The 55687-nt window shown below is 65.8% G+C and carries 46 protein-coding genes and 2 pseudogenes; 25 read left to right on the top strand and 23 right to left on the bottom strand.

Annotated features, from left to right (window positions below; all coding sequences use genetic code 11):
• Positions 1–74 precede the first annotated feature (74 nt).
• Positions 75–1577 carry a MocR-like pyridoxine biosynthesis transcription factor PdxR gene (pdxR, locus tag AC1DO7_RS15355; protein ID WP_441615697.1) on the top strand — a complete coding sequence of 501 codons (1503 nt, stop codon included), beginning with the start codon at positions 75–77 and terminating at the stop codon, positions 1575–1577.
• Between the two features lie 60 nt (positions 1578–1637).
• On the opposite strand, the gene AC1DO7_RS15350 is transcribed toward pdxR, so the two are convergent.
• Positions 1638–2084, bottom strand: a complete 447-nt coding sequence (locus AC1DO7_RS15350) for a MarR family winged helix-turn-helix transcriptional regulator (RefSeq protein WP_441615695.1) — start codon at positions 2082–2084, stop codon at positions 1638–1640.
• Between the two features lie 290 nt (positions 2085–2374).
• Between AC1DO7_RS15350 and AC1DO7_RS15345 the strand changes: the two genes are divergently transcribed.
• The 3 genes from AC1DO7_RS15345 (at position 2375) to AC1DO7_RS15335 (ending at position 5772) form a co-directional block, all read left to right on the top strand.
• Entirely contained in the window at positions 2375–3739 is a 1365-nt protein-coding gene (locus AC1DO7_RS15345; protein WP_441615693.1) for an MFS transporter, read from the top strand.
• 124 nt (positions 3740–3863) lie between these two features.
• Positions 3864–5555, top strand: a complete 1692-nt coding sequence (locus AC1DO7_RS15340) for an FAD-dependent monooxygenase (RefSeq protein ID WP_441615691.1) — start codon at positions 3864–3866, stop codon at positions 5553–5555.
• A gap of 22 nt (positions 5556–5577) precedes the next feature.
• Positions 5578–5772 (top strand): DUF2783 domain-containing protein, encoded by a 195-nt coding sequence (locus AC1DO7_RS15335; protein WP_441615690.1) that lies wholly within the window; start codon positions 5578–5580, stop codon positions 5770–5772.
• Positions 5773–5829: 57 nt separating this feature from the next.
• On the opposite strand, the gene AC1DO7_RS15330 is transcribed toward AC1DO7_RS15335, so the two are convergent.
• From AC1DO7_RS15330 to AC1DO7_RS15300, 7 genes are all read right to left on the bottom strand, one after another.
• Positions 5830–6807 (bottom strand): Bug family tripartite tricarboxylate transporter substrate binding protein, encoded by a 978-nt coding sequence (locus tag AC1DO7_RS15330; RefSeq protein WP_441615688.1) that lies wholly within the window; start codon positions 6805–6807, stop codon positions 5830–5832.
• 23 nt (positions 6808–6830) lie between these two features.
• Entirely contained in the window at positions 6831–7676 is an 846-nt protein-coding gene (locus AC1DO7_RS15325) for an amidohydrolase family protein (RefSeq protein ID WP_441615687.1), read from the bottom strand.
• Positions 7673–8605, bottom strand: a complete 933-nt coding sequence (locus tag AC1DO7_RS15320; RefSeq protein ID WP_441615685.1) for an SMP-30/gluconolactonase/LRE family protein — start codon at positions 8603–8605, stop codon at positions 7673–7675. The genes AC1DO7_RS15325 and AC1DO7_RS15320 overlap by 4 nt, the downstream gene beginning before the upstream one ends.
• Positions 8606–8696: 91 nt before the next feature.
• The gene (locus AC1DO7_RS15315) at positions 8697–9698 is read right to left on the bottom strand and encodes a Bug family tripartite tricarboxylate transporter substrate binding protein (RefSeq protein ID WP_441615683.1); all 1002 of its coding nucleotides are present in this window, start codon (positions 9696–9698) and stop codon (positions 8697–8699) included.
• Positions 9699–9795: 97 nt separating this feature from the next.
• The gene (locus AC1DO7_RS15310; protein ID WP_441615681.1) at positions 9796–10743 is read right to left on the bottom strand and encodes an NAD(P)-dependent oxidoreductase; all 948 of its coding nucleotides are present in this window, start codon (positions 10741–10743) and stop codon (positions 9796–9798) included.
• The gene (locus AC1DO7_RS15305) at positions 10740–11423 is read right to left on the bottom strand and encodes an RraA family protein (RefSeq protein WP_441615680.1); all 684 of its coding nucleotides are present in this window, start codon (positions 11421–11423) and stop codon (positions 10740–10742) included. The genes AC1DO7_RS15310 and AC1DO7_RS15305 overlap by 4 nt, the downstream gene beginning before the upstream one ends.
• An 83-nt stretch (positions 11424–11506) precedes the next feature.
• The gene (locus AC1DO7_RS15300) at positions 11507–12523 is read right to left on the bottom strand and encodes a tripartite tricarboxylate transporter substrate binding protein (protein WP_441615678.1); all 1017 of its coding nucleotides are present in this window, start codon (positions 12521–12523) and stop codon (positions 11507–11509) included.
• Between the two features lie 96 nt (positions 12524–12619).
• On the opposite strand from AC1DO7_RS15300, the gene AC1DO7_RS15295 reads away from it, so the two are divergent.
• On the top strand, positions 12620–13393 hold the full coding sequence (locus AC1DO7_RS15295) for an IclR family transcriptional regulator (protein WP_441615676.1): 774 nt from the start codon (positions 12620–12622) through the stop codon (positions 13391–13393).
• 209 nt (positions 13394–13602) lie between these two features.
• Here the strand turns inward: AC1DO7_RS15295 and AC1DO7_RS15290 are convergent, their stop codons facing one another.
• On the bottom strand, positions 13603–14484 hold the full coding sequence (locus tag AC1DO7_RS15290; protein ID WP_441615674.1) for a LysR family transcriptional regulator: 882 nt from the start codon (positions 14482–14484) through the stop codon (positions 13603–13605).
• A gap of 117 nt (positions 14485–14601) precedes the next feature.
• Between AC1DO7_RS15290 and AC1DO7_RS15285 the strand changes: the two genes are divergently transcribed.
• The 3 genes from AC1DO7_RS15285 (at position 14602) to AC1DO7_RS15275 (ending at position 17896) form a co-directional block, all read left to right on the top strand.
• Positions 14602–16035: an amidase gene (locus tag AC1DO7_RS15285; protein ID WP_441615672.1), complete on the top strand. Its 1434-nt coding sequence runs from the start codon at positions 14602–14604 to the stop codon at positions 16033–16035.
• A complete protein-coding gene (locus tag AC1DO7_RS15280; RefSeq protein ID WP_441615670.1) occupies positions 16032–17033 on the top strand; it encodes a tripartite tricarboxylate transporter substrate-binding protein in 1002 nt (333 codons plus the stop codon). Before AC1DO7_RS15285 ends, AC1DO7_RS15280 begins: the two co-directional genes overlap by 4 nt.
• Before the next feature lie 65 nt (positions 17034–17098).
• Positions 17099–17896: a class II aldolase/adducin family protein gene (locus AC1DO7_RS15275; protein WP_441615669.1), complete on the top strand. Its 798-nt coding sequence runs from the start codon at positions 17099–17101 to the stop codon at positions 17894–17896.
• Positions 17897–17965: 69 nt separating this feature from the next.
• Here the strand turns inward: AC1DO7_RS15275 and AC1DO7_RS15270 are convergent, their stop codons facing one another.
• From AC1DO7_RS15270 to betC, 6 genes are read right to left on the bottom strand one after another with little or no spacing between them, the layout of a single operon-like run.
• Positions 17966–18652 carry a GntR family transcriptional regulator gene (locus tag AC1DO7_RS15270; protein ID WP_441615668.1) on the bottom strand — a complete coding sequence of 229 codons (687 nt, stop codon included), beginning with the start codon at positions 18650–18652 and terminating at the stop codon, positions 17966–17968.
• 31 nt (positions 18653–18683) lie between these two features.
• Positions 18684–19427 (bottom strand): hypothetical protein, encoded by a 744-nt coding sequence (locus AC1DO7_RS15265; protein WP_477116291.1) that lies wholly within the window; start codon positions 19425–19427, stop codon positions 18684–18686.
• A gap of 4 nt (positions 19428–19431) precedes the next feature.
• Positions 19432–20403: a Bug family tripartite tricarboxylate transporter substrate binding protein gene (locus AC1DO7_RS15260; RefSeq protein WP_441615664.1), complete on the bottom strand. Its 972-nt coding sequence runs from the start codon at positions 20401–20403 to the stop codon at positions 19432–19434.
• 38 nt (positions 20404–20441) lie between these two features.
• The gene (mmsB, locus tag AC1DO7_RS15255; protein WP_441615662.1) at positions 20442–21317 is read right to left on the bottom strand and encodes a 3-hydroxyisobutyrate dehydrogenase; all 876 of its coding nucleotides are present in this window, start codon (positions 21315–21317) and stop codon (positions 20442–20444) included.
• Between the two features lie 26 nt (positions 21318–21343).
• Entirely contained in the window at positions 21344–22846 is a 1503-nt protein-coding gene (locus AC1DO7_RS15250; protein WP_441615660.1) for an aldehyde dehydrogenase family protein, read from the bottom strand.
• Between the two features lie 10 nt (positions 22847–22856).
• A complete protein-coding gene (gene betC / locus AC1DO7_RS15245; protein WP_441615658.1) occupies positions 22857–24380 on the bottom strand; it encodes a choline-sulfatase in 1524 nt (507 codons plus the stop codon).
• A gap of 82 nt (positions 24381–24462) precedes the next feature.
• On the opposite strand from betC, the gene AC1DO7_RS15240 reads away from it, so the two are divergent.
• Positions 24463–25686, top strand: coding sequence for a CaiB/BaiF CoA transferase family protein (locus tag AC1DO7_RS15240; RefSeq protein WP_441643406.1), 1224 nt, complete (start codon positions 24463–24465; stop codon positions 25684–25686).
• The gene (locus AC1DO7_RS15235; protein ID WP_441615655.1) at positions 25683–26414 is read left to right on the top strand and encodes an enoyl-CoA hydratase/isomerase family protein; all 732 of its coding nucleotides are present in this window, start codon (positions 25683–25685) and stop codon (positions 26412–26414) included. The genes AC1DO7_RS15240 and AC1DO7_RS15235 overlap by 4 nt, the downstream gene beginning before the upstream one ends.
• Positions 26415–26505: 91 nt before the next feature.
• Here AC1DO7_RS15235 and AC1DO7_RS15230 read toward each other — a convergent pair whose 3' ends face one another.
• The gene (locus AC1DO7_RS15230) at positions 26506–27420 is read right to left on the bottom strand and encodes a LysR family transcriptional regulator (RefSeq protein WP_441615653.1); all 915 of its coding nucleotides are present in this window, start codon (positions 27418–27420) and stop codon (positions 26506–26508) included.
• A 154-nt stretch (positions 27421–27574) separates the two neighbouring features.
• Between AC1DO7_RS15230 and AC1DO7_RS15225 the strand changes: the two genes are divergently transcribed.
• The 3 genes from AC1DO7_RS15225 to AC1DO7_RS15215 all read left to right on the top strand — a co-directional run bounded on the left by AC1DO7_RS15225 (position 27575) and on the right by AC1DO7_RS15215 (position 30568).
• On the top strand, positions 27575–28783 hold the full coding sequence (locus AC1DO7_RS15225) for a pyridoxal phosphate-dependent aminotransferase (protein ID WP_441615746.1): 1209 nt from the start codon (positions 27575–27577) through the stop codon (positions 28781–28783).
• A gap of 77 nt (positions 28784–28860) precedes the next feature.
• The gene (locus tag AC1DO7_RS15220; protein ID WP_441615651.1) at positions 28861–29856 is read left to right on the top strand and encodes a Bug family tripartite tricarboxylate transporter substrate binding protein; all 996 of its coding nucleotides are present in this window, start codon (positions 28861–28863) and stop codon (positions 29854–29856) included.
• A 13-nt stretch (positions 29857–29869) separates the two neighbouring features.
• On the top strand, positions 29870–30568 hold the full coding sequence (locus AC1DO7_RS15215) for an RraA family protein (RefSeq protein WP_441615649.1): 699 nt from the start codon (positions 29870–29872) through the stop codon (positions 30566–30568).
• 271 nt (positions 30569–30839) lie between these two features.
• On the opposite strand, the gene AC1DO7_RS15210 is transcribed toward AC1DO7_RS15215, so the two are convergent.
• The gene (locus AC1DO7_RS15210; protein ID WP_441615647.1) at positions 30840–31157 is read right to left on the bottom strand and encodes an H-NS histone family protein; all 318 of its coding nucleotides are present in this window, start codon (positions 31155–31157) and stop codon (positions 30840–30842) included.
• A gap of 517 nt (positions 31158–31674) precedes the next feature.
• Between AC1DO7_RS15210 and AC1DO7_RS15205 the strand changes: the two genes are divergently transcribed.
• The 3 genes and pseudogenes from AC1DO7_RS15205 to AC1DO7_RS15195 all read left to right on the top strand — a co-directional run bounded on the left by AC1DO7_RS15205 (position 31675) and on the right by AC1DO7_RS15195 (position 36051).
• Entirely contained in the window at positions 31675–32166 is a 492-nt protein-coding gene (locus AC1DO7_RS15205) for a ProQ/FinO family protein (RefSeq protein ID WP_441615645.1), read from the top strand.
• Positions 32167–33785: 1619 nt separating this feature from the next.
• Positions 33786–34699, top strand: a pseudogene (locus AC1DO7_RS15200) (porin).
• Between the two features lie 671 nt (positions 34700–35370).
• Positions 35371–36051, top strand: a complete 681-nt coding sequence (locus tag AC1DO7_RS15195) for a hypothetical protein (RefSeq protein WP_441615744.1) — start codon at positions 35371–35373, stop codon at positions 36049–36051.
• Positions 36052–36135: 84 nt separating this feature from the next.
• On the opposite strand, the gene AC1DO7_RS15190 is transcribed toward AC1DO7_RS15195, so the two are convergent.
• Positions 36136–37656 (bottom strand): MltF family protein, encoded by a 1521-nt coding sequence (locus AC1DO7_RS15190; RefSeq protein ID WP_441615641.1) that lies wholly within the window; start codon positions 37654–37656, stop codon positions 36136–36138.
• Between the two features lie 996 nt (positions 37657–38652).
• On the opposite strand from AC1DO7_RS15190, the gene AC1DO7_RS15185 reads away from it, so the two are divergent.
• On the top strand, positions 38653–39090 hold the full coding sequence (locus AC1DO7_RS15185) for a hypothetical protein (RefSeq protein ID WP_441615639.1): 438 nt from the start codon (positions 38653–38655) through the stop codon (positions 39088–39090).
• 389 nt (positions 39091–39479) lie between these two features.
• The gene (locus AC1DO7_RS15180) at positions 39480–39773 is read left to right on the top strand and encodes a hypothetical protein (protein WP_441615637.1); all 294 of its coding nucleotides are present in this window, start codon (positions 39480–39482) and stop codon (positions 39771–39773) included.
• 45 nt (positions 39774–39818) lie between these two features.
• On the opposite strand, the gene AC1DO7_RS15175 is transcribed toward AC1DO7_RS15180, so the two are convergent.
• A complete protein-coding gene (locus AC1DO7_RS15175) occupies positions 39819–40268 on the bottom strand; it encodes a hypothetical protein (protein WP_441615635.1) in 450 nt (149 codons plus the stop codon).
• A 670-nt stretch (positions 40269–40938) separates the two neighbouring features.
• On the opposite strand from AC1DO7_RS15175, the gene AC1DO7_RS15170 reads away from it, so the two are divergent.
• Both AC1DO7_RS15170 and AC1DO7_RS15165 read left to right on the top strand, forming a co-directional pair.
• Positions 40939–41967 carry a sensor domain-containing diguanylate cyclase gene (locus tag AC1DO7_RS15170; RefSeq protein WP_441615633.1) on the top strand — a complete coding sequence of 343 codons (1029 nt, stop codon included), beginning with the start codon at positions 40939–40941 and terminating at the stop codon, positions 41965–41967.
• Between the two features lie 105 nt (positions 41968–42072).
• Positions 42073–43314 (top strand): tyrosine-type recombinase/integrase, encoded by a 1242-nt coding sequence (locus AC1DO7_RS15165; protein WP_441615631.1) that lies wholly within the window; start codon positions 42073–42075, stop codon positions 43312–43314.
• A gap of 7 nt (positions 43315–43321) precedes the next feature.
• On the opposite strand, the gene AC1DO7_RS15160 is transcribed toward AC1DO7_RS15165, so the two are convergent.
• The 3 genes from AC1DO7_RS15160 to AC1DO7_RS15150 form a co-directional block, all read right to left on the bottom strand.
• Entirely contained in the window at positions 43322–45160 is a 1839-nt protein-coding gene (locus AC1DO7_RS15160) for a flavin monoamine oxidase family protein (RefSeq protein ID WP_441615629.1), read from the bottom strand.
• 75 nt (positions 45161–45235) lie between these two features.
• A complete protein-coding gene (locus AC1DO7_RS15155) occupies positions 45236–46504 on the bottom strand; it encodes a cytochrome c (RefSeq protein ID WP_477116292.1) in 1269 nt (422 codons plus the stop codon).
• A 231-nt stretch (positions 46505–46735) separates the two neighbouring features.
• A complete protein-coding gene (locus AC1DO7_RS15150; protein WP_441615628.1) occupies positions 46736–46921 on the bottom strand; it encodes a DUF2970 domain-containing protein in 186 nt (61 codons plus the stop codon).
• A gap of 173 nt (positions 46922–47094) precedes the next feature.
• Between AC1DO7_RS15150 and AC1DO7_RS15145 the strand changes: the two genes are divergently transcribed.
• Complete coding sequence (locus AC1DO7_RS15145; protein ID WP_477116290.1) at positions 47095–48525, top strand: aminotransferase-like domain-containing protein; 1431 nt, start codon at positions 47095–47097, stop codon at positions 48523–48525.
• 6 nt (positions 48526–48531) lie between these two features.
• Here AC1DO7_RS15145 and AC1DO7_RS15140 read toward each other — a convergent pair whose 3' ends face one another.
• Positions 48532–50109, bottom strand: coding sequence for an ABC transporter permease/substrate-binding protein (locus AC1DO7_RS15140; RefSeq protein ID WP_441615740.1), 1578 nt, complete (start codon positions 50107–50109; stop codon positions 48532–48534).
• 164 nt (positions 50110–50273) lie between these two features.
• Here AC1DO7_RS15140 and AC1DO7_RS15135 point away from each other — a divergent pair, with 164 nt between their 5' ends.
• The 4 genes and pseudogenes from AC1DO7_RS15135 to AC1DO7_RS15120 all read left to right on the top strand — a co-directional run.
• The gene (locus AC1DO7_RS15135; protein ID WP_441615624.1) at positions 50274–51353 is read left to right on the top strand and encodes a LysR family transcriptional regulator; all 1080 of its coding nucleotides are present in this window, start codon (positions 50274–50276) and stop codon (positions 51351–51353) included.
• Positions 51350–52831 carry an NAD(P)-binding domain-containing protein gene (locus AC1DO7_RS15130; RefSeq protein WP_441615622.1) on the top strand — a complete coding sequence of 494 codons (1482 nt, stop codon included), beginning with the start codon at positions 51350–51352 and terminating at the stop codon, positions 52829–52831. Before AC1DO7_RS15135 ends, AC1DO7_RS15130 begins: the two co-directional genes overlap by 4 nt.
• A 72-nt stretch (positions 52832–52903) precedes the next feature.
• Positions 52904–54060, top strand: a pseudogene (locus AC1DO7_RS15125) (CMD domain protein).
• Between the two features lie 268 nt (positions 54061–54328).
• Positions 54329–55687, top strand: a 1359-nt coding sequence (locus AC1DO7_RS15120) for an ATP-binding cassette domain-containing protein (RefSeq protein ID WP_477116289.1), incomplete at its 3' end; no start/stop codon positions are given.

The following is a 55687-nucleotide window of genomic DNA, read 5'->3' as shown; positions in this document are numbered from 1 at the left end:
CGATGGGATCTACTCTACAAGCGCGGTGGCTCCACTGTATAGTGCCGGTACAAATTTTCAGATGGAGCCAAGAATTGAAAGAGACGCCGTTGACCGATTGGCTTCTCGCGCGCAGTCATTGGAGCCACCCCGAACGATCCGGTGCTCCGCTGAACAGGCAGTTGTTTGACGACATCCGCGAGGCAATCCTCGCCGGCCAGCTGTCCCCGGGCACACGGTTGCCACCCACGCGCGAACTGGCCCGGGAACTGAGCATTGCCCGCAACACCGTTCTGTATGCCTATGAACGGCTCACCGATGAAGGCTACACCCATACGCATGGCGGCAGCGGCACCTACGTCGGCGATACCGCTCCCGATCCCGCCTTGCTCGCCCGCATCCTCGACACGAGCCCGACTGCCGATCCGGTACTCCCAAGCGTTGCTTCGCGCCTGTCCCTGCGCGCGCACGAGCTGCTCGCCAGCGTCGGCGCGTCGGACTTGCAGGTCGGCGCGTTCGTCCCCGGCATTCCGGATGTGAGCCAGTTCCCGCGCGGCGTCTGGCAACGCTTGATCACCAAGGTGTGGAAGACCGCCAGCCAGGAGCAACTGGGATATGGCAGCCGGCATGGCTGCCCCCCGCTCAAGCGCGCGTTGACCGAGTATCTGACGCTCGCCCGCGGTGTCGATTGCACCCCGGAGCAGATCATCGTGACCCAGGGCAGCCACCAGGCCATCGATCTGTGTGCCCGCCTGCTCGCCGATCCGGGAGACCTCGTATGGGTCGAGGATCCGTGCTATTGGGGCGCACGCAGTGTCTTTCGCTCGGCCGGCATGCGAATGGAGGGCGTGCCGGTGGACGAGCACGGAATCCAGCCGCCGCTTGCGCCAGAGACCGCGCCAAGGCTGATCTTCGTCACGCCGTCTCACCAGTACCCAAGCGGCGTCGTGATGAGCCTTGCCCGGCGCCGCCTCCTGACCGAGCTGGCGCATCGCCACAATGCGTGGATCATCGAAGACGACTACGACAGCGAATTCCGCTATCACGGCGCGCCGCTGCCGTCGCTACAGGGCCTGGACCCGCATCGCAATACGATTTATGTCGGCAGTTTTTCCAAGGTGCTCTATCCCGGCCTGCGGCTGGCGTTCCTGATCGTGCCGCCGGAACTTGTCGATGCGTTCTCGGTAGCGCAATCCGAGCTGCATCGCGGTGGGCAATTGTCGGCGCAGGCCGCGCTGGCGGAGTTTATCTCCGACGGCCACTACGCAGCGCACGTACGGCGCATGCGCAAGATCTATGGCGAGCGTCAGGCCTTGCTGACGCGGGAGCTGCAACTCCAGCTTGGCGATCAGGTCGATATCGTCGGCACGGATACCGGGCTTCACCTGACGGTGAAGCTCCGGCACGCCAACGATCACCTGGTATCCCGTGCGGCGCTTGCCCACGGCATCGTGGCTCGGCCCCTGTCGTCCTACTTTGCCTCCCAACTGCACTCCCAGAACGGCCTGGTCCTGGGCTACGGCGGGGTGAGCGACGAGGATATCGAACCGGCGGTCCGGAAACTGGCCCTGGCGATCGATCTGGTGAACCGCGCCTGATGCGGATCACCATGGCGGGCACCTGGGTGCCTTGGTGAAAGGTGCCTTAGTGAAGCCGGGTCACTCCCGGGCCTTCACTACCAAGCGCTCTAGCAAGTCATCGAATTGCTTGCGCTCGTCTTCGTCGAGACAGGACATGATTTCGGCATTGCGGCGCTCGATCAGGGCCATGGTCCGAAGCCAGATACGCTCCCCCTGGGTCGTCACCGTCAGGACGACGCCGCGGCCGTCCGTCGCACTTGCCGTCTTGCGCACGAGCCCCTTGTCGACCAGCGATTGCGCCGCCCGGCTTGCCTGCCCTTTGTCCAGGTTCGCGCGACGCGCCAGATCGTTGACCGATAACGGGCTAAATGAGCCGATCGCGGCCAGGCAGCGGCCTTCATGCATCGGAATGCCGACTTCTGACTCGTAGGCTAGCTGCGTGACACGGTCCGTAAGCTTGTTCAATTCGTGCAGGCGGTGTGTCAGGGTGCGGTCAAGGGCAATCGGGATATATCGGGAAGTCACCGGCAGAGACCTTTGAAAAAGTGAGGCAAACGGCTGCACAGCTGACCGGTTGCTGACGCGATGAAGGTGCGAATTATAGTTCCGTCACATAGTTGCGCGCACAACTAGTGCAAACCCCAGTGACGGTCCGCCTGCCGCTGACACATACTAGTTGCGCGCACAACTAAATCAAAAGCCGTGTCTGCCAATCGCTGCGCCAGACGCCTGTCACGTCGTTCCAGCCCCGATTGTTGTGGCGACGACGCATTCTCGTTATCCAGCCGACGGCGCAGCCGTAGGAGACAAGTCGCGTGAGATCCCCCATTGCAGCCCCCCCGCCCGGGAACGCCACCGCAGCGTTGACCGAAAATCAGTTCACGGCCGAAGCGAACAGCGTTATCGCCAAGGTATCGCGCCATCTGCTGTGGTTCGTGTTTCTCTTGTTCGTGGTTTCCTTCCTGGACCGCATCAACATCGGCTTCGCCGCCTTGACGATGATGAAGGACCTGGGGCTGACCAGCACCCAGTTCGGCCTGGCCACCACCCTGTTCTACCTGGCCTACATTGCCTGCGGCGTGCCGAGCAATGCCATCCTGGCACGCGTTGGTGCGCGACGCTGGATCGCGACGATCATGGTCGCCTGGGGATTAGCGTCCACGGCCACGCTCTTCGCTACCGATGCGCATACGCTGTACTGGCTCCGCGTGCTGGTGGGCATCACGGAAGCGGGCTTCTTGCCGGGGATGCTGCTGTACCTGACTTTCTGGTTCCCGGCGGCTTACCGGGCACGCGCCAATGCGCTGTTCATGATCGCCATGCCGGTCACGGCTGCTTTCGGTTCAGCCATCTCTGGGGTGATCCTCGGCATGGATGGGCTGCACGGGCTCAAGGGTTGGCAGTGGCTGTTCCTGCTCGAAGGGTTGCCGGCCTCGGTACTGGGCGTGGTCGTGTACTTCTATCTCACCGACACGCCGGAGCGTGCGCGCTGGCTCTCGCCGGGCGAGAAGCAAACGCTCGCGCAGATGCTGGCTCGGGAGCATCGGGCCGACCCCGTGGCACAACAGCGTGGCGAGGCGTCGCGCAGCCTGTGGTCCGAATTGACCTCACCCACCGTGCTGAAGTTCTCGCTGGCCTATTTCTGCCTGGTAAACAGCCTCGCCATGGTGGCCGTGTGGACGCCGCTGATCGTCAAGAGCTTTTCCGGCGGCGCCACCAACACAACAATCGGGCTGCTGGCGGCGATTCCCCAGGTATGCACGATCATCGGCATGATCTGGTGGGGCCGGCGCTCGGACCGCGCGCAAGAGCGCCGCTGGCACACCGTCCTGCCGATGCTGTTCGCGGCGGCGGGCTGGCTGCTGACGGCATATTCGTCGCATCCTGCGGTGCAACTGCTGGGCGTGTGCCTGGCTTCCACCGGCGCCTATACCGCCATGTCGATCTTCTGGACCACGCCGGACCATGCGTTGAGCTTCGCCGCGCGGGCCTTGGGCATCGCGGTGATCAACGCGACCGGCAACCTCGGCTCGGCCCTCAATCCGCTGGTCGTGGGCTGGCTCAAGGACGTCACCCACAGCTTCAACACAGGCCTGCTCTACGCGGCGGCCCTGCTGGTCGCGGGCTGTGTGATTTTCCTGGTCTTGCCGATCCCGCGCACGCTCAAGCAAACGACTTGAGAACGAGCTCGCATTCCCCGCTTTTTCGATGACCTGCTGCACGGTTACCCATTAGCTCACCTTGAAGCGACGTAGCCGCTGCGCGCTACGCCGGACCCATTCTATTTAAGTCGGAGTCACGTCCATGCATTTGCCCACCGCCGAAGCCCGTCCTTCGATCTACTACGACTATCAGGTGTTCAAGCCGTGGCTGGCTTCCGCCCACGCAAAGCAGGACCGCAAGAAGGTCGTCATTGCGGGTTCCGGCCCGGCGGGCCTGGTCGCCGCCCTGGAACTGGCCCGCCATGGCGTACCCAGCGTCGTCGTCACCTCTGAGTTGCAGGTGTCCCAGGGCAGCCGCGCCATCGTCTTCACGCGTCGCTCGATGGAAATCCTGCAGCAGGTCGGCGTGGCCGACCGTATGACCGAGAGCGGGCTGCCCTGGCGTTACGGCAATTCGTACTACCGCGGCGAGCGCGTGTTTCGCATGGAAGCCCCGCACGACGGCGACGACCGCTTCTTCCCGATGCTGAACATCCAGCAACAGTATATGGAGGAGTATCTGCTCGATGCCTGCGCCGCCAATCCCCTGATCGATTTCCGGTGGGGCAACAAGGTGGCCAAGGTCGATCAGGAAACCGATTTCGCGCGCGTCGAGGTGGACACGCCGGAAGGCCCATATTGGCTGGAGACTGAGTGGCTGGTCGCGGCCGACGGCGGACGCTCCGGCATCCGTACCGCGATGGACCTGCAGATGGAAGGCGCCTCCTACGAGGGCTTCTTCGTCATCGCCGACATCAAGATCGACCTGCCGCTGCCGACCGAGCGCCTGGCCTACTTCGACCCGGACTGGAACCCGGGCAACACCATCCTGATGCACCGCGAGCCACATGGCATCTGGCGCGTCGACTACCAGTTGCCGGCCGGCGAAACGCCCGAGGACGCGCTCAAGCCCGAGTCGCTCAAGGCGCGCATCGATGCCCAGCTGGCCATGATCGGCCATGCCGGCACCCCCTGGGAAATGGACTGGTGCTCCGTGTACTCCGCCCGCACGCTGACGTTGCCCGAGTACGTGCACGGCCGCGTGATCTTTACCGGCGATGCCGCCCACCTGCTGCCGATCTTTGGCGTGCGCGGCGCCAACACCGCCTTTCAGGACGCGCAGTCCCTGGCCTGGCACCTCGCCTTCGTGCTCAAGGGACTGGCCGGGCGGAAGCTGCTGGCCAACCACAGCGCCGAGCGGGTCGGCGCGGCACGCGAAATTATCGAGGAAGCGGGCAAGAGCACGCGCTTCATGACGCCGCCAAGCGAGGGCTTCCGCCTGCTGCGGGATGCCGTGCTATCGCTCTCGCTGACCGAGAAGTTCGTGCGTCCGCTCTACCACTGGCGCACTTCGCGCCCGCACGAGTACACCGCTTCGGTGCTCAACTGCCCCGGTGACGACAACGCGCTGTTCGTGCACGGCCCGGCCCACGGCGCCCCGCCGCAAAACATCCGACTGGCGGCCAACGACTACTTGCTCGACCATCTGGGCGCAGGGTTCGACCTGTTGTACTTCACCGAGGCCGACGCCGTACCCGGCGCCCTGCAGAGGGTAGTGGCTGCCACCCGGGAGCGCGGCGTGCCGCTGCGCGTCATCGCCGTCGGGGCCGCCAGCCCGGTGGCGGGCGCCGACCTGACGTTCGCCGACGCCGATGGCCACTTCCGCCGTCGCTATGGAGTGCAGGCCAGCGGCGCGGCTTACCTGCTGCGCCCCGACCAGCACGTGTGCGCGCGCTGGCTCACGCTGGACGCGACGCGTCTGCAAGCCGCCCTGAACACCGCCCTGCCCCAGTGAAGATCCATTAGGAGAGAGTCCCATGACTACCCCTCACAAGACCCTGAGCATCCCCGGCCTGGAAGCCGTCTATGACGCCCTGGCCACCGCCATCGATGAGGCCGGCGTGGACAAGGCCCAACTGTTCCTGGTCAAGCTGGCGCTGCTCAACGCCAATGCGCTGGGCGAGCCCGGGCAATTCCAGCAGCACGTGCAGGCTGCGCTCAAGAACCTGTAATGCGTCCAGGCCTGTCGCTGTCTGGGCGAATCGAAGGCGTGACCACCACAGTGCAGCTTAATCCAGCGTTACCCCGGCCGCCTTTGCCACCTTGGCCCACTTGGCGATGTCCGCCTTCTGGAAGTCGGCCAGTTGCTGGGGCGTGCCGCCGACGATCCTGACGCCCAGTTCATCCAGATGCGCGATCACGTCGCGGTCCTTCAGGATGCGGTTGATCTCGGTGTTCAGCCGCTGCACGATCTGCGGTGGCGTGCCCGCGGGCGCGAATATCGCTTGCCACTGTTCCGCCTCGAAGCTGGGGACGCCGGCCTCGCCCATCGTCGGCACGGCCGGCAGGCTCGCCACGCGGGCCTTCGTGGCCACCCCGAGCGCGCGCAGCTTGCCGCCTTGCACATGCGGCAGGATCGGCGCGGTCGGCGCGAACATGAAGTCGACGTGGCCGGCCATCACATCCTGGATGGCGGGCACGTCGCCCTTGTAGGGCACGTGCGTCAGCTTGACATGAGCCTGCGCCTTGAGCAGTTCCCCGGACATCTGGAGGATGGTGCCATTGCCGCCCGAGGCGAAGCTCACGGACCCTGGCTTCTTCCTGGCCGCGGCAAGCAGGCCCTGCACATCGTGGTAGGGGCTGTCCGCGCCGACCACGAGCACGCTCGGAATGGTGCCGATCAGCACGACGGGCGCGAACGACTTGACGGCGTCGTACGGCAGTTTCGGGTTCAGCACGGGGTTGATGGCGTGGGACGCGGTCGATGCGCCAAGCAGTGTGTAGCCGTCCGCCGGGGCCCGCGCCACGAAGGCGGAGCCGATCGCGCCCGTGGCGCCTGGCTTGTTCTCGACGACTACCGTGGTCTGCAGGGCCTGGCCGAGCTTCTGCGCGATCAGCCGGGCGAGGATGTCGGTGGTGCCGCCCGCGGGGTAAGGCACCACGTAGGTGATGACCTTTTTCGGCCAGTCCGCCTGGGCGTGGGCGTGGCCCGCGATGCAAGCCAGCGTCGACAGGCACAGCGTTGCGACGATCTTCCCGAGTGTCATGAGAGGGGTCTCCGGTCTTGTTGTCATGCGGCTTCGGCCCTCGCGGCGAAGCCATATAGTCGTTGGGGGTTGTCGACGAGGACGGCCCGCACCAGGGCATCGTCGCCGCACCACTGGCGAAACAGCGCGTGCAGGGCGCCATCGTCGCAGCGCGTCTTGTCCTGCGCGCGCAGCGTGGGATGCGGCCAGTCGGATGCCCACAGCATCTGCCCGGGCGCCAGCGCCAGGTAGCGGCGCGCCAGGGCTGCCACGTCGCCGTAGCGGGGCGCGCCTTCGCGCGATTCGATGTAGGGGCCGGAGAGCTTGACCCAGCCCTTGCCCTCGGCCAGCAGCCGCGCGATCACGGCGAACGCCGGCTCGAACGCCGCGTCGCCGAACGGCAGGTGGCCGTAGTGGTCGAAGACCACGGGCACCGGGCACGCCGCGAGCATGGATTCCATCTCCGGCAACCACGCCGCGGGCGCATTGAGCTGCACGTGCCAGCCCAGGGGCGCGATCCGCGACGCAAGCGCAGGCAGCATGCCCGCATCCACCGGTCCGGGCATGGTGAGGTTGAAGCGGATGCCGCGCATGCCCCGCGCGTGCAGGTGCTCCAGGTCTGCGTCCGTGACGGAGGTGTCGACCACCGCCACGCCGCGCGCGTCGGCGCCAAGCTCCGCCAGCGCGGCGAGCGTGGCACGGTTGTCGGTGCCATACGTCGACGGCGTCACCACCACGGCCCGCGTGGTGCCCATGTCCCGTTGCGCCGCGCGGTAGTCGGCGACGCGCGCGTCCGCCGGGCGCAGCGTGGCGCCCGGCGCGCACGGAAAGCGCCCGTCATAGAAGTGCACGTGGCAATCGCACGCATCCTGCAGCAGGGCGTTCGTCATCCGCGTTGCGCCTCCAGGTTGTCGTGTAATGGCATGCCGGGCACATCCATGTCGATGGACAGGATCTCGCCGGCGGTGGAGTCGGTGATGAACAGCCGCTTGCGGTCCGCCCCGCCGAACGCCATGTTGGTCAGCGAATGGCCGGGCGTGCCGCGTATCACCACCACCGGCTCGGCGCGCTGGCTGAGTACCCAGACATACGCCAGACCCGGGTTGGCCACCAGCAGGCGGCCTGCCTCGTCCATGGCCAGCCCGTCCGGCCCGCTGGGCCCGTACGAGGTGAAGAACTGCCCCGTCTTCGACACGCTGCCGTCCGCCTGCAACGGCATGCGCCATACGCAGTTGCCGCGCGTGACCGCGACAAACAGGAAGCGCTCGTCCGGCGACAGCACGATGCCGTTCGGGCTGGGCACGTTGGCCAGCAGCAGTTCCAGGCGCCCTTCCCGCGTCAGCCGGTAGACGCGCCCGGTCGGGTCGTGCAGGCCGGTCTGGCCCTGGTCGGTGAAGTAGAGGTTGCCGTGCGCGTCGAGCGTCAGGTCGTTCACGCCCTTGAAGCTCTCGGTATGGCGGCGTGACAGGAACGGCCGGACGTTGCCCGTGCGCAGGTCGACGGCCATGAGGCCGTTGCGGTAGTCGGTGACCAGCAGTTCGTGCGCGCCGATGCGCTTCATGCCGTTCGGCTCGCCGTCCCACTCCGCGATCAGCTCCCACTCGCCTTCTGCGTCGACGCGCAGGATGCGGCCGTTCGGGATGTCCGTGACATAGAGATTGCCGCTGTCGTCGGTGACCGGGCCTTCGAGGAACGAATCGATCTCCCGGCCGCCCTGGTTGGCGGCGGACCACGCGGTATGGCGGCGCTGCCGGTAGCGCGCCGGCAGCCGCGCGAACGTCTGAGCCTCGCGGACGGCCGGAGGATGCATGAGGAACATGATGATGCCTTGTGGTTTAGCCTGCGCAGGAGGATTGGCCGCGCGATCCCTGCCAGCTTATCTCTATTGGAATCGATGCGGCCGGCCCTGGCTACTGCTTCTGGAAGCCCGTGCCACTGGCCACCTTGCCCCAGAATGCCGTGCGCTCGACCATCTCCTTCGAGAACGTCCGGGTGTCCCAGTAGCCTGCGTCCGCACCGATGCTTTGCGCGTACGTGCGCATGTCCGGCGTGGCCATCGCGATGGCGACTTCCTTCTGGATGCGGTTCAGCACCTCCCGGGGCGTGCCCTTGGGTGCCCACAGGCCGGTGAAATTGGTGACGCCGTACCCGCGCAGCCCGGCTTCGGCGAACGTCGGCACGTTCGGCAATGCCGGCAGGCGCTTGTCCCCGCTGACCGCCAGCACGCTGAGCTTGCCGCCGGCAACCTGCCCGATCACGCCGGGGATGGAGGCGATCTGGAAATCGACGGTGCCGCCGAGCAGCGCCACGGTAGCCTCGCCGGCGCCCTTGAACGGCACATGCAGGAAATGCGCGCCCGCCGCCACGCCGAGCGCCTCGCTGGCGAAGTGCGGCGTCGATCCCGCGCCGCCCGAACCGTACGACACCTTGTTGTCTTCCGCCTTGGCGGCGGCCACCAGGCTGGACAGTGTCTTGTACTTGCCGTCGGCCTTGACGACCACGCCCATCGGCGCGAACACATACGCGGAGACCGGCTGCAGGTCTTCGGCGTAGTCGAACGGTAGCTTCTTGAAGATATGCGGCAGCAGCGAATACGTAGTGTCGTTGGCCAGCAGCGTGTAGCCGTCGGGCGCCGCGTGCACGACCTGCAGCGCACCGATCGTTCCGGTGGCGCCGGCCTTGTTCTCCACATAGAAGCTCTGCCCGGTCTGCGCGGTCAGGCGCTGGGCCATCTTGCGCGTGACCGCGTCGACCGCGCCGCCCGGCGGGTAAGGCACGACGATCTTGACCGGCTTGGCCGGCCAGGCTTGCGCGGGCGTTTGTGCCTGCGCCTGCATCATCGCCGGCAGGATGGCAAGCAGGCCCAGGGCCAGCCGCCACGGCGCTGCCGCGCCGCGTTGAATCGCTTTCATGTTCTGTCTCCTTGCACCACCATTTGCTGCGAGGCCCTGCGCACTCCTCTCGTGGGAGCCGCGCCTCGTGGCCTCGCCTGTCCGTCCTGCGTGCCGCCTATGCGCGGGCGAGCGCCGGCTCGCTCGCCGCGGCCAGCGCCGCGAGCGTGTTCCTGGCGGCGGCCATCCCCATGTTCACGTAGGCCGCGCTCGTCACGCCCCCGATATGCGGGCTCAGGATAAAGCCCGGCTCGCCATGGAAGACATGCGGCACGGTCATCGGCTCGGCGGCGAAGCTGTCCAGCCCGGCCGCGGCCACCTGCCCGGAGCGCACCGCCGACAGCAGCGCGGGCTCGTCGATCAGCCCGCCGCGCGCGGTATTGACGACCAGCACGCCGGGCTTGCAGCGCGCCAGCGTCTGCGCGTTGACCATCTGCCGGTTGTCCGCCGTGAGCGGGCAATGCAGCGAGATSACGTCSGACTCCTGCCAGATGGCATCGAGCGCGGCCGGCTGCACGTAGGCCGGCAGGTTCGTCGCGAACGGGTCGAACCCGATCACGCGCATGCCGATGGCATCGCACATCCTGGCGAAGCGCAGGCCGATGGCGCCCAGGCCGACGAGGCCGACCGTGCGGCCGTCGAGTTCCACGCTCTTGTGCGTGGCCTTGTCCCACTGCCCGGCATGCATGCGCTTGTCGAGCGCCACCACGGACTTCGCGCATGCCAGCATCAGCGCCAGCGCGTGCTCCGCCACGGCGGCGGCATTGGCCCCGGCCGCGGCCGTCACCGCCACGCCACGCGCGGCGGCGGCGGCCTTGTCGATGGTGTCGGTGCCGCTGCCGTGCTTGGAGATCACGCGCAATGCGGGCGCGGCGTCCATGATCGCGGCGGTCACCGCGCCATAGCGCACGATGATGCCGACCGGGTTGTGCCGGCGGGCCAACGCGAGGAGATCGTCGTGCTGCGGGGTCTTGCCGGCGAATACGATGTCATAGCCGTCCAGCAGCGCGAGGGCCTGCGGCGCGAGATCCGCCGCGGTCACGAGAATGGCGGGACGCGTCGTCACAGCGCTTCTCCCTGCTTGAGCACGCCGGCGGTCACCAGCGAGGCCAGCAGCCACGGCGCATTGGTATTGCCTTCCTTGATCTGCGCGATCCGCCTGGCTTCCGCCTCTTCCTTCCTGGCCGCGACCTCGAGCAGCGCTTCGATCTTCTCGCGCTCCACCACCACCAGCCCGTCGGCATCGCCGCTGATGAAATCGCCCGGGTTCACGGTCACCCCGCCCACCGACACCGGATGGCCGATGCGCCCGGCGACTTCCTTGGTCGGCCCGTTCGGGTTGGTGCCCACGGAGAAGACCGGGAACTGCATCTCCTCGAGGTCGAGGCTGTCGCGCACCGCGCCGTCGATCACCACGCCGGCGAGGCCGCGCTGGCGTGCCGCGTGCATCATGATCGTGCCCATCAGCGCGGAGGTCTGGTCGCCCTTGCCATCGATGACCAGCACGTCGCCGGGCTGCGCCAGCGCCAGCGCCGCGTGGATCATCAGGTTGTCGCCGGGGCGCACCTCGACGGTGAAGGCCGGGCCGGCCACCTTCATGCTCGGGCGCAATGCCCGGATGCGTCCGTGAAGCGCGCCGCGGCGCCCGGCGACGTCGGCGAGGATGGCCGGCTGGAACTTGGCGGCCTTCGCCACAACGGCGGCGGACACGCGATCGAACGACTTGATGATGTTGGGCAGGCTCATGGCTTGGCTCCGGAAGGACGTGAAGTGGGACGTGAAGTGGGACGTGGAATGGGGAACGCGCAAACGAGGCAGGACGGCAGCGCTCAGTCCAGCGTGGTGCCGGATGCCTTGACGACCGCCGACCAGCGGGAAATGTCCCGCTTGACCAGCGCGCCGAACTGGTCGGGCGTGCCGCCGAGCACCGTCGCGCCCTGCTCGTTGAGCTTCCTCGCGAGCTCCGGCGCCTGCAGCGCCTTGTTGAACTCGGCGTTCAGGCGGGCGACCACGGCTGGCGGTGTCGCGCCGGGGGCTGCGAAGCCGAACCACGTGGCAGCTTCGAAGGCCGGATAGCCGGACTCGGCGACGGTCGGGATCTGCGGCAGGTCGGCAACGCGCTTGAGCGAGGTCACCGCCAGCGCACGCAGCTTGCCGTTGCGGATATGGCCGAGCAGCGACGGCACGGAAGCCATGTACAGGTCGACCTGGCCGCCGATCAGGTCGTTGACGGCCTGGGCGGCGCCCTTGTACGGGATATGGGTGAGCTTGAGGCCCGCGGTCTTCTGGAGCAGTTCGCCGGACAGATGCGCGACCGTGCCGTTGCCGGGCGACGCGAAGTTGATGGCGCCCGGCCTGGCCTTGCCGGCCTTGATCACGTCCGCCAGCGTCTTGTAGGGCGAATTGACGGGCGTGACCAGCACCAGCGGCGCGCTGGCCACCAGGCTGATCGGGGCCAGGTCCTTCACGGGGTCGTACGGCAGGCGGCTGTACAGCGTGGGATTGATGGCAAGGTTGCTGGTCTGGCCCAGCACGATGGTGTAGCCGTCGGCCGGTGCCTTGGCGGCGGCATCGACGCCGAGGTTGCCGCCCGAGCCCGGCTTGTTGTCCACGACAAAGATCCAGCCGGTGGCAAGCGCCACCTTGTTGGTCACCTCCCTGGCGATGATGTCGGTGCCGCCGCCGGCCGGGAACGGCACGATGACGCGAATGGGCTTGGCGGGATAAGGCACCGCGGCGATGGCGGTGGCCGAAGCCGCGGCAACGGCTACCGCGCCGGCGCCGGCCGTGACGGCGAACGTGCAGCGGCGAACCGCGCCGAGGACAACGCTCAGGACTGCGTTCATGACTGTCTCCAGATCTCGTTATGTTGTGAGCTGGATTGTTGTCTAGCGTTTCACGGCATACAATACCGTTTCGTACCGTGCAACGCGTACCGTCATATGAACCGAAAAAGAGATGCCTCGACCACCCCTGGCCTGGAAGAGGGCGCCAGCGGCGGGGTCACCGCCGTCACGCGTGCCCTGCGCGTCCTGGAAGCCTTCGGCGTCAATGACGCGCAGCTGACGCTGGCCGACCTCAGCCGCCGCACCGGCATCCACAAGACGACGGTGCTGCGCCTGGCGCGCACGCTCGCCGCCGACAACTACCTGGTGCAGAAGGAGGACGGCAGCTGGCGCCTGGGCCGCGCGGCCGGCTGGCTGGGCGCGTGCTACCAGGCGACCTTCAACGTGCAGGAGGTGGTGGAACCGGTCTTGCGGGAGCTGACCATCAAGACCGGCGAAAGCGCATCGTTCTACGTGCGCGAGGGGCAGCAGCGCACGTGCCTGGTGCGGGTGGAAGGACCCCAGGCGATCCGGCACCACGTGCGGATCGGCGCGGGCCTGCCGCTGGACAGCGGCTCGCCCGGCCGGGTCATCCTGGCCTTCTCCGGCGAGCCCGGCGAGCTCCATGAACTGATCCGCCGCCGCGGATTCCACCTGTCACTCGGCGAGCGCGAGCCGGAGGTGTCGAGCGTGTCGGCCCCCGTCTTCGGGCTGCACTGGCGGCTGCTCGGGTCCATGTGCATCTCGGGACCGACATCGCGCCTGGGCGAGGCGCGGCTGCTGGAGCTGGCGCAGACGGTGATGGATGCCGCCAACAGGCTGTCCTACGCCATGGCGGGCAGCCAGCGGCCGGCGATGCAGATCGAACGGCCGTCGACCTGGCACCCTTGAGCCGCAGGGGATCTTGCGCAGCAGGGTCGGGCGGGCCCCGGCTCAGTCCGGCTGGCGGCGTTTCCGGTTAGGCGGGCGCCGAGCCGGTCCTGGCCGCCCACCGTGCAGAGGTCGACGCCTTCCGCGGGCACGCAGCGGATCTCGCCGGCTTCCTCGCTGCCGGCCGTCAGGCCGGCGGCCAGCAGCGCCATGCGCGTGGTATTGCGCCGTCATCGGAGCGCGTGCCGCGCCGCCGTGATGAACGGCTCGATGAAGGGGCTATCCAGATCGCGGCGCCGGCAGACGGCCACCTCGAACCCCTCCGTGACTTCCTTAAGCTTTCGGAACGCGACACCCGGAGGCCTGCCGATTGCCGCGCACGCCGGCACGATCGCAACCCCCTCGCCTGCGAGCACCAGAGCCAGTGCCGCATGAACCGTCTCCACCCGCTCGACTATCTGCATGGTTACCTGGTGGCGCCGCAGCAGAGCGGCAACCATCGAAGTGTCCCCGCCCCCTGTCAGTGTGGGCAGCGCAATCAATCTCTGCCCGTGCAGCCGTGCCACCGGCACCGACGAAAGCCGCGCGAGCGGTGCACGTGCCGGCAAGGCCAGCCGTAGCGGTTGCATGCCGACGATCGTCGTGGACAGGTCAGGCCGCTGAAGCGGTGGCATGCACAAACCAACTGTCACCTTGTGGTCGATGATCTGCGCTTCATATGTCGAGGTGCTCATCTCGACGAACTGCAGTTCGACATCCGGGAGTACGCGGTGCAACTGCGGCACGAGCTTCGGCAGTACGGCGTAGCCAAGCGAAAACATGTAGCCGACAGACAGCCGCCCGCGCCGCCCGGACGCTACGGCGCGTGCGGCCTCGAACCCCTCGTGTGCCAGCGCCAGGGCTTCGCGCGCGCGCGCGAAGAGCGCGCTACCCGCGTCTGTCAGTCGCATGCCGGTGGATTCGCGCACAAAGAGCGCCGTACCGAGTTGTGCCTCGAGGTTGCGAATCTGGACGGACAGCGGCGGTTGCGCCATGTGAAGACGCTCGGCGGCCTTGCCCACGCTGCGGGCCTCCGCTACAGCAACGAAATAACGCAGGCTCTTGAGGTCCATGGGTCATACGATTCCGATATGCCTTGATTGTGAACGAGTATTGGACCGGGCGGGGGGTGTATGTCAACTTTGATTCGTTGCCGGTCACTTGAGCCGGGCTCTCCCAGGATGTCTTGGATGAATGAGGAACTTTGCTTCTTGCCTGCCGTGCGGCTTCGCGAAGCGATAGCTGCCCGCGAGGTTTCCCCGGTCGAGGTAACGCGTGCCGTGCTGGATCGTGCGGCCAGGCTCCAGTCGGAACTCAACTGTTTCATAACGCTTTGCCCCGACGAGGCCATGCAGGAGGCACAGGCCGCGGAGCAATCGATCATGCGCGGGGAACCCACAGGATTGCTGCACGGGATTCCTTATTCCTGCAAGGACCTGGTTAACACCCGCGGGGTGCGTACGACATTCGGCTCCCTGCTGTTCGCGGACAACGTCCCGACCGAGGACGCGGTAGCCGTTGCCCGACTACGCCGACAAGGAGCCATCCTTATCGGGAAGACGACCACATCGGAGTTCGGAGCGAAGTGCCTCACCGATGCGCCTCTGTTCGGTCGTACCCGCAATGCCTGGCATCCCGGCCACACCAGCGGTGGTTCCAGCGGTGGCGCGGCGGTGGCAGTAGCGGCCGGGCTCGCCCCGATCGGCATTGCCACGGACGGCGGCGGTTCCACCCGGATTCCGGCGGCCTGCAATGGTGCCGTCGGCCTGAAACAAAGCATCGGCTTGGTACCGCACTCTCAGGTGGAGGATGCCTTTGGCAACCTCACCTATGTCACGCCTATCTCACGCACGGTGGCCGATACTGCATTGATGCTCCAGGCGATGGCCGGTGAAGACGCTTCAGACCCTTGGTCCGCTGGCGCGCGCGCGGCCGACTATGTAGATGCGACGCGCACTGCCACCGACCTGCGGGGCAGGCGCATCCTGTTCGCGATCTCGCCACCCGGGCGACCGGTCGCCGCAGATGTGGCCGCGTGCTTCGCGTCTGCCCTGGACCGGTTGCAGGACCTGGGCGCGGATCTCGCAGAGATGCCTGGCTCGGCCTTCGACATCGAGCCGCTCTGGCGAACCATCAACCACACGGTATGGCGAGCGCGCTTCGGTCAGATGGCCCTGCAGCAGCCTGACCGGCTCAGCCCTTCGCTGTTGCAACAGCTGGCCCTTGCCAATGAATTCAGCGCGGTCGACTACCAGAGGGCCAACTTCGAACGCACCCGCTTGTTCCGGCACGTGCAGGCGCTGCTTCGTGACCACGACTTCATCGCCGTTCCCACCATCGCGCGCACCGCCCTGCCGATTGACCAGGATCTGTTCGGGCAGATAGAGATCGACGGCCGGCTGTACGACGAGGTGCGATCCAACTGGTTCCCCTGGACCATGCCGTTCAACCTGACCGGCCACCCCGCCATCACCCTGCCCTGCGGTTTTGGCCGTGACGGACTGCCCGTCGGCTTGCAGTTGGTGGGGCGTCTGCGCGGGGAGTCCGACCTGCTCGGCGCGGCTGCGCTGTTCGAGGCCTCTCAGAATCTCTTGTCCCGCTGGCCAGACGTGGAGGTGCCATGAAGAAATCGATACGCCGTTTGCTTGCGGCTGCCTCGGTGGCCGGRCTGGCCGCCGTGCAAGCGAATCCAGCCGGCGCGCAGCCTCCTGCAGCGACGGGAAGCACAACTCCCTTGCGGCTTGTTGTCGGCTTCCCGCCCGGGGGCGCGCTGGACATCCTCGGGCGCTCGCTGGCCGAGCAACTGCGGTTGGCCGGCATGGGCCCGGTGATCGTGGAAAACAGGCCGGGCGCGTCGACGCGCATCTCCATCGACTACGTGAAGCGATCACAGCCGAACGGCAGGACTGTGCTGCTTTCATCGAATGCGCCGATGGTCATCTTCCCGATGACCTACCGGCGGCTTGACTATGACGTCGATCGCGATTTCATTGCTGTGGCGCAGCTTGCGGAAGTCCCTACGGTGATATCGGCGGGCGCGGATCGCCCCTACAAGACGCTGCGGGAATACGTGAGCTGGGTCCGTGCGAACCCATCACAGGGCAGCGTCGGCCTCACCTCGCTGGGCGGGACACTGCATTTCGCCATCCTCGGCATGGGCCGAACCGTAGGCGTACCGCTCAGGCCGGTGGCCTACAAGGGAGGCGCGCCGCTTGTGACGGACCTCGTGGGCGGGCACGTTCCGTTAGCCACCGACGCCCTGGCCAGCCAGCTGGAGCTTTATCGCGCTGGCAAGATTCGCATTCTGGCCGTGTCCGGCACCCATCGAAACGCGGCCCTCCCCGATGTGCCAACCGTGCGTGAAGATGGCATCGACGCATTCGATCACGCGAATGCGTCGTACAGCGCCTTTGTGCCTGCGGGGACGCCCCCGGAGGTGGTGCAACGGTTGGAGCAGGCATTCGTTGCCGCCATGCAGAAACCGGAGATGAAAGCCCTGTTGCCGCGTGTCGGTCTGGAAGCGACTGGCCTGCCTGGCGCGGCCGTGACCCGCACGCTGCACGCCGAGCGCGAGTTCTGGCGCCCGCTCGTCCAGGCATCGGGATTTCGCAACGAGGACTGAGCTGGCGGCGCGCAGACCACCAATAGCAACAGCAACAGCAACAGCAATAGCAAGGAGACAAAGACATGAGAAGCGATACCGAGCAGCTTTCTTCCCCGGCAATGCCCGACGGCATGGATCCGGCCGAGTGGCAGCTGCGCTGCGACCTCGCCGCGTGCTATCAGCTCACCGACCTGTACGGAATGTCTGACCTCGCGTCGACGCACATCTCGGTCATGCTGCCCGGGCCCGAACACCATTTCCTGGTCAACCCGCTGGGCACGCTGTTCGACGAGATGACGGCTTCGGCCCTGCTCAAGGTGGACCTGGCCGGCCGCGTCGTGAAGGGCGATCCGTCATTGCTCAATCCCGCCGGCTTCATCATCCACAGCGCCATTCACATGTCGCAGTCTGATCTGCAATGCGTCATGCACAGCCACACGCGCGCCAACAACGCTGTCGCGATGCAGGCCATGGGGCTGCGGCCGCTCAGCCAGAAGGCCTGCGTCATGCTGGACTTGCTCGGCTACCACGACTACGAGGGCGCAGCGCTGGATGAGGACGAACGGCAGCGGCTGGTGCGCGACCTCGGCCCGGAAGGTCGCGTTCTGATCCTGCGCAACCACGGTGCGCTCACGGTTGGCCGCAGTGTGGGAGAGGCGTTCTGCTGGATGCTGCGCCTGGAGACGGCATGCCAGTACCAGATCGATGGCCAGGCCGGTGGCGTGGCCCTTCACGAACTGTCCGAGGCCACCATCCGGCACACCCGCGCTCAGGGGCGCAAGATGCTCGGTCCCGGCGGCTTCCTGGAGGTTGGCAAGGTGGAATGGCCTGGCCTCTTGCGCAAGCTCGAACGGGAGCGAGGTACCTCGTACCGCACTTGAGAGCCGGCCTTGGCGGCCGCAGGCCGCGGCCTGGATCCTAAGGATCTACGGATCTAAGGATCTAAGGATCTAGAGGATAGAGAAACTGATCGACTTCGCAACCGCATCGCGGATGTGCTGGATGCGCTCCCGGTTTAGCTGCTCCGCCGCAGCGCCATCGCCGCGCCTGATGGCATCCAGCAGCTTCTCGTGTTCCTCGATCGCGGCTTCCATGCGGCCCGGCAGCACGGCGGTTCGATTGCCCATCAGGCGCAACTGATTCTCGATGGCGAGGACGTACTCAGCCAGCGTGTCGCTGCGGCAGCATTCGACGAGCACACGGCGAAACGCCAGCGCGTGGTCAAGATAGCCGGCGACATCTCCCTTCTTCGCGCAGGCAGTCAGTTGCTGGAGCGACTTCTTCAGCGTCTGCAGGTGCGCGGCATCCATATGCCGCGTCGCCAGACGTGCCACCAGACCCTCGAGCACCTCGCGGATGTCCAGCAACTCAAGCACATCTTCCGGAGTCAGCTGCCTCACCGTGACACCTACGAACGGCGTCCGGCTGACGAGTCGCTCGGTCTCCAGTTGGCGGATGGCCTCCCGGACGGGCGTGCGGCTCACTTCGAATTCCGCGGCAAGATCCTGCTCTGTCAGCTTTGCGCCTGGCCGCAGGTCTCCGCGCAGGATGCCGGAGCGAATCCGCTCGCAGACCTGCTCCACGGACAGCGGCTGGGGATCGCGTTTACGCAATGCGTTTGATTTTGGTTCACTCATGAGGACTTTATACAGGAGTCTGTGAGGTGCTTCAACGCAGAGCCAGGTACTCCGCAGCCATGGCCGGCATCTGCAATATGAGGAGGTGAAGGCCGTCCGGGCCGGCACGGCAGGCACCGCCGTGCTCACCCGCCGAGATGAACCGGCTCTCCCACTCCTGCAACCGGCTTTCCGGTGCGCTCAGCTCACCCGCAAGGACGAGCTGGAACTGCCCCGAGCCACGGGCGGCCGGGACGCTCACTTCCGAAAACGGCGGAAGCTGCAATGCATAGGCCTCGGGTTCGCTTCCATCGGCGCCAATCAGTTCGGCACGCAGCGGGGCCTTCAGTGCCCGGAGCTGCCCGATCGTTCGGGGTTCATGTACTGGCCCGTGCGCGTTCCGCTTCGGTCCGCGGCGCAGCTTGTCGCGCGCAAGCGGAAGAAAGTTCGCGCCGGTTTCGAACGCCGCGCGGATCGTGAAGTAACTCAGCCCCTGCGGCCCCGCCACCAAGGGCCCATACCCTGTGAATGCGCCGGCGTAGTGGACGGAGCCGGGCCCGACCRCACGAGACCCCAGGGATCCCGATCCTTGCTGGAAGACCTGGAATTGATTCTGTGTATGAAAGTGCGCAGGCAGCACCGAATGCGCAGGCTGCTCCACCAGGAATATGGTGGGAGACAGGCACGGGTCGGATCCGGCCTGCATCCACTCACTGCGATGGAAGCTGAAGCCGTTCTCCAAGACCCGGTGGTGCCGCGTGTCACGAGCGAGCGTGGCAGAGCCGATAGCAATCATTGCATCACTCCAGGCGGGCGCCGGACGCCTTGACGACGGCCGCCCACCGCCCCATCTCGCCATGCATGAAGGTCCTGAATTCCGCCGCGGTACTGCTGCGGGGGCGGCCACCCAGGGCGGCGATCCGCTGGGACAGTTCGGGAGACTGGACAATCCTGGCGAGTTCTGCGCTCACCTTGTCCACGACAGGTTTCGGGGTGCCCGCGGGCGCGAGCAGACCCACCCACGGGACCACGTCGAAGTCTTCCATGCCCATGCCGCTCTCGGCGACTGTCGGTACGGACGGCAGTGCGGTCAGGCGCTCCCGGGAACTCACCGCAATCGCACGCACCTTGCCATTGGCGAGGAAGGGCTGCGCGCCCGCAAAGGCATCGAAGGCAACCTGCACCTCACCCGCGGCAAGGTCGGTCAGCGACTTGGCAGAACCGGCATAGGGGACGTGCGTCATTTCCATGCCGGTTCGCCGCATGAGCTCCGACATCGCCAGATGGGACACCGAACCGTTACCTGGGGAGGAATAGTTGACCTTTCCCGCGTTCGCCTTCGCGTAGGCAACCAGCTCCTTCACAGAGTGGATGGGAAGCGCGCTATTGACCATCAGCAGGAGCGGCGCATCGTAGACCAGGCCGATCGGCTCGAAATCCCTGGCCGTGTCGTAACGCAGGTTCCGATACAGGAAAGGATTGCCAGCCAGAGCCGCCGAGGCCGACAGCGTCATCACGCTGCCGTCGGCGGGCATGCGCGCAACCGCCGCCAGCGCCAGGCTGCCGGACTGCCCCGGCATATTCTCCACGATCAGCAATCGCCCGATCGCCGGACCGAGGCGGTTGGCCAGGATCCGGGCGACCACGTCGACAGATTGGCCCGAGGGATAGCCCACAATCAATTTCCCCGTTTCCTTCTGCGCGAAGGCTGCGCCGCTGACGAACAGAACGGCAACGACAGCCAGCCGGACGATGCTTCGGACGATTGCCATGGTTGGTCTCCTTGCTTCTTGATTTGGCTACGGGCAGCTTACGCGCCGAGCATCTTGATGATGGAGGAAAAGTCGAGCCGGCCACGCCCGGCGGCACAGTGCATGGCGTAGACCGAGGCGGCCGCCGCACCCAGCAATGCCGGCGACTGGCTGGCAACCGCAGCCTGCTCCGCCAGCCGCAAGTCCTTCAACATCAGCTCGGAAGCGAAGCCGCCTTCGTAATCCCGGTTGGCCGGCGCGGATGGCACCAGGCCGGGCTCAGGCGCATAGCTCGTGAGCGCCCAGCACTGGCCCGAAGACGCCGAGGCAATTTCGTGGAACCTGCGTGGATCCAGCCCCAGTCGCTTGGCCAGATGCAGGGCCTCGGAGACGGCCACCATGGAAATGCCCGCCAGCATGTTGTTGCAGATCTTCGCCGCCTGGCCGGCGCCCGCCGCGCCTGCATGGAAAATGTTCTTGCCCATCGCGCGCAGCAGTCCGAGGGCACGCGCGAAGGCTGCTTCCGTGCCTCCGACCATGAACGTGAGTGTCCCCGCCGCCGCGCCGCCTACGCCGCCGGAAACGGGAGCGTCAAGCGTGACAAGCCCCTTCTTGCGCAGCGTTTCGTGGAAGACAGCGCAGGACGCGACATCGATCGTCGAGCAATCGATCACAAGCGCTTCAGGTGCGAGCGGCAGGGTGTCTGCCGTGAGCACATCCAGCACATGCCGGCCGCTGGGCAGCATGGTGATGACGACCTCCGCCCCGGATACCGTTTCCTCGACCGAAGCCCGCGGCCGGAGGCCCGCATGCAATGCGCGCTCCATCGAGCCCGCGTCGAGATCGAAACAGCGAACGTCATGCCCTGCCTCCTTCAGCCGGCACGCCATGGGAAATCCCATATTGCCCAATCCAATGAAACCGATCGCAGCCATTCTTGTCTCCTCGTACCGAGCGCAGCTCAGTTCATGTTGAAGATCACGGTCTTCTTGTGCGTGAAGTGGTCCAGCATTGCCTCCAGCGACGCCTCGCGGCCAAGGCCGGATTGCTTCACGCCCCCATAGGACAATCCCGGCTGGACCACGATGTTCTGGTTCACCTGCACGAAGCCTGCCTGCAGGCGCCGGGTGGCATCCAGCGCGGTCTTCAGGTTCTGCGTCCAGATGGTTGCAGCCAGTCCATAGTCGCTGTCGTTGGCTTGCGCCACGGCTTCTTCGTAACTTGAGAAGCGGATCACGCACGTCACGGGCCCGAAGATTTCCTCGCGTGCCAGCCGGGACGCGTTGCCCAAGCCGGTAAAGATGACCGGCCTGATGAACAGCCCCTGCCGAAGCGACTCGTCTGCAGGCAATTGGGAGCATTCGAGCGCGCGGGCACGAGGCTCGGCTCGACCGCTTTCGATGTAGCCGAGAACCTTGTCGAGCTGGGCGCGCGAGATAACGGTGCCGATGTCCGTCGCTTCATCCAGGGGATCGCCCATCTTCAGCGTGTCAACGCGCGCCTTGAGCATGGCGACGAACTCATCGTGCACCTTGTCCTGCACGAAGATTCGGCTGGCGGCCGTGCAGCTCTGTCCCTGGCGGGTGAAGCGCATGCCGCTCACCGCGCCGGCGACGGCCTTCGCGATGTCGGCGTCCTCCATCACGATCATGGGGCTCTTGCCGCCGAGCTCGAGCGTGACGGGGATGAGCTTCTCTCCAGCCGTGCGTGCCACGATTCGCCCCGTTTCGACGGAGCCGGTGAACGTCACCTTGCCGACCGCGGGGTGCGCGACCAGCGGTGCTCCGCATTCGGGCCCGAAGCCCGAGACGATGTTCAGCACCCCCGGGGGCAGCGCCTGGCTGAGGATCTGGCAGAGCCTCAAGACTGCCAGTGGCGCCTCTTCGGCCGATTTCACGACAACCGTGTTGCCGGCCACCAGCGCCGGGGCGATCTTCAGCGCCATCAGCATCATGGGGGCGTTCCAGGGAATGATGACGCCCACCACCCCAATCGGTTCGCGCTGCGTGACGGTCAGCATGTCCGGGCTGAACGGCACGCTTTCGCCCTTGAGTTCCGAGGCCAGGCCGCCATAGAACTGCAACGCGTCGGCAACGACAGACGCTTCGACCCGGCTCTCGGTGCGCAGTGCCTTGCCGGTCTCCAGAGCCACCAGCCGACCTAGTTCCTCCACGTGCTCTGCAATCAGGCGCGAGCAGTCGGCCAGCAGGGCGCCACGCTTGCGCGCCGGCATTGCAGCCCAGGCGGGCTGCGCCTGGGCCGCCGCATTCGCTGCTCGTTCGACGTCGCTTGCGTCGCTTTGCGCCGCGTATCCGATCTCGCGTCCGGTTGCAGGGTTGACTACCGGGAACGTATCTCCCGAACGGGCCCTCACCAGGTCCCCGCCGATCAGGTTGTAGCCGCTTATCGCGCGAGCCAGACGGTGCGGATCGATGTCCGCCGTGAGCTTGTTCTGAGTCATCATCGGCCTCCGTTCACTTAGCGGCGGACGCCACGGCCGGCCAGCGCTTTTTTACCTTGATCACGCGCGCGCTGCCCCGGCGCACAAAGCGGCGTGTGTCGTCCGTGCCCGCCTGGTAGTCCCAGGTAGGCTGAATGCCCTCGGGCAGCGAGTTGATAAACTTGCGGCGCGCCTGGCTGGCAAGCACCTGCTGCGTGATTGCGGCCGGATCCCACCGGGAGAGCACGCGTGCCTTCAACTCGGCAAGTACCTGCGGCTGTTCTTGCGCGATGTTCGCCAGCTCGTTCGGGTCGGCCTCCATGTCGAAAAGCAGGTCTGGATGGCCATGGGTGTACACATACTTGTATCGGCCACGCCGCAGCATGCAGCATGGACCAGTGACGCCCTCGGCGGTGTACTCGACGAACGCTTCCGCCTCGCCGTCGTCATCGCCTGTCGCGAGCAGCGGCACGAGGCTGCGACCATCAACCGGCTCGACCCAGGCCGGCGTTTGCCCATCCATCGCAAGATCCAGCAATGTGGGGAGCAGGTCCACGTGAGAAACCGGCTCCGCGATGCGCCGGGGTTCGCGCTTGCGCGGGTCATAGACGAGCAGCGGAACCTTGGCCGACCAGTCGAAGAACACGCGCTTGAACCACATGCCGCGTTCGCCCAGCATGTCACCGTGATCGGACGTGAACACGACGATGGTGTTGTCCTCGAAGCCCGCGCGCTTGAGCGTCTCCAGCAGGCGGCCCACTTTGTCGTCGACATAGCTCACCATCGCATAGTAGGCGTGGCGCGCACGCCGCACTTGCTCGTCGGTGGCCCCTTGCTTGTCCAGCCCGTGGGAATACTGCACCCACTGGCTGAGCTTGTCGCGCGCCTGCATCGGCATGTCGCCGACAACGGGCAGGTTGATCTCCTCCGGCGAGTAACGATCCAGGTATTCGGGAAGGATGTGATAAGGCGGATGGGGGTGCGTATAGGAAACGCACATGAAGAACGGTTGCTCGTCCTCCCTCGCGAGGTCGTACAGGCGCTGGATCGCCTTCGCCTCGACCTCCTCGTCGTAATCGAGTTGCAGGCTGCGGAAGCAAGAGCCGCTCTCGTCCACGGTGGTCAGGTTGTGTCCAGGTGAATAGAAGCTGAACTCGCCCTCCGCCCAGTCCGCTGCCCAGCCGAAGTCAGCCGGGTAGATATCGGTTGTAAGGCGCTCCTGGAAGCCGTGCTTCTGGTCAGGGCCCACGAAGTGCATCTTGCCGCCGAGGATGGTCTTGTAGCCCTGCTGCGCGAGGTAATAAGGCAGCGTGGGCGTGGCGGCCTGGAACTCGCACGCATTGTCGAACGCGCCGATGCGCGTGGCGAACTGGCCTGCAAGCAGCGAGAACCTGGCAGGCGCGCACAAGGGGAAGTTGCAGTAGGCGTTGTCAAAGACTGCGGACCGTTCGGCGAGCGCCTGGAGGTGAGGCGCCTTCACGGCGGTGTTGCCATGGAAGGGTAAAACCGGCGCCGAGAGTTGGTCGGCCATGACGAAAAGAATGTTGGGCTTGCGCATGATTCTCCTTTATTGCACAACGGTTGCATTTCCGTTGTATGCAATATAGAGTGGGACATGCGATCTTACAAGTGGAGAAAGCATGACCGACCCAACTTCCTTGCCGCTTTCGGGGATTCGCGTCCTGGATCTCACCAGGGCGCTTGCCGGCCCCTTCTGCACGATGGTCCTGGGCGACCTGGGCGCCGACGTGATCAAGGTCGAGCCCGCGGGCGGCGACATGATCCGCCATTGGGGGCCTTTCGACCGCGGCACCAGCGCTTACTACCTGAGCGGCAACCGCAACAAGCGCGGGATCGCCATCAACTTCCGCGATCCCCGCGCGCTTGACCTGCTGCGCGATCTCGCCGGCCAGTACGACGTGATCGTGGAGAACTTTCGTGCCGGCGCCATGGAATCCATGGGTCTTGGGTACGAAGCGCTTGCCGAAGCGAACCCACGGCTCATCTATGCGAGCGTCACCGGCTTCGGCCGGTCGGGGCCGGCGAGTCAACGTCCAGGGTTCGACCAGATTGCGCAGGGGTACTCGGGACTCATGAGCGTGACGGGCATGCCGGAATCGGGACCGGTCAGGGTGGGTGTGGCGATCGGTGACCAGACTGCCGGGATGTGGTGTGTCATCGGCATCCTTGCTGCCGTAGCACAGCGCCATGCGACAGGGCGAGGCCGCCGGGTGGAGACATCACTGCTGGCAGGACTCGTCGGGCTCATGAGCGTCCAGGCCCAGCGTTACCTGAGTCTGGGGGAGATTCCCGGTCTCGCCGGCAATACGCACCCTGTGATTGCGCCGTACGGCGTGTTCCAGACCGCGGATGGGCCATTGAACATCGCACCGGCGACAGCCGAGATGTGGCGGCGCCTGTGCGAGGTGCTTGAACTCCGAGAGCTCATCGATGATCCGCGCTACGCGACGAATGCAGCGCGGATCGAGCGGCGCGCCGAGCTCAAGGAGATCATCGAGGCCAGGTTGAAGGCGCACAGCCGCAAGGAGTGGACGGAACGACTGCTGGCGGCCGATATTCCGGCTGGGCCGATCTACAACGTTGCGGATGTCTTCGCTGACGAACAGGTCATTCACTCGCGGCTGGTGGAGCAAGTCCAGCATGCGGAGCTGGGTTCTATCCGCCAAGTCGGCAGCCCGATCGCCTTCGACGGCCGCCATGGGGAATCCATTCGGCGCGCGCCGCCCTTGCTCGGCGAGCACACGTTCGATGTCCTTCGGGAGCATGGATTCATCACGCCTGACCTGGAAGCACTGGCGCGCGAAGGCATCATCCTGCAACACGGCCACGACCCCAAGCCATGACATCCGCAAAGCCTACCCTTGAAATCGCCGGCGCGACGGCGACGATCACACTCCGACGCCCTGCCGAGCACAACCGGCTTGACCCAGACGATATCGGGATCCTGCTGCGGTTCGTGGAACAAGTGAGGTGCGACCCGGCCTTGCGGCTGCTCGTGCTGACGGGCGAAGGCGAGAAAACCTTCTGCTCGGGCTATACGCTGAGCCAGATCGGCACGCGCCTGGACCGGTCGCTCGAAGACATGATCGACGCCCTGGAAAACCTCGAGCTCCCGACGTTATGCGCGATGAACGGCAGCGCCTACGGTGGCGGCACGGACCTCGCCTTGGCTTGCGATTTCCGTGTCGGCGTTCACGGTTGCAAGCTGTTCATGCCCGCCGCGAAGTTTGGACTGCACTACTACCCAGGGGGTCTGCGGCGCTTCGTTTCGCGCCTGGGCTCTCCCGCAGCCAAGAAAATCTTCCTGACTTCCATGACGCTCGAAAGCGAGGAATTGCTCCGGATCGGCTTTCTCACCGACCTTGTGCGCCGCGAGGACCTCCCCGACGTCATCGACACGTATGCAGGGAACATCGGGGATTGCGACCGGGACGCCGTTCGCTCCATGAAGCGGCACATCGATGCGATTGCCGGCGGTGAATGGAACGAGAGCATCGGCAGATCGGCCTACGAAGCCTCCCTGCGCGCCGAGGAAACTGTGCGACGCCTTGCCGAGCTCGCGGCCAGGTAGGCCTCCAGCCCTGTCCGTTCCGCAGTCTTGGCCCTGGCAACGAACGTCCCAGGCCGTTTAGCGCCGTCCCTCGACAGCCAGGTGTGCCCGCTCAACGGCTGGACAGGTCGTATGGACCGCGAACGAAGCTGCATACGCGTGCGGAGGTCTGCGCAATGAAATCCAGAGCCCTGGAAAAGCTGGCTTGGCGATAGACGGCCGAATACACGAGCGCAGGCGGCATTGGATCGGTACGGACAATACGCAGCAGGCCGGCTTCGATGTCCGGCGCGAAGTAATCGACGGCCAGCTGACTGATGCCGAGCCCTTCGATGGCAAGCTCGCGCAGCACCGTCAGGCTATTTGTCGAGAACACCTTCTTGAAGCGGAAACCGTGCTCATGGAGCCACGCGCCGTAGAAAGCATTCTTGGCTGACCCCGCCGACTGCTCCAGCACAGGGTAGTCGGAAAATTCCGCGGGTTTCAGGGGGCGGTCGGGCAAGTCCAGCTTCGGGCTGGCCATCCACAAATCCTCCACCCGGCCCACCTCGACGCACTTGTAGGCGTCGCCCCAGAAGGTCCCGGGCAGGATGGCCAGATCGATCGTATTGGCCTCCAGCGCACCAAACAGGTTCATGCCCGCATCGACGACCAGCTCGACGTGCAATGCCGGATGCTGAGCCTTGAGTTCGCGCAGCAGCTTTGTCAGCCATGTCAGCGCCACGAGTTCGGTGACCCCGATGCGAAAGGTACCCTTGATATCGTCGTCCAGACCGATCTCGCTGGCAATTCGCCCTTTGAGGTGCATGGCCTCCTCCGCGAGCGGGAGCAGCCGTGTACCGGATTGCGTTGGGACCAGCCCCTTGGGCATGCGATGCACCAGCTGAACGCCTAGTGCCTGCTCGAGTTCGATTACCCGCTTCGAGACCGCGGACTGCGTCGTATTGAGTTTTGCCGCCGCCGAGGTGAACGATTCATGCGAGACGCTGAAATAGAAGGCTTCAAGCTGCTTTAAAGTCACATTCACATTGATCTACCCCGCTCCATCTGCTTTCCGCTCGCACCACGAAGCAGCACTATACGAAAAAATGGAATGGCTGGGGTGGCCGATTACTCGTTTGTGGCGTGCCGGACAAGGCTGGATACTTCTTTCAAGCCCAATCACCCCTAGCCGGACATCCATGCTGACACTCTCCGATCGCCTCAACCGCATCAAACCATCTCCGAGCTCGATGGCGGGCCAACGGGTCAGGGAACTCCGGTCTGCCGGCCGCGATGTCATCGGCCTGACGGCCGGCGAGCCAGACTTCGCCACGCCGGCTCATATCCGCGAGGCGGCATGGCAAGCCATGAACACCGGCAAGACGGGATATACCGATGTCGGCGGCACGGTGCCATTGCGCGAGGCCGTGGCACGCAAGTTCGCGCGCGAAAACAATCTGCACTACCAGCAGAATGAAATCATCGTCAGCACCGGCGCCAAGCAGGTGATCTTCAACGCCATCCTTTGCACGATCCAGCGCGGCGATGAGGTCATCGTGCCCGCGCCGTACTGGGTGTCGTACCCGGACATCACGATGTTTGCCGGTGGCACGCCCGTGTACGCGGCCTGCGAGCCGGAGCACGATTTCAAGCTGATGCCTGAAGAACTTGAGCGCGCCATCACACCGCGTACGCGCTGGCTTATCCTGAATTCGCCGAACAATCCTAGCGGCGCCGCCTATACCCGCGACGAACTGGTCGCGCTGGCAGAGGTGCTCGAGCGCCACCCCCATGTCTGGATCATGACCGACGACATCTACGAGCACCTGATGTACAACGGCACCGGATTCGTATCCATGGCGCAGGCGGCGCCGCAGCTCGCCGACCGGACGCTGACCATCAACGGCGTATCCAAGGCCTATGCCATGACAGGATGGCGCATCGGATACGCAGGCGGGCCGGCCGCGCTGATCAAGGCCATGGTCAAGCTGCAATCGCAGAGTACTTCCGGCGCCAACGCCATTGCGCAGGCCGCGGCTCTCGCGGCACTCGACGGCCCGCAAGACTTCATCGCTGCGAACCGCGAGGTTTATCGGCAGCGTCGGGATTTCCTGGTCGATGCCCTCGACAAGATCGACGGCATCGAATGCAAAGCGCCCGCCGGGGCCTTCTACCTCTTTGCATCGTGCCACCAGCTCTTTGGCTCCCGCACACCCGATGGCCGCGAGATTCGCACCAGCGATGACTGGACCGCATGGGCGCTGGAGTCGGCCAACATCGCCATGCTGCAGGGCTCCGCATACGGCGTCGACACCCATTTCAGGCTCTCCTTCGCAACAAGCATGGACGTGCTTGCCGAAGGAGCGCGACGTATCGCGGCCGCGGCCCAGGCGTTGATCCGGCCATAGCCCGACACCGTATTCCCAGAGATCCGATACGGATCCACATTGTCCTTGCCTACCACTACCACACGCCCTCATCCATCATGCGTAGCCTGCCAAAGCGTTCGCTCCCTTCGCGCTTCCTTCAAGTTCTTGCTGCCGGCCTGACGCTGGCGGCTTGTCTGCCCGCACACGCCGAGGAGGCCTATCCGTCCCGGCCGGTCCGGATTCTCGTCGGTTTCTCGCCGGGCGGCTCCAACGACATCGTGGCCCGCATCATCGCCCCGAAACTGGCCGACGCGCTGGGCAAGCAGGTCCTGATCGACAACCGGCCCGGCGCCGGCGGGAACATCGCCGCGGACGTCATGCTCAAGGCACCCGCCGATGGCCATACGCTCATGATCTGCACCACGGGCATGCTGTCGATCCAGCCGTTGCTCCAGAAGATGACGTACGACTCCCAGACCGACATCGTGCCGGTCTCGCTGATCGCCAATACGCCTTACGTCGCGCTGGTCAACGCGTCGCTGCCGATCCATAACGTCAAGGAACTGATTGCCTACGCCAAGGCCAATCCCGGCAAGCTCAACTACGCATCGTCCGGCAACGGCACTGCCGGGCACCTTGCCGGCGAGATGCTCAAGCTGCGGACCGGCATCGACATCGTGCACGTACCGTACAAAGGCACCGGCCAGGCCATGGCCGACCTGCTGGGCGGCCAGGTGTCGCTGATCTTCGACCAGCCGATCAGCTCGCTGCAATACGCGAAGTCCGGCAAGCTGCGCGTGCTCGGCGTTGCCGCCCTGCGCCGCCTCGACGGACTGCCCGACGTCCCGACCTTCGCAGAATCCGGTGTCAACGGCTTCGATCCCGTCGCATGGACCGGCCTATGCGCCGCCAAGGGTACGCCGGCGGCAATCGTTGCCCGTCTTCAGAAGGAGGTCCAGCAAGTGCTGCGCCAGCCCGACATCGCGCAGCGGCTGAAACAGGACGGCATGGAAGTCGTAGGCAGCTCTCCCGAGAAGTTCCGCGAATTCCTCGTGACGGACAAGCGCAAGTGGTCGGATGTCATCAAGGCAGCCAACGTGACAATGAACTGAAGGGAAGAAGATCATGGCAAACGAACATGCACAACGCGCTATCGAACAGGATTTCAAGCGCGTATCACCTGAGCTGATTGCACGCGCATCGCAATTTCCATCGTCGATCCTGGCCGACGTCGCCGGCCGCCGCGGCGGCATGCACGGACGGATAACCGCAATGGATCACCGCAGCCGCTTCTGTGGGCCGGCGCTCACCGTCGAAGTCCGGCCCGGTGACAATCTGATGATCCATGCCGCAATGGCGATCGCGCAGCCCGGTGATGTCATCGTCGTGGACGGCAAGGCAGACCAGTCCTGTGCACTGATGGGCGCAATCATGGCCAATCAGTGCAAGGCCATCGGCGTCGCGGCGGCCGTGCTGGACGCCGCAGCCCGTGATCGTGATGAAATCTGCGAACTGGGCTTTCCGATGTATTCGGTCGGCACCAATCCGAACGGCCCGACCAAGCTGGTGCCCGGCCGCGTCAATCGCCCGATCCAGTGCGGCGGCGTGGCCGTCCAGCCAGGCGATCTCGTCGTCGGAGATGCCGACGGCATTGTCGTGATCGAGCGCGACATGGTCGCCACGGTGCTGGACAAGGCCGCCGAGAAGGTGGCTGCGGAACGCGCCCGCATCGACAACATCCGCTCGGGAAAATCGATCCGACCGTCCTGGCTGGAAGCCGCACTCATCGCCGCAGGTATCCTGAAACAGGGAGAGGCGCTTTAATCGCTGCCGGCGCGAACGAGCAGATGAAATCCAGCAAAGGGGCCAACGCCGTCGTTGTGTTGGCCCTCGAAAACATTCGATACCCGACCCGCGAGCAAATCGGTCATCGCCTGGCCGGCATGATTTCTGTTCCAAGCAGTAGAACAGAACGGCACGTCGCCAGCGCCGCCCGTCACCCCGATTTAAGGCGATAGCCAGACGATGGCGTGCAAACCTGGATTGCGGAAGTTGCCACGCGAGTTAGCGTGGCCTCGCCTGGCGGCGTCCTTGACTACGCCTCCGGAATCAGGAACTTGTCACGGTTCTTGCCTAGCCAGGCTGGTGCACGACCGCGACCCGTCCAGGTAGCGCCGGTCTTCGGGTCCTGGTATTTAGGCGGCAGCGAAACCTTGATCTTTTCTGCAGGCGCCACGCTCGAGGCAGGACGGCCGCGACGTCGTTTTGGCGCGAGGTCTTCGGCGGTCAATTCGTACTGGGCCATCAAGGTCTGAATCTGCTCGATAACATCGGCAACTTCAGTGGCACGCACTTCCACAAGTTGTGCTTCGAGCTTTTCCTTCTCTGCCAGCAACTGCTTGTATGTGGCCATCGCCTTTCTCCAATTGGTTCCAATTCTCGGAATCGTACATTAATTATCACGATGGAGCATGTCTAGATCGTACTTTTTCCCGCACCATTGAATAATGGAAATGGATTTCTTCCTTCAGCTTGCTAGTCAGCATGTCGATCCACCTGGTGCAATCGCCCGGTCGGATATGGCCGCGGCACAAGGTGCAATTTGCATGCGTGGCTGAATTGCCAATTTGAATTGAGCACGTTGTCAGCCGCCGAGTTGGTGCGCCTTGAGGCGAAGGCAACATCACCGGGCGACGACATTCTCGCGGCGAGGCTGAATGCCGCGGTGATCGGCTTGGGATCTGGTTGGGATCGGCCAGACCCGACCGCTGCGAGAAACCCGCAGTACGCGAGTTCTGGCCGATGCGTGCCTCCCAGATATTCTCAAGGCAACCCAGTCCGAACCGTTGGACCTCGGCGGCAGAGAGGGGCGGCATCACCAAACGCGTGGGCCTGCTACAATCGGCACACTTTTTTTATGGCTGGGCACGATGGGTTTCGAACAACTGGCGGCACTGAAAGAACAACTGGCGAAGCAGGCGAAGTCCGCGCCGCAGGCCAAGGCACCACGCGTACGCCCCGCCGTGCCGGTCAAGCGATCCAAAGCTGTGGTTCCCGCGGATCGATCCAAACCCGTGGATCCGGTATTGCAGGCCATCGCGAAGCTGCAAAAGCGCTTCCCGGCAGCGTTTCCGAAGAACCCCGCGCCCAAGGTGCCGTTGAAAGTTGGCCTCTTCGAGGACCTGACCAAGCACGCTGAGGAGCTCGCCCTGGCAGAGCCCGCATTGCTCGACGCGCTCCGGACCTGGTGCCGCGGCACCCGATACTGGACCTGCCTGGCGGAAGGAGCGCCGCGCGTGGATCTGTCGGGCCAGGAGGCGGGACAGGTATCGCAGGCCGATGCGAAATGGGCGCAGCAGCTGCAAGCCCGTCGCGCAATGCGACCGGCGCAACACCCAGCGAAAGCCGCCAAGGCCAACTGAACGGCCAGCAAACAACCGCCGCGGGCGTGCCGGGTTCGCGCATGACCGCAAAAGAGCACCGGGAGTCGCCCGCATCCATGTGGGCGTCAGCCTCCCACGCTGCGTGCCGGGAGGCTTTGCCCGCATGGGTGGCATGCCTGCTCGAGCGTGGGGAAACTGCGCCTTCGGGACGACGAGCTTCGTCAAACTCGTACCGTCCGGCGCACCCAAAGCCACGCGCTCCAGATTCGCCCCCTCTACCGTTCTCCGCCTGGACAGGTTCTCCGCCTGGACAGCACGCCGACGGATGCACGCAATGCCTGGTGGCTTGGCCAATTGGCAACCTCGGCAACCCTCGGTAGCCCTCGGTCCTCCTGGCAGGCCACGACATCGTCACAGATGGACGAGAACAGGCGATTAATTGCGTTTTACTCCGCCCACCGACGTCTGGGCACTGAACTCACTCGCTGCCAGCGGCAGTACGGTTTCGCAGTCCGACTCCCTCCGAGAAGAGTGCGGCAAAAATGTGGCGCTTACGATAATCAGAAAAATGCGGAATTTTTAAACGTCCGCGAGCCGGATTAAACGAGCGGTGCGTGCCTTGACGACAGAATGAATGGGATAGTGGCTCACAGAGCACTACAACATCACTCCCGTACAAGACTTCCAGATCACTAGCGAGATCGGCCCCGTTCATCGCTCCGTCGGCAACGACAAAGGCCGCAAGAGATCTACCCGGCCGCCATACCGCGGTTTCGGCCTGGGGCAGACATATTGGGGATTAATTGCATTTCTCTTGCCGCAAGGATTCTGTCGCAGTCAGGACGCAGGTAAAGATGGACGCCGCAGAAACAGTTGACCCGGTATCCGGCGGGCGATTTCTGCAAACGGACTAGTTGCCCGAGGTAGGTCAGAAGCCGAAGCGCAACTATGCTCTCATAGCATGGCGGCCAAAGCCGCCGGGTCTGGGAGGAAGATATGCGCTTCGCGGCATTCCATGCATCGTACTTGTCGATGCTTCTGCTAGCTGGCTGCGGTGCCCGCGAGCAGTCGGCCGCCCCCGGGGGCGGCAAAGTTGCGGCATCGGGAAGCAGCGAAGCGGCCGTAACCACCGGACCGCAAGAAGCCCTCGAGAGGCCTGCGCCCGCAGGGCCTGGGCGATACGAGATCGCCATTAGTCCCCAGGGCCATGCGAGCCCCCTTCTCCTCGACACGCAAACGGGTCGGATCTGGCAATTGAGGGAGTTCTCAGGCCTGGAAGGCAAGCCAACGGCATGGCAGGAGATGACGATCATCGATGACAAGGCCGGGATGGGAATCACGACTGCCCAATTCCAGAAACTCTATCCCCCTCGCAATACCGCGCCGCCAAGAGAGATTGGCAGACACAAGAGATAAATATCGGCGCAGGCAACGGAACTGGCCACGCGAAACGCAATCACCAGTGACCGGCTATCCCGCCGGATTGCCTGGGGAAGAGCGCCGCGGGTGCATCGGTTGTCGGGCTGGTTTTTTTATAGCACCGGTCTCGCATTCCCTATCGCGTTTGTGCGCCGGGGGACGGTTGCGCCTATATTGGGAACATCCGCGTACGCGGTCGGGCGACGATTTTCCAGTCATTTCGCAATGGGGGTGTCGAGATGAAGATGAAACTGCTGGCCGCCGTCGGCGCTGCCATGGCAGCTACCGGTGCATACGCGCAGTCGACCGTAACGCTGTACGGCATCGTTGACGCGGGGATCGAGTACCAGAACAACCAGCCTGGGGGCAGCCACAGCGTCACCCGAATTACCTCCGGGAATATGTCCGGCAGCCGCTGGGGCTTGCGTGGCGTGGAGGACCTGGGTGGCGGACTGAAAGGGGTCTTCGTGCTGGAAAGCGGCTTCACGGTGGATGACGGCAAGTCGGCCCAGGGCGGGCGCTTGTTCGGCCGCCAGGCCTACGTCGGTGTGCAAAGCCCCTATGGCGGCGTGACCCTGGGCCGCCAACAGACGCCACTCTATGAATTCGGCCTGAAATATGACCCGATGGGCATCTCGACGAACTATTCGATCATTGCGCAGGATGCCAGCCTTACCAGTCCAACCCCGGCCTGGCGGCCTCCGGCGCCCTCAAGGATGCCAAGATCCGGCGCGCCACCGTGGCAAGCACCTACTCGTTCGGACCGGCCAAGATGTACGCAGGCTATCGCTGGGCCAAGGCGCTCGATGGCGCCACGCTGCCGGGCAACCTGGGAGCCAACAACCTTTCCAACCTGTACTGGCTGGGCCTGGGTTACAACCTGACGCCGGCATTCTCGCTGACCGGCGCAGCCTACTACCAGGACTTCAAGGGTACCGGTGCCGATCCGTGGCTGTTCGTCGCATCGGCTGACTACACCCTGTCGAAACGCACCGACGCTTATCTGAACCTGGCCTATGCGAAGAACAAGGACGGCTCCAATCTAGGCGTGACCTCGGGCGGTGCCGGTGCGATCGGGGGCACCGGCTTCGGTACGGTCAATGGCAGCGAGAACCAGTTCGGCGCGGTCCTCGGTATCCGGCACAGGTTCTGACTCGACGCGGTTGCAGACGAGCACGGGCGGCCGCGCGCCGCCCGGCCGCCCGGCCGCCCGGCGCCTGCCCTTCTTCCCCTTCCCGTGCCGGGCTGCCTGCCTGGGTGAGGCGTGAAGCGGATTCGGACAAAGGCAAAAGAAAAGGCGCCTCAAACTTCGAAGCGCCTGCGGGAGCCCGCCATCTTGCTGCATCGGACATCGACTGCCCAGGATCGCAATCGGACCCTGACAGGTTCAGCGAGCAGCGGGTACCGTCCGCGATACCCCGTTCAAGCCTGGCGACTCATCGCCAGATCGCGCGCACGACAGGGCGTGGCCATGAACCGGACGAATTCACTATGTCCCCTGCTGCTGGCGCGGCCAACCTCGCACCTTCCTGCGTCACGGTGACGCTGGCCGGCCGCTTCGGCGGCTCAGTGCGTTTCCTAAGTATAGGAGACAGCCTTCTCGCGATAAGCCTCGGGCCGGATGAATCCGTGCCGGATTCATCACGCGCAGCGGCACGCAAGAGCCCGCAATCTGCCAAGGTATGGAAGYCTCTGCGCTACCCGCTGAAAGCGATACCGAGATACCGGCACTGCGCGGTTTCCGTCACCTCCCTGCCGATCTATGCTTGTTTTAGAACATCAATGCGCACCCTGATGAATTGCGCAATCTACAGGCGGGAATCCATGAACGACGACCAGTCCTTATCGCGGCAGCAGGCCGAGACGCGCGAACCCGTCCTGGACGTTGTCGACCGCGTCTCGGAAATGTGCTTCGGCCTGTTCATGGCGCTGACCTTCGTCGGCGCGGTATCGACAACCACCGCGGGGCAGGACGCGGGCCAGACCATGCTGCGCACAGCCCTGGGCTGCAACCTGGCGTGGGGACTGGTCGACGCCGTCATGTTCCTGGTGCGCACGCTCGTCAACCGCGGCAGGCGCCTCGGACTCGTGCTGGCAGTGAGGCACGCACCGGATCCCGTACAGGGGGTGCAGGTCATCCGCAACACGTTGCCGAAGTTGATGAAGACGCTGGTTGCCGACGCGGAACTGGAGGCCATCCGGTCCCGCCTTGTCGCATCCGCAACGGTGCCCAACCGCCCCGCCCTTGATGCGCAAGACCTGCTCGGCGCGGTGCGCATCTTCTGCATCGTCGTGCTTTCCACGTTTCCGGTTGCCCTGCCGTTCGTGCTGCTGGACGACGTCGCGCAGGCCTTGATCCTCTCGCGCTTGCTGACGCTGGTCATGCTCTTCGGCGGCGGCGCGGCCCTCGGGCATTACGCGCGATTCGGCGCCCTGCGCACCGGCCTCGGCATGATGGCGCTCGGCGTGGCGCTGACCATGGCCATCATCGCGCTGGGTGGATGAGATGCGCGCACTGGCGATTGCCCTGGGCTTCGCCGCGTTGGTCCAGTACCGTTCAAGGCGGCGTCAGGCCGCATCCCGGCGCCACTATTGGCGAGCCTTTTGCATTGCCTTGCTGCGCTGCTCCTGAGCTTCCAGGAGCAGCCGGTAGGCCGCGTAGTACTTGTATATGTTCCGCACATAGGTGGTGGTTTCCAGCCCGATCTGTTCCGCCACCACGATCTCGACATTGTTGAACCACTTGTTCGGGTCCAGGCCCCGCTCTTCGGCGGCCTTGCGCATTTTCGCAATATTGCCAGGGCCGGCATTGTAGCTGGCGAAGGCAAATAACGGACGGTTGTTCTCGGTAAACCTGGCATCCGGGAAGTACCGCGTCATCAGTTGGTCCATGTACTTCGTACCGGCATGGATATTCGACTCGACGGTCCTGATGTCGCCCACGTTCAGGCTCTTGCCCGTGGATGGCATGATCTGCATGACGCCGATCGCGCCCACGCGACTGTGCGCTTCCTGGTTCAACTGCGACTCCTGAAAGCCCTGCGCCGCAAGCATCAACGGATCGAAGTCATATTGCTTGCCGTATTTTTCAAACAGGGCAAGCGCTTGCTGGAAGCGCTTGAGCTCGGCGGCCTCGGTGTTATTGGCAATCTGCTTGACCCGTTTCATGGCTTGTTTCAGCCGATAGTCGACCACCCCTTGCTTCTTCGCGTATTGAAGATAGAAGTCGCTGGCGACCTGCTGCAATTGCGGACTGTTCTTGCGCATAGCCCAGCCGATCACGGCATCGGAACGAACCGCGATGTCGTTGTGCACTTTCACCTTCGGCAGGATTTGCGCCCACATCGCGGCCTTCCAGTCATCCACGACCGCAATCTGGAGCAGGCCGGCATTGAGCATCTCGAGAACATCCTCATCCTCAAGCGCGTCGGGCAGCAGCGTCAGCTTGATGGGTGGCTTGCCCGCATCGCGCAGGCGTTTGTCGAGCGCGGTGAGGCTTTCGTAGTAACTGGACGCGCGCCGCACGTGGACAGTCTTGCCGGCAAGGTCCTCCAGCGTGGCAATCTGAGGCGACTTCGGTCCGGTCACGACCAGTTCGCGAACCGGCTTGCGGTCCCGTGGCGCAAAAAAATCCGCTTGCTTGAGCCGCTCGTCCGTCACGGTCAGGTTGCCCGCGGCGATGTCGCCAAGCCCCTGCGCCAGGCCGGGCAGCAAGCGATCCCGCGTGGTCGGAATGATGAAGATGGTGAGGGGACGTTTGCCCAGCCGGTCAGCGTAGGTCTTGTTCAGGTAGCGCTCGAAGTCGCGCATCAGTTCCGCGGTCAGGCCGCGTTCGCTACCTTTGTCGTTGAAATAGAGTGTGCGGCTATAGGGAACGAGGACGCGAATCATGCGCCGCTCAAGCATGGCGTCGAAGTCACCTTGCCACGGCTTGACCGCCAGGTTGAGCTGGCGGGCAGGTGCGGACGCAGCCGGCGCGGAGGCGCTTGCTGCCGGCACGGATGCGCTTGCGGCCGGCGGTCGCTGGTCAACTCCCTGCGCCCCCTGTGCGGCAAAGACAGCCAGGCAAAGTAGTCCAGCCAGCCAATGGAACAATGTGGACGGGCGCATGACGAGATCCTCCGCGCGCATCGGCGCAACGCCCCGGCTGGAAAATTTCGAGTGCTTTGCTCAATACACGGCAGCGCTCGCGATGCAATGCCAGATGCAAAGCGGCAACGCTGGACCTGTCATGCCAGCGTACCCGTGCTGCGGACAAAAGCGAAAGGTAGGCTGCCATTCGCCTCTGGGGCGACATCTAAAGTCTAGTGCATCGTACTTCGGCAAGAAGGCCGCAAATGCACCTGACGTGGCGAATCAGCCGGGCCGCGCCGCCCCCCGCAGCGCCTTGAAATACCATCCCCCCGGGACTTGAGGCGATGACAGCATCATCAACCCCGGCGGCTTCATGCCGGCGTCCGTCGCCTGGACGACCATGACGTTGCGCGCGCCATCCACCAGCCGAGGCAAGCCTGATGGAACGCAATCGCAATACCGCGAACGTCTTCCACGGTCGTCCAGCACTGTCCACCTTGGCGGCGGCATGAACTGTATCTGTGCGTTGCCTTGGGCTAAAGGTACAGTCCGTAATCGATCGGATTTGGCATATGGGCGCCGGCGGCAGTATCGGCTTGCTCCGTGATGAATTCTGATGTCCGCCGACGCCACAAGCACCTCGACCCAGGAGCAACCTTTAAGCGCGTCTCCTGCATTGACGACTCATGCTGTGTGAGGCCTTGCAAAGGACCTGCACGTATTTCCCCCGTCATCTCGCCACAGGGTTCCGGACAGGTATCCGCCAATGTCGGTAGTGGCTCTGCGCTCTTCTCGCACTGTCCGGATTGACTCGATCACCAGTGCGACGGCGCCCGCTGCCCTGGCGCGATAGTTGTCGCCCGGGTAGTCGTCCCACGGATGATCTCGGACGGCGCCAACCGGAATCCTCGCGATGTGCGGCGCCCAGGCAAGTATCCGGAGACGATCCCCCATGGAAATCACAATAGCTCGCTGTCAGTTTCAGGTCCGTCCTGTTCATGACATTTAAACGGGCCTGAAAGAAAGTGCAGAATGAAGATAAAACGCCAGGCAATTGACTTAGATACAATTTTGCCGCCGTTTCCGCGCTCCGAACAATGGCTGATGGAAGTGGCTGATGGGAAGACAACGCTAGCGTTCGATGATTGGTTTGTGATCAAGCTGGCTTCGGCAGAGGGCGAAGAAACCGGTACTGCGACGGACGTTGCCTGTGGTCGCACCATGACGTTCCACCAGGGCCCCGTCGAGTTTGAATTAACCCACGGTGCCTGCTACACGGCAACCCATCCGCAAAAGGGTGTTCGCCACTTCAAGTGCATCCTTGACGGCCACTACCCGATGATTTCGTTCTACCGCCCGGGTACCGCGCTTCGTTTCCCATGGATCACCATGGCGCGAGTCTTCGTGGCCGATGAGCTACGTTCATTGAAGCGAGCACCAGTTCCTGCATGGCCTTCGCAATACACGTAAGACAGGCTCCGGGCAGCCGTTTGCCACGCAGCATTACGCCAAGAGGCATTGGCGGAGCACACCAGCCAGTTGCCGCCGCATTTACCTAGCCAGGGCTGCGACCCTGGCGCTGACCTCGCTCAACGCCGATTGGAACAGTTGATGGCGATGCGACGAGCGCCGTTAGAAGAACTGGCGAAGCCTGGGTGTTCCCCGCGCACTTGGCGCATAGGCATCGCCGGGCCCGGAACTGTGATGTCGGAGTCGGCGGGGCACTGTATCCTCCGCCGCCCGTGCCCCTCTCCTACCATGGCTTCCATGGTTCACCGACATCGGTCTCCGGATTGCCGGCAACGACGACATGGACCATCTCAAGTGTTTTCCAACCGACTTATAGAGAGAGATCCATCATGCAAAGCCGTTCCGTCGCCACCGTCCTGCAAGCCCTGATCCTCGCAGCGAGCGCCGTCACTGCACTGCACGTGCAGACTGCCAGCGCCAGCACCGTGAACGAAGCGCGCAATGTGTACACCGATGGCGCACGCGGCGTACAGGAACCGCGCAGCGTCTACACCGACGGTGCCCGCGGCGCGCTCGAATCGCGTTCGCCCTACACCGACGGCGCAGACAGCAAGGGCGCTTCATTCACGCTGGCCGGCATGGATCGCACCGGCGTGTCCGCGCCCCCCGATGGCGCCGCCTGATGTTGCGCGCCCATCGGCAACCGCGGCCCGGCATCCCAATGGAAATCAGCGTTGGGCGACAAGACGGCGGTTGAAACCTGTCCAATCAAGGTTGAGGACCAACTCCTTGGCGCCAGAGTCGGGATCGTCGACATCAAAGTAGCGGATGGAAGAGGAATCTACCTGTGGGGCGCCGTCCCGATATGCGATGAATAGCCGGAAGATGGCGGCCAGCTTGCCATAGCGTAGAAACGCCTTGACGAGCTCGCGGAAAAACTCGACATCGGTTTCCGGGAGGACGGCGAGGGCCGACTCGAGCCGCGTGACATGTGGGTTACGCTGGTGGGCGAATCCGAAAGACGCAGAAGTGGCCGGCGCGAGCACGTAATAGCACAAGCCTTCGCCGTAAGGCTTGGGGAACGGGAACCGAATCGTGAAATTGCCTGCGTTGGTATAGGTGGGCCGCGTCTGCATCTGCTTGTGTTGGGCTGGCAAGATATTTGAGATGATCCTCATCCGCGTGGTCTGCACGGGACAGGGCTGCTCTCATTTGTTGTGACGTCGCAGATCGAGGAGTGCGCAGCTGGGCCAGCCTGCCTGTAGTACGCGGAACATCGCGATGAAATACCGATAAATGATTGCCTTACGGCGCTTATGCCAAAACCTTGGGTCACAGGCAGCCCCCACCGAGACCGCGTATTTAATCTGGTTGTATCAAGTTCGCGTGCTTTAGCGATATTGGGTGAATCACGATGAGCGCAGACGTCGGCTATCCGCCTTTGGCGTGATTGCGCTTCCTCACCCTATCGGCAACAGATCATCATGCGATAACCCCTCGAAGTGGGGGGGTGCGCTTCAAGGAGCGAGTATGGTATCGGCGCACCGTCCGTTGCACGGTACCGCGTACGATCAAGATGGCCGTGGGTCCCGTCCGTGCCAGCCTCAGCCTTCACCCAGAAGCCGTACCGCAGGGTCGACAGGGCAAATCCTGACCACCTCCCCCGCGAATCAGTCCACGCGTCAATGTCCAATCCCGCGATGGCTGAACCCGATCAGACGACCCCGGCATTCACGAATGGCAGGAAACGTACCCGACTGGCCTCTTCGATTCCAACCATGACATTCCGATTAAAGTTTTCATGTGGCAAGCCGTTGACATTGGATATTCGATTCGCGTGGAATTAAATTGTCTTTCTCCTTCAATGATCACCCGGCTAGCCGTGCGCAGTCCTGTGAATTTCCAGGTTCCAGCACGAACGGAGAGTCGCCTGTCATTGAGTGGTTGCTTCATGACGATCAGGTGATGCGGGAATGCTTCCGACACGCCACCAGTATCTTGAAAGCGGTGACCGGCGCATCGATTGCTGCGATCTTGTTGCTGGACGCCGAGCATCAGCACTATCGCGCGGAGATCGGCCTGTCCGTTTTGCCAATACCTCGCAGGCAGTCGCTATGCAACTACGCCGTACAGAATGACGCGCTTTTTGTCGTCGAAGATGCCGGCGCGGACCCTCGCTTCGCCCACTGCGCACTCGTGCGGAACGCGCCTTTTGTACGGTTCTATGCGGCCATCCCGCTGCGGGGACCTGACGGCGAGATCGTGGGAGCCTTGTGTGCCATGGATGCGGCACCCGGCCGCATGACCGCCGCGCAAGCCGATGTCTTTCGCCATCTGCGCGCGATGATCGAGAACGATCTGAAGCTGCGAAGCGCGAATGCAACCGACCCGGGCACGCAATTGTTCAACCGGCGCTTCATGCTCGAAAGCATTCGCCGAAAGTGGGATGAGGCAGCAGACGGCGATGAGATGGGTGCAGTGATGGTCGATATCGACTGGTTCAAGCAATACAACGATACCTATGGGCATCAGGCTGGCGACGCGTGTCTGCGCCGGGTGGCTTCGGTCCTGCAGTCAATCGCTGATGAGCACCAGATGATTGCAGGGCGTCTGGGCGGTGAAGAGTTTGGGCTTCTGCTCTGCCGCCTGCCACCGCCGGCCCTGGAGGCGGCACTGGAAAAGCTGCGCGCCGGTGTAGCTCGCCTCGCGATTGCCCACCGCCGCTCCCCGGCCGGCGTGGTGACCGTCAGTGTCGGCGCGGCGGTGAGGCGCCGACTAGGCAGCACGGATTCCGCGCACCAGACAACGTTCGCGGCCGCCGATCGCGCGTTGTACAGAGCCAAGAACAACGGGCGCAATAGAGTCGTGATTCTCTAGCCAGTCCGAGGCGACCGCTCGACGCGCAACGCGAGGACGGCGTATTTGCGAGGTAGCTTCTGTCTATAATCACGCCTCGAATCGCCTGCAGATGGATTGCCATTCATGCCTGTCCCAGCCTCCGTCCCTGCCCTGCCCCTCGCCACGCTGCCGGCATCGCCGCTGGAACAACTCGCCCTGCCTCCCGCGCTATCGGGCGCCGACGGCAGCAACCGTGCCCGTGGCGGCGTCCCGCAGATCGCCGCGCAGGATGACGTGGCTGCCGTGGCTGCCTGGCTGGCGCGCTACAGCGGCACCCCCGCCACGCTGCAAAGCTACCGGCGCGAGGCCGAACGATTGCTGCTATGGGCAGTGATGCAGCATGGCAAGCCGCTGTCATCGCTGACGCATGAGGATCTGCTGGTGTACGAGCGCTTCCTGGCCGACCCGCAGCCGGCTGCTCGCTGGGTGATGACGTCGCGCAAGAAACTGGCGCGCGACGCGCCCGACTGGCGGCCTTTCGCCGGCGCGCTCTCCCCGGCCAGCGTGCGGCACGCGCTGGTGATCATCAACGCGCTGTTTGCCTGGCTGGTCGAAGCCGGCTACCTGGCCGGCAACCCGCTCTCGCTGGCACGCCGGCGGCGCGGCCATGCCAAGCCCCGGATCACGCGCTACCTGAGCCACGAACTGTGGCAAGCGGTAAAGGACACCATCGAAAGCATGCCGGCGCAAACCGAACGCGAGCGCCAGCACGCGGCGCGCTGCCGCTGGCTGCTGACGGTGCTGTACCTGGGGGGCCTGCGCGCGGCCGAGGTGGCCGACACTACCATGGGGGCGTTCTTCAGCAGGCGCGATGCGCACGGCGTCGAGCGCTGGTGGCTGGAAGTGACCGGCAAGGGCGGCAAGACGCGGCTGGTGCCTGCCACCGATGAGCTGATCGCGGAGCTGGCGCGCTACCGGCGCGCCTGCGGCCTGCCGCCCAGCCCGCTGCCAGGCGAGGCGCGGCCGCTTGTGCTGCCGGTGACCGGGCAGGCGCGCGCACCGCGCCCGCTATCGCGCGGCGCGCTGCACCTGGTGCTCAAGGAAGTGTTTGCACTGGCGGCGCAACGCCTGCGCACGCGCGGGCCCGAATGGGAAAGCCGCGCCGACCTGCTGGCCAGCGCCTCGGCGCACTGGCTGCGCCACACGGCTGGCTCGCATATGACCGATGGCCAGGTAGACCTGCGCTTCGTGCGCGACAACCTTGGCCATGCCTCGATCGCCACCACCAGCGGTTACCTGCATACCGAGGACGATGCGCGCCACCGCGCGACGGAGGCAGCCCACCGCATTGCGTGGACGGCGACGCCGCCGGATGCTTCGGACTAGGCCTGCCTCAGCCGCCCAGTTCCCCCACCGCCCGCCACGCCTGCTCGATTGCCGCCGTCATCGAAGGGCTGCCGGCGCTGTCGCTATTGGCGATGACCACATTGCCCGCGGCGGCGCGCGCGCGGTTCAGCGTGGCCTGCGCGGCGGCCTGGTCTTCGTATAGGCTGTTGGGCATGTAGCTGTAGCCGTGCGCCCAGCGGTTGACGGTGATGCCGCGGATAACGTCGCCGGACCGGAATCCGCCTCCCGCCAGCATGCGGTCGAGCTGGCCGCGGATGCCGGCTTCGAGCGCGTCGAACGGCGTGCCGAGGAGGAAGGCGCGCCCGGCGCGGAAGCGATCACGGGCCTGCATGCCGCTGTCGGGCACGGTGGGCACGTAGAGCATATGCAGCACCACGGGGTCGGACGGGCGCGCGCCGGCCGGGGTTTCCAGCCACAGGTCGGTGTAGGCCATGGCGGGCGCATGGATCCGGCGCGCCTTGAGCGCGGCAAAGGCCTGCCAGTTGTCGAGCGCCACCTTGCTGTAGACCACGGGTGCCTTCACATCCGAGCGCAGGGCCTGCTTCTGGGCTTCGGGCAGGCTGGGCATGATGAACGGGATCATCATGTTGTAGCCGGCCAGCACCACGTGCGCGGCTTCCACGCGGTGGAGGTTGCCGTTCCAGCCGTAGGTGACGCGCGTGATGCGCTGGTCAGGTTCGATGGCGATGGCGGTGCTGTTCAGGCGCACCCGGACCGTGGCGTCGTCGGTGTCGAGCCGGCTGTAGTCGAAGGCCGCCGTGCCGATGGCCTCGGGGCCCGCCCCCCTGGCGACGCCAGGGACCAGGCTCTGCACCAGCAGGCGTGCCAGCGAGGCGTTGCCATCAGGGAACCACAACGTGGAGGCGGCCGATTTGCCCAGACGCGGATCGAGGCTGGCCGGCGGCATGTTCTTGCCGCCCGGCAGGCCGATGCCGAGCGCGTCGAACACGGAGATGCCGTCCGCGTCGAGCGCGTAGGCGTCGTTGCTGCGGCTGCGGAAAAAGCGCTGGCCATCCAGGCCGAGGCCCGCCTTGTCGCGCAGGAAGACGGCGTACGGGGTGCGCTTGAGATAGGCCAGCCGCTCGGCATCGCTCATGCCGGGCAGGAAATCCGTGCCGCCATCGGCCAGGCGCGCCAGCGCGGCGCGCTCCTGCGGCGGCAGCGGCGCCTTGTCGAGGAAGGTCTTGAGCGCATCTGCGGAGGGCGGCTGCGCGCGCCCCGCGTTGCGCGCGTCGATGAGCTCGGCGAAGGGATCCCCGGCCACCAGTTGCTCGCGGCCAAAATGCTCGGCGTCGAAGAACACCGCACGGCCCATGCCGAGGTCACGGTAGGGATCGCGCGCCACCGGCGGCGGGCGCTTCGTCTCGACGCCAAGGCCAGCCAGCAGCGTGGCAACGGCGCGGCTATCCAGCGCGGTCGAGGGCATCTCGGCGCTGCCGCCATAGGTAACCAGCTTCCGCCCACGCACGGTGAACTCGTTGCGCTTGGCATGGCCGCCGAAATCGTCGTGGTTGTCGAGGATCAGTATGCGCTTGCCGGCGCCGAAGCGGCGCTGGTAGAACCACGCGGCCGCCAGCCCGCTGAGCCCGCCGCCCACCACCACCAGGTCGAACACTTCGCGCGCGAGCACGCCGGGGTATTTGGCGCCCTCGCGCGCCAGGCTGTGCGCCAGCGTATAGGTGCCGGCATGGTTGCCGCGCAGCCCCGTGAGTGCCGGCGGATAGACCGCGCCGCGCTCGGCGGCCTGCAGCAACTGGGCGGGCGCCAGGCCAGCGGCGATGGTCAGCGCGGCGCCGTTGAGGAAATCCCTGCGCGTAATGGTCATGTCGGGGTCGGGGTCATGTCGGGGTCGGGGTCATGCCGGTCTTTTGCTCTTCGCGTGCCCGGGCGTGGCGCGGGCTCAGCGCCCGCTCATCGCTTCCTTGTGGCGGCCGAGTTCGGCGCGCCGCGCGGCCACCGTTGCCTCGCTGACCGGGCTGGCGTTGTTGCCCCAGCCGCCGCGGATGAAGGTCAGGACGTTGGCCAGTTCCTGGTTGTCCAGCGTCCAGCCGTAGCCGGGCATGTGGTAGTCGGTGGCGGCCGTGCCCACCTGGGCCGTGACGGCGCCGTCGAGCAGCAGGCTGGCCAGCGCCGACGGGTCCGGGTCCATCACGGTGGGATTGCCCGCCAGCGGCGGGAACACCCGCGCGAAGCCCTTGCCGCCCGCACCGTGACAGGGCATGCAGAACTCCGCGTACTGGCGCGCTCCCGCGGTATCGAAGCGGCCCTGGGCGAGGCGGTCGGCAGTGCCGGCATCGTAGCGGTATGGCGCTTCGTCGCGCGCGCCGGGGATGGACTTGAGGTAGGTCGCCACCGCGTCGAGATCGGGCCGGCTCATGAACTGCGTCGACGACGCGATCACCTCGGACATTGGCCCGAACGAGGTGGCGTGCGCGTTGCGCCCGGTATGCAGGTACTCGGCGATTTCCTCGCGCGACCAGCCGCCCAGCCCGGTGCGCGGATCGCCGCGCAGGCTGGTCGAGGCCCAGCCGTCCACGCTGGCGCCGGCCAGGAAATGCCGGCTGCGCTCGTCGAGCCCGCGTTCAGCCATCAGCGTGCCGCGCGGCGTGTGGCAGGCACCGCAGTGGGCCACGGCCTGGACCAGGTAGGCGCCGCGCTGCCAGTCGGCGCTCTGGCCGGTGCCGGTGTGCACCGGCCCGCTCTCCAGGAACAGCCAGTTCCAGATACGCAGCAGCCAGCGCATATTGAATGGCCAGCGCATATCGGGCTCGGCGGTTTCGCTGCGCACCGGCTTCACCTCGGCGCGCAGGTAGGCATAGAGCGCCTGCACGTCGGGCTCATCGAGCCTGGCGTAGGACGGATAAGGCATGGCCGGGTAAAGCCGCTTGCCATGTTTCGCCACGCCCTGGCGCAGTGCGCGATCGAATTCCTGCAGGCTATAGGCGCCGATGCCGGTATCGGGCTCGGGCGTGATGTTGGTGGAGWAGAYGGTGCCCACCCCGGTGCGCAGCGGCAGCCCGCCGGCAAACGGCGCACCGCCGGGGCTGGTGTGGCACGCCGCGCAGTTGGCGACCTTGGCCAGGTAGCGGCCGCGCTCGATCTTCGCGGTGTCCGCCGGCTGGGCGGCGGCGAGCGGCGCCAGGCCCGCGCACGATGCCAGCAGCAGCATGGCGCCGAGGGCACGGCGAACGTTCTTGCGCAGGCCGCCGGCCAGCAAGCTGATGTCGCTGATGTAACCGTTGGCAGCGGCGGGCCGCCCGGGGATGAGGCTCATGTCGTCATGTATCGTTGTCCGCACCATTRCACACGGCGCGCTTGCCGGCAGGCCAACGCAGCACAGCCCGCACGCGGCGGGCAAGTCTGTGCGCTGGCCGCGCGACCGGGCACGAAACCCACGCGCTCAGCCGTGCGTCACCGCCCAGTGCGCCAGCGTGAGCAACAGCAGCACCAGCCCGGCCGCCAGCACCACGCCGGTCAGGATCAGCGGCACCGGCCGCACCGCCTGCAAGTCGCGCATATGCTCCTCGCCACGGCGCAGGCCGAGGAATCCCCACAACACGGTGGTCACCAATCTCAAGGGGTTCATTTTGCTTTTCCTTCCTTGTACGTCCGGCCGCCGAGGGGAGATCCGGGTGCAAATCCTTTACGGGTTGGAACGGATTATGGCTGTTGCCGGCAAGCAATAACAGCATCAGATCTGCGATAATTTTGCGTATCAGTTTTGACAGCCCGCCGGACCACCCGGCTGTTGCCCAACCCATGAAGCGCTACGAAGAACTGGCGGAGACGCTGGCCAGGGACATCCGCAACGGCAATTTGCCGCCCGGCACCAAGATGCCGTCGATCCGCAAGACGGTGGCGCAGTACGCCGTGAGTCCGGCCACCGCCTTCCAGGCCTATTACCGGCTGGAAGAGCGTGGGCTGGTACGGGCGCGCGAGCGCTCGGGCTACTACGTGACCGGCCCGGTCGGACGCACGCTGCCGTTGCCGCAGACCGCGGTGCGGCGCACGCACCAGGTCTCCACCGACGTGGATATCTCCAAGCTGGTGTTCTCCGTGCTGGACGCCGCCCGCGATCCGCAACTGATCCAGCTTGGCTCGGCCTTCCCGTCGCCCGAGCTGTTTCCGTGGGAGCGGCTGGGCAAGTCGCTGGCGCGCGCCGGCCGTGAGCTCGATCCGTGGTATTCGGTCAACGACATGCCGGCCGGGCATCTGGCGCTGCGCCAGCAGATCGGGCTGCGCTACCTCGGCGCGGSCGCGCCCCAGCCGACCGAGGAGATTATCGTCACCAGCGGTGCGCTGGAGGCGCTCAACCTGTGCCTCATGGCGGTGACCCAGCCCGGCGACGTGGTGGCCATCGAATCGCCAGGCTTCTACGCCTCGCTGCAGGCGCTGGAGCGCMTGCGCCTGCGCGCGGTGGAGATCCCCGTGGACCCGAGCGAAGGCATCGATCTCGAGGCGCTGGAAAATGCCCTCGAGCGCCACCCCATCAAGGCCTGCTGGTTCATGACACAGTTCCAGAACCCGCTTGGGGCCAGCATGTCCGAAGCACGCAAGCAGGCGCTGGTGACGCTGCTGGCACGCCACCGCGTGCCGCTGATCGAGGACGATGTGTATGGCGAGCTGTACTTCGGCAACCGCTGTCCGCTGCCCGCCAAGGCCTTCGACCAGGAAGGCCTGGTGATGCATTGCAGCTCCTTCTCCAAGACGCTGGCGCCGGGTTTCCGCGTGGGCTGGGTGGCGCCGGGACGCTACGGCGATATCATCCAGCGGCTGCGCCTGATGACCACGCTGTCGGCCGGCGTGCCGACCCAGGTGGCGCTGGCGGAATACCTGCAGAACGGCGGCTACGACAAGCACCTGCGGCGCCTGCGCCATGTGCTGGAAATACAGCAAGGCCAGCTGATCGCGGCGATCGGCCGGCACTTTCCGGAATCGGTGCGGGTCTCGCAGCCGGACGGCGGCTACTTCCTCTGGGTCGAGTTTCCCGAGGGCTTCGACGCACTCGCCCTGCACCGCGCGGCGCTGGAGCACGGCATCGGCATCGCGCCGGGGCCGATCTTCTCGGCGCGGCAGGGCTACCGGAACTGCATCCGGCTGAACTACGGCCATCTCTGGAGCGATGCGGTGGAGAACGCGGTGGCGACGCTCGGCGCGCTGGCCAAGGCCCAGCTTCAGCTTCAGCGATAGCGCTGCTCAGTGCCTGCTGCCGGTGCGTCCGTGCCGGCCCAGGTACCACTCCGCCAGCTCGAAGCCGCCCTGCACCACCAGCGCCAGCACGGCGGCCGGGATCGCACCGGCCATCAGCAGCCTGTCGTCGTTCAGCGCCAGCCCCGTGACGATGCGCTCGCCGTAGCCGCCGGCGCCGACAAAGGCCGCAATGGTGGCCGTGCCCACGCTGATGATGGTGGCGGTCTTGACGCCGGCCAGCAGCACCGGCATCGACAGCGGCAGCTCTACATAGCGCAGCACCTGGCCGGGCCGCAAGCCCAGCGCGCGCGCCGCGTCGCGCATGCCGGCGGGCACCTGGCGCAGGCCGGTCAGCGTATTGCGCACGATGGGCAGCAGCGCATAGAGGAACAGCGCCACCAGCGCAGGCCATACGCCGATGCGCCCCATCAGCGGGATCAGCATCGCCAGCAAGGCCAGCGACGGCACCGTCTGCAGCACGCTGACCAGCGCCAGCACCGCCTGCCCCGGCCGCGGCCGGCGCGCCGCCACGATGCCCAGCGGCACGCCCAGCAAGGTGGCCGCGCCCACCGCGCCGAGCACCAGCCCCAGATGGCGCCATGTCAGGTTCAGCGTGTCGCGGCTGAACAGTGTGCCGGCGAGCCCGGCGCGCGCGCCCGCCGCCGTCTCGCCCGCCTCCACGCCGCCGATGCCGCGCGCCAGGAAATTGCGCGCCACGGTGACGAACGAGTTTCCGTCCAGTTCGGCGGCCGCGTTCATGGCGATCATGTCCGCCGTGCTGATCTTGCCGGCCAGCCCTTCGAGCGCCTGCCAGGCACCGGGAAATCGTTGCGGCACGTCGCGCCGGTAGAGCACCACGGCGTCATAGCGCGGGAAATAGTGACGATCGTCGGCCAGCACGCGCAGCCCGTACTTGCGGATCTTGGCGTCGGTGGAATAAATGTCGATCGCGTCGACCTGTCCGCTGGCCAGCGCCTCGTAGGCCACGCCGTGGTCCAGCCCGAGCGGCCGCTGCCGCAGGCCGTAGCGCCGGGCCAGGCCGGGCCAGCCGTCCGCGCGGCCCAGGAACTCGTGCGACAACCCCAGGCGGAGATCGGGATGCGCGGCCAGGTCATCCAGCGTCGCCAGCCCGAGCCGGCCCGCCTTCGCGCCTGCCATGGCCACCGCGTAGGTATTCTCGAAGCCGAACGCGATGCCCGCCGCCAAGCCGAGCGGCGCCAGACCCTGGTTGATCTGCTCGAGGCTGGCGCCGGCCGGCAGCCTGAGGATTTCGCTGGCGATGGTGCCGGTGTAGTCCGGGTAGAGGTCGATGCTGCCGCTCTTGAGCGCCTCGAACACGATCGCCGTGTTGCCCAGGCCAGGCGTGTTCTCCGTGCTGGCGTGGGCGGCCGCGGTCTGGCTGAGGATCTCGCCGAGGATATAGGACTCGGTGAAGCGCTTGGAGCCAACCCGCAGCGTATCGGCGCGCACCGGCGCCAACAATGCCAGCCACGCCAGCGCCCAGCACAAGGCCAGCGCCAGCCGGGGCCGCAATGGATACCGGCGGGCGAAACAAGGTTGCGGTGTCGAAGGCAGGCTTTCCATGAGCGGCGGCATGCGGATGGCGACGTCGGTTGATCGCATGATACGTGCTCGCCCCATGCGGCGCCTCGGCCATCTGTCGTAGCACGAAGGAATGCAAAAATAGTATTTGCAATCAGAATACTTAACGATGGAGAATGCTAAAACCACATACATCGTGCCAAACCATGGAAATCCGGCAGCTGGAAGCCTTCGCGGCAGTCATCACCAGCGGCAGCATCACGGCTGCTGGCCGCCTGCTGGGCCGCTCGCAGCCTGTCATCACGCGGCTGATCCAGGAACTGGAGGCCGAGATCGGCTTTGCGCTGTTCGTGCGCAGCGGGCCGCGCGTGACGCCGACCGAGCGTGGTTTCCTGCTGTACGAGGACGTGGAACATGCGCTGGTGGGCCTGAAGCAGATCCGTGCCCGGGCCGACGAGATCGCCCGCGACGCGAACCGGCCGCTGCATATCGCCGCCACGCCGGCGCTGGCGGCCGGGCTGCTGCCGCTGGCGCTCGCCGGGCGCCTGCCGGATCACGCCGTGGGCCAGGCCATGGGCCAGGCCGCAAACCAGGCCGGCCATCCCGCGCACGGTACGTATGGCGCGCATGGCGTAGCGGGCCAGTCCAGCCAGATCCATATCGATAGCCTGTTCCCCGAGAAGGTCGTGCATGCGGTGCTGACCGGCGCCGCCGAGATCGGCGTCACCAGCCTGCCGCTGGAGCATCGCGGCGTGACCGTGCACTGGATCGGACAGGCCGCCTGCGTGGCCGCGGTGCGCGCCGACGATCCGCTCGCCGCGCTGGCTGCGATTCCACTGTCGGCCTGCAGCGGCCGGCGCATCATCACCATGCACAACCCTTACCGGCTGCGCCGCCGCGTGGACGAAGGCTTTGCCCGCGCCGGGGTGACACCGGCCGCACTGATCAATACCAATTCGTCCTTCAATGCGCTGACCTCGGTGCGTGCCGGCCTGGGCATTGCCGTGCTGGAGCCGGTTACCGCGCGCGGCGTGCCGCTGGCCGACATCGTGGTGCGCCCGATCGATACCGACATTCCCTTTTACTTCGGCGTGATCACGCCCCAGGGCCGCCCGGCCAGCGCGGCGGTGCTGGCGCTGATCGACGCCCTGGCCGATGCAGCCCGCGCGCTGCTTCCCGACTTCACGCAGCGCGGCCCCGAAGAGCATAGCGCGCTGCTGCAAGCGCTCTATGGCCCCGCCGACGACGCGCACGCCTCCCAAGATACGGAAACGAACGAATCATGACCCTGACTGCCGACATCACCCCGGCCCGGCCGGCCGCCGCCGGCGCCGCCCAAGGCCTGGCCGCACTGGAAGCACGCCTACGTCAGGACCTGGCCTGGCTTGAGCTGCCCGCCAAAGCGTGGGTTCCCGCGCGCACGCATCAGGGCCAGCCGGTGCTCGACGTGGCGGTGGTCGGCGGCGGCATGGCAGGCATGGCCGCGGCCGCCACGCTCAAGCACCTCGGCATCGCGGTGCGCATCTTCGACCGCTCGCCCGAAGGCTTCGAAGGCCCGTGGGCCACCACCGCGCGCATGGAGACGCTGCGCTCGCCCAAGCAGCTCACCGGCCCCGCGCTCGGCCTGCCCGCGCTGACCTTCCGCGCCTGGTTCGAAGCGCAGTTCGGCACGCCGGCCTGGGAGGCGCTGGACAAGATCCCGCGCCTGCAATGGATGGACTACCTGCGCTGGTACCGCCGCGTGCTCGAACTCGATATCCGCAACGCGCACACCGTGGCGCGCGTGCTGCCGCGCGCCGACGGGCTGGTGGCGCTGGAAATGCGCACCCCTGACGGCATGCAGACCGTGCTGGCGCGCCGCGTGGTGCTGGCCACCGGCCGCGACGGCCTCGGCGGCGCCTATGTGCCACCCTTCGCGCAAGCGCTGCCGCGCGCGAGCTGGGCGCATTCCAGCGACGAATTCGACTACGGCACGCTGCGCGGCAAGCGCGTGGGCGTGATAGGCGCCGGCGCATCCGCCATGGACAGCGCCGCCACCGCGCTGGAAGCGGGCGCGGCCAGCGTGGACCTGCTGATCCGCCGCGCCGACATCCCCCGCGTGAACAAAGGCAAAGGCGCCGGCAACGCAGGCATGACGCATGGCTATCCGGGGCTGCCCGACGAATGGAAATGGCGCATCCGCCATTACATCAACGTGCAGCAGGTACCGCCGCCGCGCGGCAGCACCCAGCGGGTGTCGCGCCACGCGAACGCGCGCTTCAACCTCGGCTGCGCGATCGGGCGCATCGAGCAGGCCGGCGACACCTTGCGCGTCCATACGTCCAGGGGCGTGTTCGAGCTGGACTTCCTGGTGTTCTCCACGGGCTTTCGCATCGCGCTCGAGAGCCGCGACGAGTTCGCCGCCTTCGCCCCGCATATCCGCTACTGGCGCGACCGCTACGCGCCGCGCGCGGGGCAGGAAGACCAGGAACTGTCGGACTCGCCGGACCTCGGCCCCGCCTTCGAATTCCTGGAGACGACGCCGGGCGCCTGCCCGGGGCTGTCGCGCATCCACTGCTTCAACTACCCCGCGGCACTGACGCACGGCACCGTGTCGGGCGACATCCCGGCCATCAGCGATGGCGCCAGGCGGCTCGGCCAGGGCATTGCCGCGCTGCTCTACCAGGAAGACGTCGAGACGCACTACGCCAATCTGGAGGCGTTTGCCGAGCCCGAGGTCTTCGGCGACGAATGGGTGGCCGCCGACCCGCCGCCAGCGCGCTGATCCCGCCATCCGGACCAACCGATTCCCGAGCCAGAACGAAACCGTCAACCGAACCGAGACGAAGACAAGGTCATGACCCAAGCCAACCCCAATCCCGACGTGGTCGACCGCGTGGCCGGCATCGCGGCCGGCTCCGCCACGCATGCGCTGCGCCACCAGCGCGACAAGGTAGCAGCCGCCACCCAGGGCAGCTACGATGCCCTGTTCGATCCCGCCCTGCCCGGCCTCCCGCTGGCCGAGCGCCTGCTGGTCGCGCTCTATGCGGCACGCCTCACGCCCTCGCCGGAACTGGCCGCGCACTACCGCCAGCGCCTGGAGGCAGCCGGCGCCGACGCCGCACTGATCGAAGCCGCCGGACATGGTGATCCAGCCACGCTGGCCGACGCGCGCCTGCGCGCCATGCTGGCCTTCACCCGCACCTTGATCGAGAACCCGGTGGCCGGCGACGAAGCCGCGCTCAGGACGCTGCCCGCGGCGGGCCTGTCCACGCCGGACGTGGTGACGCTGGCGCAGCTGATCGCATTCCTGTCCTACCAGGTGCGGCTGGTGGCCGGCCTGAAGGCCCTCAAGACCCTGCAAGCCGAGGAGAACGCAGCATGAGCGCGCCCGCCAACTTGTCCGCCAACTTGCCCGCCAACGCACCCATCAAGGCCCACGGCTTCACCAACGAAGTGCTCGACTGGAAGGCATGGCTGGRTGTGGCCCGGCTGGACCAGGCCACGCCCGCACAGATCGCGGTGCTGGAGGAAAGCCACCCCAAGGCCAAGGTATCCGACTACTACCTGTTCCTGGTGCACCAGCCCGAGATCCTGCGCCAGCGCTCCACCGCCTTCAACGCCATCATGTACGCCCCCGGCGGCATGGCGCGCGCCGAGCGCGAGCTGGCCAGCACGGTGGTGTCGCGCGTCAACGGCTGCGTGTACTGTGCCTCGGTCCATGCCCAGCGCTTCGAGCAACTGGCCAAGCGCAACGACGTGATCGCCCAGGTGTTCGAAGACCCGCGCGGCGCCGGCACCACCGCGCGCGAGCAGGCCATCGCGAAGTTCTCCATCGAACTGACCGAGCAGCCCGACGAAGTCAGTGCCGACAGCCTGCGCGCGTTGCGCGAAGTGGGCGTAAGCGACGCCGAGATCCTGGACCTGATCCACTCGATCGCCATCTTCGCGTGGGCCAACCGCCTGATGCTGAACCTGGGCGAGCCGGTGTTCCCGGCGCCGCAAGCCGCCTAGGCTGGCCGGGGGCGGGCACGCGCTGCCCGCCTGCCAACATGGCGCGCGCAAACTGCATGCCCGCCAGCAGGCGCCGCCGCGCCGCCCAGGTGCGCGAGCGCCGCCACGCAAGCAACGCCCGTCCCGCCAGCCCAGGCGCCATGGGGGTTGCGCGCCCTGCGCCGCGCCGCGCTAGCACAGCGCGCCGGCAGCCACAAACGCATATCCGAGTAAGCATCTACGCAAATATTCGTGGGAAGACCGCGGGGTGCCATGCTGCAATGCACGCATGGTTTTTCCTGCCCAGACTCCCCGATCCGATGCCACCCCGGCCGCCAGCATAGCCGCGCCGCTGCTCGCCGTGCGCGGGCTCGATGTGCACTTTCCCGGCAAGCACGCCGTGCAGGGACTCGACCTGCAGCTCGCCGCCGGCGAGATGCTGGCGCTGGTGGGCGAGTCCGGCTGCGGCAAGTCGAGCGCCGCGCTGGCGCTGATGGGCCTGCTGCCCGCCTATGCGCGCAGCACCGGCAGCGTGCGCCTGGACGGCCGCGAACTGATCGGCCTGGGCGAGCGCGCGCTGAGCGCCGAGCGCGGGCGCAGCGTGTCGATGATCTTCCAGGAACCGATGACCTCGCTGAACCCGGTGCTCAGCGTGGGCCAGCAGGTAGCCGAGGCCATCACCCTGCACCAGCCGCTGTCGCGCCGTRCCGCGCGTTCGCGCGCCATCGAGCTGCTTGAACTGGTGCGCCTGCCCGAACCCGCGCGGCGCTTCGACGCCTATCCGCACGAATTCTCCGGCGGCCAGCGCCAGCGCGTGATGATTGCCATGGCGGTGGCCTGCGGCCCGCGCCTGCTGATCGCCGACGAGCCCACCACCGCGCTCGACGTCACCATCCAGGCGCAGATCCTGGCCCTGATCGACAGCCTGCGCCACACGCTGGGCATGGCGGTGCTGCTCATCACGCACGACCTCGGCGTGGTGGCGGACTACGCCGACCGCGTGGCGGTGATGCACGGCGGGCGCAAGCTGGAGGAAGGCGCCACCGGAACCTTGTTCGCCGCGCCGGCTCATGCCTACACGCGCGGCCTGCTGGGCGCCTCGCTGCACGTCGCCGGCGGGCTGCACTATAGCCGCGACAGGCTGGCGGAGATCCGCGCCGGGAGCGACGGCGATTTCCGGCTGGTGACGCCGCCCGCCGCGCCACGGCGCATCGAATCGCGCGCTGCGGCGGCCGCCATGCCACTGCTCAGCGTGCAAGACCTGACGCTAAGCTACCCCGGCGACGATCACCAGCGCGTGCGCGCGGTGGACGGCCTGTCGCTCGACATCGCCGCCGGCGAAACGGTGGGCCTGGTGGGCGAATCGGGCTGCGGCAAGTCCAGCCTGTCGCGCGCCATCGTGCGCCTGGCGCAGGCCGATGCCGGCCGCGTGCTGTTCGCCGGCCAGGACCTGCTGGCGCTGGCGCCGCCCGCCCTGCTGCCGTGGCGGCGGCGCGTGCAGCTGATCTTCCAGGACCCATACGGCTCGCTCAATCCGCGCCAGCGCGTGGAAGAGATCCTCGGCCACGCGCTGGCCATCCACGGCGTGCGCGAGCGCCCCGAACGCGCGCGCCGCATTGCCGCCATCCTCGACGACGTGGGCCTTGGC

Source organism: Cupriavidus sp. 05N40 (assembly GCF_056397305.1).
Note: the sequence above shows the minus strand (reverse complement) of the source record. Positions and strands in the feature narration are given on the sequence as shown.

What these genes read in the sequence shown, in the direction of transcription:
- AC1DO7_RS15275 (WP_441615669.1), top strand. Translation starts at nt 17,099, where the DNA reads ATGAGAAGCGATACCGAGCAGCTTTCTTCCCCGGCAATGCCCGACGGC.
- AC1DO7_RS15250 (WP_441615660.1), bottom strand. Translation starts at nt 22,846, where the DNA reads ATGATGACTCAGAACAAGCTCACGGCGGACATCGATCCGCACCGTCTG.
- mmsB (WP_441615662.1), bottom strand. Translation starts at nt 21,317, where the DNA reads ATGGCTGCGATCGGTTTCATTGGATTGGGCAATATGGGATTTCCCATG.
- AC1DO7_RS15165 (WP_441615631.1), top strand. Translation starts at nt 42,073, where the DNA reads ATGCCTGTCCCAGCCTCCGTCCCTGCCCTGCCCCTCGCCACGCTGCCG.
- AC1DO7_RS15195 (WP_441615744.1), top strand. Translation starts at nt 35,371, where the DNA reads ATGAACGACGACCAGTCCTTATCGCGGCAGCAGGCCGAGACGCGCGAA.
- AC1DO7_RS15320 (WP_441615685.1), bottom strand. Translation starts at nt 8,605, where the DNA reads ATGTTCCTCATGCATCCTCCGGCCGTCCGCGAGGCTCAGACGTTCGCG.
- AC1DO7_RS15140 (WP_441615740.1), bottom strand. Translation starts at nt 50,109, where the DNA reads ATGGAAAGCCTGCCTTCGACACCGCAACCTTGTTTCGCCCGCCGGTAT.
- AC1DO7_RS15270 (WP_441615668.1), bottom strand. Translation starts at nt 18,652, where the DNA reads ATGAGTGAACCAAAATCAAACGCATTGCGTAAACGCGATCCCCAGCCG.
- AC1DO7_RS15235 (WP_441615655.1), top strand. Translation starts at nt 25,683, where the DNA reads ATGACATCCGCAAAGCCTACCCTTGAAATCGCCGGCGCGACGGCGACG.
- betC (WP_441615658.1), bottom strand. Translation starts at nt 24,380, where the DNA reads ATGCGCAAGCCCAACATTCTTTTCGTCATGGCCGACCAACTCTCGGCG.
- AC1DO7_RS15210 (WP_441615647.1), bottom strand. Translation starts at nt 31,157, where the DNA reads ATGGCCACATACAAGCAGTTGCTGGCAGAGAAGGAAAAGCTCGAAGCA.
- AC1DO7_RS15290 (WP_441615674.1), bottom strand. Translation starts at nt 14,484, where the DNA reads ATGGACCTCAAGAGCCTGCGTTATTTCGTTGCTGTAGCGGAGGCCCGC.
- AC1DO7_RS15300 (WP_441615678.1), bottom strand. Translation starts at nt 12,523, where the DNA reads ATGAACGCAGTCCTGAGCGTTGTCCTCGGCGCGGTTCGCCGCTGCACG.
- AC1DO7_RS15295 (WP_441615676.1), top strand. Translation starts at nt 12,620, where the DNA reads ATGAACCGAAAAAGAGATGCCTCGACCACCCCTGGCCTGGAAGAGGGC.
- AC1DO7_RS15190 (WP_441615641.1), bottom strand. Translation starts at nt 37,656, where the DNA reads ATGCGCCCGTCCACATTGTTCCATTGGCTGGCTGGACTACTTTGCCTG.
- AC1DO7_RS15315 (WP_441615683.1), bottom strand. Translation starts at nt 9,698, where the DNA reads ATGAAAGCGATTCAACGCGGCGCGGCAGCGCCGTGGCGGCTGGCCCTG.
- AC1DO7_RS15330 (WP_441615688.1), bottom strand. Translation starts at nt 6,807, where the DNA reads ATGACACTCGGGAAGATCGTCGCAACGCTGTGCCTGTCGACGCTGGCT.
- AC1DO7_RS15305 (WP_441615680.1), bottom strand. Translation starts at nt 11,423, where the DNA reads ATGAGCCTGCCCAACATCATCAAGTCGTTCGATCGCGTGTCCGCCGCC.
- AC1DO7_RS15240 (WP_441643406.1), top strand. Translation starts at nt 24,463, where the DNA reads ATGACCGACCCAACTTCCTTGCCGCTTTCGGGGATTCGCGTCCTGGAT.
- AC1DO7_RS15325 (WP_441615687.1), bottom strand. Translation starts at nt 7,676, where the DNA reads ATGACGAACGCCCTGCTGCAGGATGCGTGCGATTGCCACGTGCACTTC.
- AC1DO7_RS15225 (WP_441615746.1), top strand. Translation starts at nt 27,575, where the DNA reads ATGCTGACACTCTCCGATCGCCTCAACCGCATCAAACCATCTCCGAGC.
- AC1DO7_RS15160 (WP_441615629.1), bottom strand. Translation starts at nt 45,160, where the DNA reads ATGACCATTACGCGCAGGGATTTCCTCAACGGCGCCGCGCTGACCATC.
- AC1DO7_RS15285 (WP_441615672.1), top strand. Translation starts at nt 14,602, where the DNA reads ATGAATGAGGAACTTTGCTTCTTGCCTGCCGTGCGGCTTCGCGAAGCG.
- AC1DO7_RS15335 (WP_441615690.1), top strand. Translation starts at nt 5,578, where the DNA reads ATGACTACCCCTCACAAGACCCTGAGCATCCCCGGCCTGGAAGCCGTC.
- AC1DO7_RS15215 (WP_441615649.1), top strand. Translation starts at nt 29,870, where the DNA reads ATGGCAAACGAACATGCACAACGCGCTATCGAACAGGATTTCAAGCGC.
- AC1DO7_RS15130 (WP_441615622.1), top strand. Translation starts at nt 51,350, where the DNA reads ATGACCCTGACTGCCGACATCACCCCGGCCCGGCCGGCCGCCGCCGGC.
- AC1DO7_RS15260 (WP_441615664.1), bottom strand. Translation starts at nt 20,403, where the DNA reads ATGGCAATCGTCCGAAGCATCGTCCGGCTGGCTGTCGTTGCCGTTCTG.
- AC1DO7_RS15180 (WP_441615637.1), top strand. Translation starts at nt 39,480, where the DNA reads ATGCAAAGCCGTTCCGTCGCCACCGTCCTGCAAGCCCTGATCCTCGCA.
- AC1DO7_RS15340 (WP_441615691.1), top strand. Translation starts at nt 3,864, where the DNA reads ATGCATTTGCCCACCGCCGAAGCCCGTCCTTCGATCTACTACGACTAT.
- AC1DO7_RS15150 (WP_441615628.1), bottom strand. Translation starts at nt 46,921, where the DNA reads ATGAACCCCTTGAGATTGGTGACCACCGTGTTGTGGGGATTCCTCGGC.
- AC1DO7_RS15185 (WP_441615639.1), top strand. Translation starts at nt 38,653, where the DNA reads ATGAAGATAAAACGCCAGGCAATTGACTTAGATACAATTTTGCCGCCG.
- AC1DO7_RS15175 (WP_441615635.1), bottom strand. Translation starts at nt 40,268, where the DNA reads ATGAGGATCATCTCAAATATCTTGCCAGCCCAACACAAGCAGATGCAG.
- AC1DO7_RS15135 (WP_441615624.1), top strand. Translation starts at nt 50,274, where the DNA reads ATGGAAATCCGGCAGCTGGAAGCCTTCGCGGCAGTCATCACCAGCGGC.
- AC1DO7_RS15205 (WP_441615645.1), top strand. Translation starts at nt 31,675, where the DNA reads ATGGGTTTCGAACAACTGGCGGCACTGAAAGAACAACTGGCGAAGCAG.
- AC1DO7_RS15220 (WP_441615651.1), top strand. Translation starts at nt 28,861, where the DNA reads ATGCGTAGCCTGCCAAAGCGTTCGCTCCCTTCGCGCTTCCTTCAAGTT.